Here is a 57,671-nt window from a genome sequence, read left to right as displayed (position 1 = left end):
GGCTTCACCTTATTCAAGGTAACACCCAACTCGCGGGCCAGTTTGCGCACGGCGGGGCCGGCGTAAACCTGGGCTGCTGCGGTGAGGTCGCGCTCCAGCTGATAGTCTTTCTGCGGCACTGCCGGGGGCTCAACAGACGCAGATGCCTGCTGTGGCGCGCTCTCGGCAGGCGCTGTCGCTGCAGGGGCTGCAGCTGTAGCCGCAGGCTCGGCGGCGCCTGCAGCAACTACTTTCAATACGCCCAGGGTGTCACCCGTGGAAACCTTATCGCCTTCTTTTACCGCGATAGAAACTACGGTACCGGCGCTGGGGGAGGGCACATCCATAGAGGCTTTATCGCCTTCCACCACAATCAGGGAGTCCCCCTCTTCAACCGCATCACCGGGCTGCACACTGATCTCGATCACATCAACCGCATCAGCGCCACCCAGATCCGGGATCTGGATCGTTTCTTCTTTCGGCTCGCCGCTCGGCGTCGCCACAGGGGCTTCAGCCACAGGCTCTGCAACGGGTGCAGCTTCTTGCTTGGCGGGGGCCGCAGCGGGCTCCTCTGCCGGCGCTTCCGCCACATCGGTTTCGATTTCCCCAATCACGTCGCCTTCAGAGACCTTATCGCCCTCTTTCACGCTGATGCTGAGGATTTTGCCAGCCACTGGGGCTGGCACATCCATGGAGGCTTTATCGCCCTCCACCACAATCAGTGAATCCTCTTGCGCGACGGTATCGCCGACAGCAACAGAAATTTCAATCACATCCACCTGATCGGCACCACCGAGATCAGGCACTTTAATGACTTGTTTTGCCATAGGAGTTCTGCCTTCTCTTAGCTGATGCGTGGATTAACTTTTTCGGCGTCGATATTGAGCTTCACGATTGCTTCCGCAACCTCTTTCGCATCAATAACGCCCTGCTTGGCCAAGCCGTTCAGTGCGGCGATCACCACGTAGTTGCGATCCACTTCGAAGAAGCGACGCAGCTGCTCGCGGCTGTCACTGCGGCCGAATCCATCGGTACCCAGGGTGGTCAGTTCACCGTCGATAAATTCGCGCAGTGGCTCCACATAGGAACGGATGTAGTCGGTGGAGGCGATAACTGGGGAGGTATTGCCTTCGAACTGCTCAGTGATCCAGGCTTTGCGCGGCTCGGCTTCCGGGTGCAGCATATTCCAGCGCGCCACATCCTGGCCTTCACGGGCCGATTCCACAGCGGAGGTGAGGCTCCAGACATCGGAGGTCACACCGAACTGGTCGGCGAGGATATCCGCCGCTGCCAGTACTTCGCGCAAAATAGTACCGCCACCAATCAGCTGTACATGTTTCTTCGCCGCTTTGCCCTTGGCGCCTTTCTTGACGTTGGACTGCAGCTTGTAGATACCGCGAATAATGCCCTCTTCCACGCCCTGAGGCATTTCCGGCTGCAGGTAGTTTTCGTTCTCGATAGTGATGTAGTAGAAGAGGTTCTTCTGCTCTTCGTACATCTCTTTCAAGCCGCGCTGCATAACTACAGCCAGCTCATAACCGTAAGCCGGATCGTAGCTGCGGCAGTTGGGGATAGTGGAGGACAGTACGTGGCTGTGGCCATCCTGGTGCTGCAGACCCTCACCGTTCAAGGTGGTACGGCCAGCAGTGGCACCGATCAGGAAGCCGCGCGCCTGCATATCGCCAGCGGCCCAGGCCAGGTCGCCGATACGCTGGAAGCCGAACATGGAGTAGTAGATATAGAAAGGCACCATCGGCACGCCGTGGTTGCTGTAGGCAGTAGCCAACGCCATCCAGGTGGACATGGCACCGGCTTCGTTGATGCCCTCTTCCAGCACCTGGCCTTTCTTATCTTCCTTGTAATACATGATCTGGCCGTGATCCACCGGGGTGTAGCGCTGCCCCTGGGAGGAATAGATACCCAGCTGGCGGAACAGGCCTTCCATACCAAAGGTACGGGCTTCATCGGGAACGATCGGCGCAATGTTCTTGCCGATATTCTTGTCTTTTACCAAGGCTGCGATAGCGCGGACAAATGCCATGGTGGTGGAGATTTCGCGCTCACCGGAGCCTTTGGTCAGTGCGCTGAAGGCATCGAGACCGGGAACTTCCAGTTTCGGGCACTCAACCGGGCGACGGGGAACCGGACCGCCCAGGGCCTTGCGGCGCTCCGCCATATATTTCATTTCCGGGCTGTCCGGAGATGGGCGGTAGTAAGGGACCTCTTCCAGCTCTTTATCGGTGAGCGGAATGGCAAAGCGATCGCGGAAACGCTTGAGGGAATCCAGATCCAGCTTCTTCACAGAGTGGGTATCCATCGCCGCTTCACCGGCGGAGCCCAAGCCGTAACCTTTAACGGTCTGGGCCAGGATCACGGTGGGCTGGCCTTTGTGGGCCATCGCCGACGCGTAAGCTGCGTAGACTTTATAGGGGTCGTGGCCGCCGCGATTGAGCTTCATAATCTCATCGTCGGACATATCCTTAACCAGCTCCAGCAGCTCCGGGTATTTGCCGAAGAAGTGCTCGCGGGTATAAGCGCCGCCGTTGGCCTTGAAGTTCTGCATCTCGCCATCGACCACTTCGTCCATGACTTTCTGCAACAGGCCTTTGTCATCTTTCTCCAGCAGCGGATCCCATAGGCGACCCCAGAGTACTTTGACAACATTCCAACCGGCACCGCGGAATACGCCTTCCAGCTCCTGCACGATCTTGCCGTTGCCGCGTACCGGGCCGTCCAGGCGCTGCAGGTTACAGTTAACCACGAACACCAGGTTTTCCAATTGCTCGCGGCCGGCCAGGGAAATTGCGCCCAGGGTTTCCGGCTCGTCACACTCACCGTCACCAAGGAAAGCCCACACTTTGCGATCGCCGCGCGGGGACAGGCCGCGGGCAGACAGGTAGCGCATAATGTGCGCCTGGTAAATCGCCTGGATCGGCCCCAATCCCATGGAAACTGTGGGGAACTGCCAATACTCCGGCATCAGCCAGGGGTGCGGGTAAGAGGACAGGCCATTGCCGTTCACTTCACGGCGGAAGTTGTCCAGCTGCTCTTCATCAAAACGCCCTTCCAGGTAGGAGCGAGCATAAATACCCGGTGCGCTGTGGCCCTGGAAGAAAATCAGGTCGCCGCGCTCTTCACCTTCATTGCCACGGAAGAAGTAGTTAAAGCCCACATCGTAGAGTGTGGCCGCAGAGGAGAAACTGGAGATATGGCCACCGAGGCCATCGTCATTCTGGTTGGCACGTACCACCATCGCCAGGGCATTCCAGCGAATCAGGGAGCGAATGCGGCGCTCCATAAATAAGTCGCCAGGCATACGCTTTTCCGCATTGGGCGGAATGGAGTTGCGATAGGGAGTGGTGATTGCCGCAGGCAATTGTACGCCTACATCGGTAGCGCGGTCAGACAGCTGCTTCAGGAGGAAGGCTGCGCGTTCTTTGCCGCTATAGCGGATAACCGCTTGCAGCGCGTCCAGCCACTCCTGCGTTTCGAGGTTATCGGTATCTTCGTGCATCAAGTGCTCCTCGGCGAATTAGGCGACGTCGAGTCGGTCTATTTCTCAAAAATCGGTACGCGGGCAAACTACAGCGCGAGCAAAAAAAAGCTTCCTTTTTTTCTTGGTTCCGCCAATTCACCAACTTTGTTGGCGTAAATGCAAAGTTTGTGAATCTTTACTCGAATATGACGGTGAGGAAAGCGGCGCAATTGATTGCCGCAAGTGCCTAGTTTGACTGTGATTATTTGTTCCGGGGCCCGCGCAGACTGGCGGACAAAACCCCATCCCCGGTTGTTAGCGGAGGGAATTGTAGTATTACTACAAAAAATTTTCCAGATAGGACGGTTAGTAACAAATAAAACAAAAGAGCAAAACAATTATTTGCCGTTTAGCCGTTTCGCCGGAACATTTAGTGGAATTTTTGAGAAAATGAACTACAAAATCGAGTCTCAAACAAAGACATCAGTCACAGCTGAACCAGCTCCCCACCGGGTTGATATTCAGCGTAGACCAAGTAACGCAGCGGGCCACCAGCCGCCAGGGCATTAAAGGGGTAACAAGTCACCAGCAATAAACCCCGCTCGGCAAAGATCGGCAAACGCTCTCTCTCACTGTCCACAATTCGCATTTCCGCAACCCGATAAGTATGCCAGCGTCCGCGTTTATCCTGCAGGTAAATGGAGGTACCCCGCCTGACACGCTCTAATCCCGCAAAGTGAGTATCCCGGTGTGCGGCAATAACCGTGGTGCGAGACTCGCCGGGATTGCCGGACCCAGCTAAGAGACCAGGACCGAAAGCCAACGCCTGGCCACTACCGCCGCTGAGGACAATTAATGGCGACTGCCCTTCCAACTTTAACTTGGCCACAGGCCAGGTGTCCGCCCAGGGCCAGGGCTTTTGCAGAGCCCCGCCCTGTAGCTGTTCTTCCCAAGCACTATTAATCAACACTTGGGCCAATTCTGCCTTGGCCAGAAGCCAGCTGGCTGAACCCAACTGCCACAACCCCGTTCCCAAGCAAAGCATAAAGAGCAGTGAGCGAGCCACGCTTACACACCTCCCCGTTGCAGAGGAATAGCGCCGCTGGGTTGACGGGGGTCTGGTAAAACCCTGCGCAGGAAGGAGCGCAGGGCTCGGGTCAAGTTGCTGCGCAAGGCCCGACCGCGTTGGAAGATCGCCGCAAACATCAACAATACCGCCGCTGCCAATAACTGCCCGTAGAGACCTGTAGCAGTTTGCGGATAGGCCTGGCGCTGTAGCACTTGCCCTTTAGCCACCATATTGGTGACCGAGCTGCGAGATAACTTCTCTTCAGCGCTGCGCACAACTTCCTCTTCGACTGCAACAAAACTGGTATAGGGGCTGGCAAGTTGATGCCTCAGGGCAATCTGCAAAATCTGTTCGCGCAAAGCCAGCCCCGCATCCGACTGCTCTCCTGACTGAAGCTGCCGGTCCCGCAGAGAATCTATCTTGCTGCGCGCCCAGACACTGCCGATGCCTGAAGTATCGCTACCACTCTCTACTTTCAGAGCGAGTTTGCGCACAAACTGTTTACCTGCCATTCGGCCCCGCAGCTGGATATCTCCCTGCAAGAGATCACCCTGCACCTTGGCCACCAACTGCATAGGCTCACCGTTATAGAGATCCGGGATACGCTTGGGGTAGGCATCCGCGACGACTCCCTGGGGCCAACTGAGTTGCAGGTCTGTAGCCATAGGGTTTTCCAACTTGGCGAACAGAGCCTGCATACGCTCACGAACTTCGGAAATATCACCGATGGTGACGAAAGTACCGCGCCCAAACTGAGCAGCTTTGCGCATAAAGTGGCTATTGGGAGCCGAACCAATACCCACTGTAAACAGCCGGGCGTTATGCAAGGACTGGCTAATTAACTCGAACAGGGCCCGCTCATTGCCCACCGCACCATCTGTAATAAATACGACTTGCTGAACGGTACTGGTGTCGTCCTGCATTTGCTGACCGAATGCCATTCGCAAGGCCGGCGCCATTTCTGTACCCCCCTCCGCATTCAGGTTTTCGATTTCCTGACGCGCACGGCGGATATTCTCCGCGCTCGCCGCTATCGGGCGCGGGAAAAATGCGCGGGTTGTACTGTTAAATTCAATAACGTTAAAGCGATCATTGCTGTGCAGGCGAGACAGTGCCAGGGTAAGGCTCTCCTTCGCCTGGCGAATAGAATTGCCAGACATGGAGCCGGAAGTATCGATCACATAAATCACTTCCCTCGGTAAACGCTGCGCAGAGGTACCGTCGCTGGGTGGCAGCAGCATGACCTGCAGATAAGCACCAGCCTGCTCTTCTACCCCCTCTTGCGCTGTGATTTTCTCGCTAAACAATGCCGCCCGCGGCATAGCAGAAGCGCGCGGCTGCCAATTCAATAAGAAATCCCGATCCATTGCAGCTGTTTCATCGCGCAACTGAATCCGATAGCGACCGTCACCTCGGTTATCAATATCAATCTGGTGATAGGGGCTATCGATTTTTGCTAGCGGCAGTCCGCCATGCAGATCCACCTCGATAGAAATATTATGACTACCCAGTGCCTCTAGCTCCTGCGCTGGCTGCATAAACGGAGTTATCGACGCAGCATCCGGCACTTGATTAGTGGGCAGTGCCCAGCCACTACTCTCTGCCACCAACTCCTGTTCATCGCCGTTCAACGCCTGGGAGGGTATTGGCTTGCCAGGGATATAGCGCGGGGTCAATGTGGTGGGCATGCGCAGTGAAAAAACGCCGCTGTCATAATTAACCGGCTGCAAGTAGCGGATATTAATTTGTACCATCTCATCGGGGGCAATATTGGCCACTTTATTGGTAAACAGGTTCGGGCGCTGCTGCTCGAGAAGAGCTGCACGCTTACCCGCCGCACGAGCAGCCTTATAAATCCTGGAGGCCTCTTTCCGCTCACGCACCTTGCCAACAATACGGCGTTCACCCACCTGAATTTCAAGCCCCACCACCGCAGCTTGCTCAGGCAGTGGTAATGCATAAACTGCTTCCTGCCAGCCGTCGGTGGTATTCTTGAATTGCTGCTGAAGCTCGACTTCCGCTACCAGACCCCGCACGGAAATACTGACCTGACTTTTCAGGTGCACCGCTGGAATATACTTTCCGGACTCATTGCCAGTAAAAAGTAAGTCCCCGCCCTTTACATCGTCCAGAGTAACTACCTCGGTGAACTCCTGCTGGATCGCATCACTCACAGAGGGAAGCTCCTGGGCATTGACCTCTGCCCCGATTGCCGCAATGACTACCGCCAATACCACCACAATAAATAACAGCCAGCGCCCAGCACCACCGGTCCTCTGGCGGCGACGATAGTATTCCTCTGTCGGCAACATCAGATCGTCTTTATGGAACCGCTGCCCAAATAACATCACCCTGTTCACTCACTTACCTCCACTTTTAAATTGGATGTTGAAGTCATTAAACAAGGAGGAGCTGGCGAAAGAAGGTAGGGAATCGGGCGGGAAATGGGAGGAATTATGGCGAAATATGGCGAGGGGCCTTAATACACCTATCGCCTTAATTTAACAGAACCGGGGAAAGGAAGAATACACTGTATTCGTCAGCAAGTTAGACGTGGATACCAATTATCGGGCTACCGGCACCTATCACAGCACACCTTGGGCTCAGTACATTTTTTCTCTGCCCAATAGGAACTTCCTGGCGCAATACCCAAAAGGCGATGCCGTTACGGATCTCACAATAAGACGCTTGGCAGTACCTTCGATCCCCTAATTTATTTTTAGCCTCTTGGAACGCTACCTTCAACGATAGCCTGGTAGCAGACGAGATCTGGTCTACTGGACTGATAAATTAATCGTCCTAGAATCCGCCCGCCACCTCGTTAGTTAGCAAAGGCACTTTCGCTAACTTGGTAACCGTTTAGACCGTTACTTAGGGAGCCTCTGAATAACTCCGTAATGCCTCTGCGGGTCTTGAAGGCTGCAGATGTTAGGCGCAGCTCGCCGTGAATGGCCGTAGCCCTTGGCAAGGGTTGCAACGCAGCAGCTGTGGCCTTCAAGGCCCGCCCTTCGGGGCTTGCAGAGCGATGCACACTCCGCGTTGCGACTTCTTGAAAGGTCTAGACATTCCTGCGAAGCCGCGCCTTGATTGTGAACCGCTCTGCATGCCAGAGATATCATGGAGTTATTCAGAGGCTCCTTAGCTTGCATATCCCTTCACCATTACAGGCCTTTCACACAGACAAACATAGTTAGTTCTAATATCTTTTTATCTAGTTCTTTTAGTTTTTCTGAGAGAGACTTAAACTCTGGATCAGCTTCTTGAATCCCCTTACTCTTCTTTTTTATTTCCTTTATTTCCAATTCAATTTTGAGCAAGAATTGAGATGCGGGCGTCGATGTTTGAGAATGTTTAGGAGAAAAATTCGGACTATCTGCCAACATCTTCTGATAATCTTCAAAATATTCCAACGACTTAGTTAACTGATATGCCTTTTCGCTTAGCGTCTCCATAAGCTTACGCTCTTGTGCTGGTTTACTAGCAGTAATTTCATTCGGAGTTTTGGCCGTGCTTGCCTCTCCCGTCATAGAGGGAGAGCTCTTTGTAAAAGCCTCAGAGGACTCATTCCTTAATTCTGCAAAAGCACTTTCACCATTTTGAGACCGCCCTTCCCTTGGTGCAGTACTTACTATAGTGGGGAGACTGGAGAGACTGGAAGTACGTCTAATATTTAAATTAGGTTCAGGCATTCTATTTATCCTATCTATACCTTAGTGTTTGCATTCAGGAACTATTATATTTATTAATTGAAGACCAAAATACAATTCTCCCGAATGCTATCCGCTTTCAAGCAACCTGTCTTTCAATTTTGACTCTGATTTTTTAGACTTTGGGCAACAATCCAGATAAATAGAAATATTCTCCTACATTCAACTTTAGGAACCTCCAAAAAAATGGTTTCCCAGTGATCTATTCGGTATAGCACAGTTAAGAAATGACTATTTTTTAAAAATCGGATTCCCTACCTATTTATTCCATTTTCACCTCCCTGAAATCTGCATTTTGCAGATTTCAGGGGCACAGGCCTTTCCAAAAACCTTTTTCTGTATTCAACCCTGAAGTGCATCAACCATATTTATTTGGACATCATACAGAACTATAGAGTCGCTAGGTTAATACCCAAATGTTGAGGAATCGCCCTCAGATCACATACTCTCAAAGTATTGTTTTTCAGAATTCACATCACCCCCGAGGGCTATAAATATACGACGTAAGTTTTGCTGCACGGCGGATACATCTTTGGCAAATTGAAGATCAGCATTAGGTCCTCTTACGTCATCACTACCATCTATTTTGTCAATTTCTTCCTTAACCCCATTGTATATGCCACGCCCTTTCTCCATTGCCTCGGCTCGCTCCCCCTCTGACATATGACGCCAGTTCAGAAGTTCTTCACGAAGCCCCATCAATTTTTTATTTAAATCAGATAAGTCAGCTCTCTTCGCCTCTAGATGATCGCTTTTTTCTTCCACTTTATTAGTATTAATTTTATTCTGTTCCAGAGGCTCACTATTTTTTGCCACTTTATTAGCATGAATTTTATTCGGAGTTTTGGCTGCATTTGCCTGTCGCCCCACCAAGGGCAACCTCTTATAAATTGCCTCCTTGACCTTTTTCCTTAAATTTGCAGCAGCACCTCCTCCCTTTTGAGACCGCTCCTCCTTTGGTGCAGTATTTTCTGCTGAGGACAAAGTGGAGACGGTGGCGACGCTGGAGCGATCGGAACAAAACTGAACATTTGAATTAGGGAAAGGCATTCTTTTTATCCTATATACTCTAGTGTTTACATTCAGGGAGCGCTCGATCTATTAATTGAGCGTCCAAGTACGATTTATCCCGGATAATACTCGCTTTTAGCCAACCCAACTTTAGGGGGCGACCCCAGATTTTAGTTTTTGGCCCAAAGGCGCCAATTACCAAAAATAAGTTTACTGACTTGGTGATCGCCTGGGCTGTCACTTAGGCTGAAGGGGGCAGGGAGACTTTGATCACTTTTGGCCTTCCGTTTGCTTGCTTGGGCTGCGCCTCTAAAATACGATTATTAAAACACAGTAGCCCCACTAATTTTTATAATCAGGTAAAGATCAACCCAAAAACCTATTTATTGCCCAGGGCTTCAAGTAACTCCGCTCTGGGAATACCCGGCATCTCCAGCTTCGCACCTAGGATATTCCCCTCAATCCTTATAGGGATGCTGGGGAAATCCATCAGTATAGGCTCCAGCAGTTCACTGATGCTTAAGTGATTAAACTAAGGGAAGTGCAAAGGAGAAGGAAGTATGACCAGCCGAGCACTCTCTGTGGCCAGTTCTCTCGGCATCCCCTCGACTCTGATGTAACTTCGCCATCTGTAAATCCGGGAAGGCTGCAATTCGAGCTGTTTAACGGTAACGCTTACACCAACCTTGAGCGACAGTACCAGGGCCGCTTTTCTATACTCCCCTGAGTATTGTTTACGAAAGGAACCTCCGAATAAGTTTGCCCCCTAAATGGGGTAGAAAAACAGCCTATCGCAAGACAATTAACGTAACACAAGCCATGCAGCAAGCCAGCTTTGCAGAGGCCGAATACCGGAACAAACGCTGCAAAACTCGCAAAGAAAAGCTCCTTGAGCAGATGGATTTATTGATTCCCTGGGGGGGCTTGAAGACAACATTGACCCCTTCTTTACAAAGCCAGGAAAGATCGCCGCCCTTACCCGTTAAGGGTCATGGTGCCTATTCACTGCATGCAACTCCTTTATAACCTCAGCGACCCGGCTATGGAGGATACTCTCTATGAGATTGAAGCCATGCGCTGCTTTGCGGGCCTGACACTCACGAAGCCCATTCCAGATAAAACCATTATTCTTAAGTTTCACCGCCTACTTGAAGCACACCTACTGGGTCGCCAGATCTTTAAAGAAATTAACAAACACCGCAAAGGAATGGGCATACTATTGAAAGAAGGCTGTATTGTAGATGCAACAATTATTAGTGCCCCCAAGCCCCAGCAAAATTCAAGAAAATACTCGCGATCCAGAACAGCAACAGAACGAGTCCTCCATGGTAAAGAAAATCGTGAAGGGCTGAAAGAACGAAAGATGGACTGGTATATGGCGATGAAGCAGAGCAAGCTAAAAACCCATCCGGGACAAGGGGCACCTGGCAAGGCGAAGGCACAGATTAGCGCTAAAGTGGAGCATCCCTATCGTTAGATCAAGTGCCAATTTGGCTACAACAAGACTCGATATCATGGGTTATCGAAAAATATGGAACGCCCACACCTGTTGGCAGGCTTTACCAACTTACTGATAGGGACAAGATACTCGGCTGCCTGGGGGCAGTGCGCCTGAAATCCGTGTGCAGCGGACTTCAGGTAGAAAATTAGAGGATCATATTGCCGAAATTGACGTTTTTCCTGAAAAACAGCCCACTTCTTGATCGACTGAGATTTCTCAGGAAAAAAGGCCGGCTTGATCAGAGGTCCCCCGAGTTCGACTTTTTAGCCTCGAGGATTTTCTTAAGCCCATCGATTTTTTTAGCTAGAGTCTCTACCGCCATCTCTGTAAGAAGGTAATATTCCCCATGCTCTTTATACTTATCTTTTAGTTCTTCTAACTTCTTTTGTTGGCCTTCCAGGTTCTCACATACTTCTCGTATATCCGAAGACTCCTTTTTGGCGTCATCTACAGAGTCTAGAAACATACGATTTATTAGCCTGAGGCTACAATCTAAACTGGCGTCTTCATTAGAATCGGAATGATTGCGCTCTAAATTACTTGGTGCTTTTGGAACATCATCTTCCAGGACGCTTTCAAGGGAGGTATTCGAAGAACTGGAACGGTTACGCTCTAAATTGCTTGATACTTTTTGGGGATCACCTGGCTGGGTGTTTTCAAGGTTATCAGCTCTATTCGGAGCTTTATAACATATCCGGGCGGGGTTTAAGCTGCTTCCCATAGAGGCTAGCATATTAGAAACTGCCTTTCGGGCCCGGCCCATTAGATTTGCAAAAGTGCCTGTGGTCACAGTGGGTAAAGCCTGATACTGACCGGCGGCCCGGCGGTTAACTACTGCTGCAGAAGCATTGGGAATTCCCGATCCAGCCATTTTATTTATCCTATCCATACTTTAATATTTACATTCAAAGAGCACTCTATTTATTCATTGAGTGCCCAAATGCGATTCTTCCCGGATACTATTCGCTTTTAACTTACCTGTCTTTTGAACCTGGACCTATTTTTTTAGCTTTTGGGCTTAAAAGCACCAGTTGCCAAGCTGTAGTGGTCAACTACGATCCATCTCAAGTGTAATATCCTGAAGATCAGCTAAAATAAATGAGGGGGCAATAGGTCCAACTGCGTTGCGTTGAACATAATCCTGGAAGGCAGGAGTGAGATATGGGTTTGATGGCTCGCCAAAACTAAAGCCAGCCAAGTTCTTTCTACCCATGCTCACAAAGCTGAATAGCTGCTGTTTGGAAGATACCTTGACTACTGGTGTAGGCGACCCATAAGGGCTAACCGCAGCAATTACGGCTAAGCGGAAGTACCTATAGCGCAACCACTGAAGCAGCAACACAAGTGGAGCGAGAACGCTTCACTAAAAAATGGGATGATACCCTCAGTAGGGTAATAAATTGTCGTTGTTCAGACTTGATCTGACAGTTATCGGTTTTTCAGGAGGTGCTCTGTCAGATCAAGTCTGGACTACTACATCTAACTACCGGCACACACTTTCAGCGCAGCTTGAAATCAAACTATTTTATCTTCTAACCCGGTTTGAACTTCCTGCCGCAATATCTAACAAACCATACCCATACAGATCTTACCAATAAAGTACAAGGGAGGCCCCCTTTCATCAACTCATCTTTTTTACTCTCTGAATGCTATACCGGTTTCCACATTCTTAATCAGCTCTTCTATTTCGTTACGCAGAGTGCCGAAACTACGCTTCGCCTCGTCTAAAGTGCTATATAGTTTATCTAGCATAGGAGAAATATCTTCAAATTTCTCAGGTAGCACAGAAGGAGCCTTTCCATCAGCAAATTTAATTTTTTGAAACTTGCGGTCGTGAGTACCCAATCGTCCTTCATATTTCTCCAGACATTTCAACCCATGGGTTAATACCATTCTTTTATATTCAAGATTCTCATAGATTTCATCCAAGGAATCTTCCCCGATTTCTTTTGAGGAACCTTCCCTCTGTTTCAGTTGGGATATTAGTTCATCATACGACCGCTGGCATTCCAGCTTTTTATCAATAGACTCTATAGCACCATTAATATCTTTTTCCAAATTTGGTAGCACTATTTTTTTTATGCCGTACAGAGTACCTCCGTCAAGAATTCCCAATTCTTGTGGTTTGGGGGGAGGAGCGGGGGGAGCAACCTTAGATTCATAAATGCCTTCCGCCTCTACCTGATAGCCGGTGAAATCAACCTTAAATATGCTTGCAAGACATTGCTTATCATCCATCGAACTTCGAGCCTCTCCACCCAGCTTGCCTTGCTCTTCAGTGAATGAAATACTCTCTAATTTATACGGAGCTTTAGAATCTATTTGGGCGGATTTTGGCCTGCTCCCCGCAGGGCCCTGTAGATTAAAAAATGCCCTCTTGGCGTTACCGATTAACTTTGCAAAAGCCCCCCGCTGAGGCAAAACTCGCCCCTCGCCGGGCTGCGGGATAGAACCCTTTGCCTTGGAAGCCACTGAAATACTGGATGATTCCGGTCCAGGCATTTATTTATCCTATCTCTACCTTACGCTCTATTTGACTTGCACACCCAGACAGCAATCTGTTTATTAATTGGGTATCCAGGCACCATTCCTTCCGAATGTTATCCGATTTAAGTTTGCCGATCTTTAAAATTTGACCACAATTCTTTATTTTTTGGTTTTAAAGGTACGTTTTTTAGCGGCTTATTAACACGGCTTAACTCCGCATCCCAGGGGGTAGCCACTCATTAGTGCCTACTTGGGGGAGGCGCCAGCTCTGCCTGCCCCCTTACCCGTTGCGCTTATTACCCGAAACCAAGGCTTATTAAGCAATTCACTCTGATAATTAATTGATGAAGGTGATCTATCTAGCTGCCCAGAATACCTCAAAAAGAATAGTCGACACCTATCCTGCACTGGATAGGTGAAAATAAATCAATTTAAATTCAATTGTGACGTATGTCTCACAGACTGCCAACAATCGGCAAGGCAGGGCGGTTATGCAGAATTATTTTCCCCCTCCGGAGTTAACTCCTTCAACGCTTTAAAATCAATATTGATCCCAACACCGCTCAATTCCTCAAGAGTAAAACGTTGCTCAAGCTTAAGCCAAGCTGGAATAACCCTATCAAGAATTGCTTTCAGATTTCCATTTTCTCTTTTCATATTGCCTTCTATATTTTTAATATTGTCTTCTAAATTTTTAATATTCCTCCGAATTTGTACGCTTTTTTCGAAACCCTCTGCAAGGTGCACTGTTCTTGTTTTCTCAAGAGCTTTATTTAACTCAGCTAGCTTCTTCTTGGAATTGTTCAACTTAACATCGCACTTGCACATAAATTCATCCAACGCCTTTATGGTTGCCCGATCTTCCTTCAACGCCTGAGCTATCCGCTCAAGCTCCCTTCCTTTACTTTCTTTATTTTTATCAATCTTTGTTAACTTTTCACCAGCACTTACTTTATTAGGAAGGGGAGTAGGGGCTTTGACTACAGGCCTTAATGCACACCTAGTTTCTTTCAGTGTTGCAGAAAACGATTTTATTGAATTTCTATCACCTTTTGACGAGAGGGCTGCTCCGCTCCGATCAATAGATTTATTGCCGATTTTTTTGATACACACTTTTTTTACCTACGTTTCACAGAGCGCCCCAACAAATCCAGAAGTAAACTTTGATACCTTGAGACACTTTTTATGATTAATTTTTACCTATGGAGCCCCTGAATAACTCCGTGATACCCTGCAAGCCCCGAAGGGCAGGCTTTGAAGGCCCGTAGAGGCATTGCGGAGTTATTCAAAGGCTCCCGATAAAGCAGAATTTATAAAAACTAATAAACAGTCATGTGCTTTATAGTCTAGTCATAGACTCCATAACTTCCTGGAGGCCACCCGTCATCTCGCTAGTTACTAAAGGCACTTTTGCTAATTGGCTAGTCGTTTATGGCTATAATTTAGACTGAAGAATGAAAGATGGACTACATCCCCTCCGTCAATATAAACTCATCATTACCTAAGTCGGATAATTCCATAGTGTAATTATTAGTAGCTTCAGTTAAATTACTCTGTAGCTCTAACATCTGACGCTTAATCTCTTTATCTTCTATTTTCTGTGCTATATACGTCTCTCCTGCTTCTTTTAAGCGCCCATGAAACCCTTCCAGCCCACGAAGAATCTGCTTTATTAGTGCCTGCTTAATACTCGGGGTTAACTCCCCTTTTAACCAGCATTCACTTTCTTTTAAAAACGCGTCAAGATCATCCCCTATTGTTTTTACTTCCTCCTCCATAAACTTTTCATTTATGGCAAGGGAGTCTCCCGAAGAACTGAAACGATTGCGCACTAATCCATCACCATCAAAGCTCGACATAAAATCCTGTTGAGCAATATTAAACTGTGCGAAGCTCAGCTTTTCTTTTATGAATTGGTTTTGCGTCTTTTTTTCAGATAAAACCTCTGCATTAGATTGACTTTTTACGAGTCTGCCTGGCTGGGTGTTTTCGCTCTTACCAGTATTGTAATGCATCCGGGCGGGGTTTAACCTTTTCCCTGTAGATGCTAGCATACTAAAAAATGTCTTTCGGGCCCGTCTCATTAAATTTGCAACAGTGCCGGTAGCCGAGTTGGGTAAAGCCTGGTGCTGCCCAGCTGTCCGATGGTTAATCGCTGCTGTGGAAGCACTGGAAATTCCTGGCACAGGCATTTTATGTATCCTATCTATACTTTAATGTTTACATTTGGGAAATGCTCTATATTTTAATGGAGCTCCCAAACACAATTCCTCCCGCATACTATTTGCTTTTAATCTATCTGTCTTTTGAATCTGGACCTAGTTTTTTAGTTTTTGAGCTTAAAAGCACCTCTGTTAGTTGCTTTTTTATCATTCAAATCCGTAGCTTTGGGCGATTCGCCGGGCAAATAGAAATATTCTTCAGGCTGCCAGTTTTGATCTTCAACCTGCTTTTTTGGGCTGCACCTTTAAAATACAATAATAAAAACCGGCACTTTGGCCGGTTTTTTATTCTCAGGTACCAATTAAGGAATCTATGAACAACAGGATATAATCCTGGCGCAGCACATCAAGCAGTTTTACGTTGGGGAGACGCCTGCCTGCCCCCTTACCCGTTGCGCCTATTGCCCGAAATCAAGTAGGCAACCAGGGGGGGGTGTTTTTCTCTCCCCGGCCTGCCTCTTCAACCTTTAGCTCTGGCAGTAGTTCGGTGGAGGTCCCGGGCCGATTGACTGTTTTAGCTGCATCCCCAAGCTTAAAAGCCTTTACCCGGCTCGCGGAAATCTGCTAGCGGATCCACGTTTAGCCAGTTAATCCAATTATCATTCTCTATATTCGATACTAGTTTTTCGAATGAGTGTTTTTGCCCATTGACTTGCCCCTCTACCTGGGTGTCTCCCGTACCTGCATTAACCTTTACTGTAGAAGCTCGTGTGGATTCCGAGGCCACGAAACGTCCTTCTCGTAAATTACTATCATCAGGGGATAATTGCTTCTGCAATCTATCTATGGTCTTTACTGACTGATCACGATTAAGGATTTCATCTTTGCTCTCCCGATCATCTCTTTCCAGGAGCCTATTCTCATCTATTAACACGACTTTTCCCGTAAGTAATGATGAGCTCTCTTTGGTGTTATCAATATTATTCGGAGCTCTATAGCATATCTGGGCGGGGTTTAATTTGCGCCCCACTGAGGATAGCAGATTAAAAAATGCCCTCCTGGCGCTACCGATTAAGTTTGCAACAGTGCTCCCCCGCTGAGGTAAAACTCGTCCCTCGCGGGGCTGTTGGACAGAGTTTCGTACTGTGGAAACCGTTAAACTTTTAGATATTTCTGGTCCAGCCATTTGTTTATCCTATTTCTACCTTGCGCTCTATTTAGCCTGTCAACCCAGAGAACAATCTATTTATTAATTGGATACCCAGGCACCATTCCTTCCGGATACTATTCGCTTTTAGCCTGCCGGTCTTTAAAATTTGACCCCGATTCTTTATTTTTTGGTCTTAAAGGTGCCTTTTTAGCGGGTTATTAACGCAACTTAACCCTGTATCCCAGGGGGCGGCGCCAGCTCTGCCTGCCCCCTTACCCGCGTTGCGCTTATTACCCGCAACCAAGCCCCAGTTGTTGGTGCATTTACTTCCAAATTTACAGAGAAACACTAAAAGCCCGTACGGGCTTTTTTCAATAGGTAGCTAAGGGCCTTTTTCTCTCCCCGACCTGCCTTTTCAGCCTCTAGCGCTGGCAGTAGTTCGGTGGAGGTCCCAGGCCAATTGACTGTTTTAGCTGCATCCCCAAGCTTATAAGCCTTCTAGCCAGGGAAGCGGTTTGGGGCAGGGGAAATACCGGCATTAGGAGCTATGCTTTTTTACCTTACGAGTCGGAATCATTTAACGGCTTTTTCTTGATCCCTTGCTAGCCTGCCAGTCCTATGATCAGGACTCTACCATATTCTGCCGCTTCTTCTTATGATCAGACGACTCTAAGACCTTCTGCACCTCCTGGTGCAGCTTGTTCTCATCCTTATTCGAAAATATGTCCTTCATCTTATTCTCTATGCCCTTCTTGTTTAGTATTTTGGGCGGGACTTCGGGGGGGCGTACCTCAGGTTCACGTTCGACTTGCCGCTCTACCTGGGTGTCTCCCGTATCTGCACTAACCTCTGCTACAAGAACCTTTAAATCGGGGTCCGCGATCCGAAAATTCCTGGCACTAGCGGACTCAGGATCCGGCTTTTGCAATATGTCAGCAGAAAATTTGGCTGCTCCCCCAACCGATTCTTCCTCATAGTTTTGAAAAAATTTGTTACACTCTTCTAAATCCTCCTTAGCAATTTTTAGAAGATCTTCAATTCTCCAATTCTGGAATTTTGGCCCCAAATATTTTTTATCTCTGGTTTGCAAAAAAATTTCTAACCTTTCTATATATTCTCTCACTTCCCCCGGGGTTCTCAAGCTTTTCTGCAAGTTCTGACTACCTCTTTCCAGGAGCCCATTCTCATCTATTAACACGACTTTTCCCATAAGTAATGATGAGCTCTCTTTGGTGTTATCAATATTATTCGGAGCTCTATAGCATATCTGGGCGGGGTTTAATTTTTGCCCCACTGAGGATAGCAGATTAAAAAATGCCCTCCTGGCGCTACCGATTAAGTTTGCAGCAGCCCCCCCCCGCTGAGGCAAAACTTGCCCCTCGCGGGGCTGTTGGATGGAAATTCTTTCGGTGGAAGCCCTCGAAATCCTAGCTAATTCGGGTCCAGCCATTTATTTATCCTATTTCTACCTTACGTTCTATTTAGCCTGTCAATCCAGAGAGCAATCTATTTATTAATTGGATACCCAGGCACCATTCCTTCCGGATACTATTCGCTTTTAGCCTGCCGGTCTTTAAAATTTGACCCCGATTCTTTATTTTTTAGTCTCAAAGAGCCTCTGAATAACTCCGTAATGCCTCTGCGGGTCTTGAAGGCTGCAGATGTTAGGCGCATCGCCGCGAATGGCCCTAGTCCTTTGCAAGAGCTGCAACGCTGCAGATGCGGCCTTCAAGGCCCGCCCTTCGGGACTTGCAGAGCGATTCACACTCCGCGTTGCGACTTCTTGAAAGGTCTAGACATTCCTGCGAAGCCGCGCCTTGATTGTGAACCGCTCTGCATGCCAGAGATATCACGGAGTTATTCAGAGGCTCCTTAAAGGTACGTTTTTAGCGGCTTATTAACACAACTTAACCCTGTATCCCAGCGGATAGCCACTCATCAGTGTCCTGCGCGGGGGCGGCGCCAGCTCTGCCTGCCCCCTTACCCGTTGCGCCTATTACCCGCAACCAAGTAGGCAACTAGGGAGTGTTTTTCTCTCCCCGAGCTGTCTTTTCAACCTTTAGCGCTGGTGCTAGTTTCTCACCTTCCTCAGGACGCTCAACATACGAGTCTTGACGGTCTTCAGGGGAGATCTGCGAAGTACCTCCCGCCTCCCGTGTGCGTTTGTCTTCCGTTGATGCAGGTTGTTCTTGTGCCTGGTGATTTCTCTTGCGACGAGGTAGGGGCAGGGGGGGCGGAGTGCGCTGGGGCTGCAGGGGGGATACTAGAGGCCAAAGCTTGGGGGGGAGCTTAGAGGACTCAGCATCAAAGAATTCGAAACACTCAGTTTTTGCTTCAGAAAGTTCCATCGCACGTAAAGCCCTATCGAAGCTACCCATAGTATTTATACGCTTAAGAGGAGGCGGTGCATTAAACACCTTAGGGGCGATTTTATGAAGCAGGTTTTCTCGCTTTATTTTCAGCTTTTTATATTTTTCATTTTCCTCTTTATATATCGCCTTTAGATCATCATACTCCTTAATACTACCAACCGGCCCTTTTATCGCACCTGAAATGATCTTCAGATCCTGAGTACGCTCCGCTAGTTTTTTGTCTATAGCCTTTAACCTTTTCACTAGTCTCTCGACGTTGGAAGGCTCTACTTCTACTTTAGAATCTTCCATCGCATCAGGAACCTGATCGAAGCTATCTCGACACTTATGATGTTCTTTATTAGGATCATCATATATCGGTTTATAGTTTTCCACGAAATCAGCATGCGACAATTCTACCTGTTTAGGAGGGGGCAGTGCTTTAAACTGCTGAATATAGATTTCCTTAAGCTCGTCTTCTTCCTTTTTCAGCTTGTTATAATTTTCTTCACCTTCTTTATATTCAAGCTTTAATCTATTGCACTCCTCAGAAGTCTTATCCGGCTGTTTTTTTATATCTTCTGAAATTAACCTTAGCTCCTTAGAGCACTCAGCAACCTCTTTTCCTTTAGCCTCGAACTCCTCCTTTGCTTTTTGTACGTCACCTAGCAAATTGTCGTTAATTTCATCAAGTCTGTTTGGAGCTTTATAACATATCCGGGCGGGGTTTAACTTGCTCCCCATGGATACCTGTATATTGGAAAATGCCTTTCGGGCCTGGCCCATTAATTTTGCCGCGGCACCTGCGGCCGACTTGACTAAGGCTCGATTCTGTGTAGCATCGGCGGGGTTAACCGCCAATTTAGATGTTTTGCTAATTACTGTTCCGGTCATTTATATACCCTACTTGCAATCTATAAGTTGTTTTTAATACCTACATCCGTGAGGCGCTCTATTTATTGATTAGGCACCAAGATACTATTGGCTTTAAGCTAGCCTGCCTTTTAAAATTGACCCAGGATTTTTAATTTTCAACCTTAAAAGCGCCTTTGTTAATTATTTTTTAAGACCCCTAAACTTCGTATCATAGAGGGACGGCAAACCGGAGAAAAACACAACTTATAGAAGCGCCCTTGAAATTGTCAATTTTGGCTTCCAGTTGGCCAGCTCGCATATCAAATAGATTGCTGTTATAGAAAACCCTTAAAACCTTGACCTAGAATATATTGCACAAAGTACAAACATCTATTTTTATTGGTTTTTTATGCCTACACTTAGGGAGCCTCAAGCTTAAAGGGTGGATTCCCTATTAATATATCCCTGATACTCTCTCCAGGATCGGAAACATTTTCGTTCCACGATTTTAGTCGCATCAGGGGCTAATTTAACCTCAACTCTCTTTAAGGTCCGTTCACCCGGGAGGGGCATTTCTTCTTCGCGCAAGAAGTTAAGCTGTAAGCCATCGGGCAAATTACGCGCTAGACGCTCCCACCCCTCGGTAAGAAAATCTCTTGACTGGTATAATTTCTCTAATTTATTTTTAGCCTTTTGATACGCTTCAAATAATTTAGCAGGCTCGCCAGAACCATCGTGAAGTCTGGTGATATCCAGCTCGTTTATAATCTCTTCTTGCTTCTCTATGTTTTTATCTAGGGTTTCTATATCTTTCGTTATTTTTGTTACATTGATTAACATGGCGTCTTCAATTTAGCAAATTTATTTGGACTTTTATAACTTACCCAGGCGGAAATTCCCCCCATGGATGCCAGTGTATAAAAAATAGATTTTTTGGGCCTGGCTCATTAATTTTCAGCAGTACTTACCGCCGAATAGGATAACTCTCGATACTGACCGGATTGCAGAGGGAGTTAACTGCAATCACAGTATTTTTAAAGATTACTGATCCGGCCATTTCCTATTCCAGTCAAGCTCTAGAAACTGTATTCGAAACCTGCATTTAGGAAACGCTCCTTTTAGTTGACACCTAAATACAATTTCAACTAAATAGTATTCAATTCTAGCCATCCCGTCTTATATATTTCGACCCGTTTTTTTAGATTATGGGCTTTTTAGAAAACTCGCCCTTAACACTGCACTATATTGCGGACAACTCAAAATGACTGTTGTTACTCGAAAATTAGCCGCCTGTACGCAATTATCTCTATTTTTACTCCCTCAAAGCCGCACCTAGCAGCTTTAAGGCTCTCCGCCTCTAAGTTGGTAGATAATTACATCCCATTAATAAACTGATCAGTACTGAAAATAAGAATATTTTCTCTAAATATCAAGAGCTCCCTTCATAGTCAAAAATTTTCTATATATAAGAATGGGCATCCTACTTTCGCGCTAACGCTATAGTTTTCTATCTACCAATTTAGCAACCGGCACTGACACCCATTTCTGTGGACTCCAGCTGGGTGGCATGCCCCTAAGAGGGCGTCGCCTGGGCATTGGCCTTTGGCCCGATTGCCGCAATGACTACCGCCAGTGCTACCACAACCAGTAACAACCAGCGCCCAGCGCCACCGGTCTTCTGACGGCAATAGTATTTCTTTCGGCAACAGCAGATCGTCTTTATGCAACCGCTGCCCGAATAACATCACCCTATTCACTGACTTCCCTCCACTTTTAAATTGGATATTGAAGTCATTAAACAGAGGGAAGCAGGCGATAGGAAAGTGGAATTGTAGCAGCCATAAAAAAACCGGCACTCACGCCGGTTTTTACTAACCTTCAGAATAACACCCAAGCCCAACCTTCTCATAGAAGCTTGCTTAGGGAGCCTGTTGCTTTAAGTAATGTGTATAAAATTGCTACGATCTTAAATGGATTCTACGAACGGATATGTTCTCGCAGTTCAAAATTTCCATATTTGCTTTGGGTGTAAAGAGTAACCGGGAGCACGGCTGTATCCAGCACGACAGAGAACATTGAGTCAACTACAGTACAAGCCAAAATGATGTTACCAAAGTTCTTGGGTTTGGAGTTCATTTTACATACATTGTAAGCCACGCCACTATATACGCGGGGCATGCTATTACAATAAGAGCCTTCCCTTGTTAAAGCACTACCCACCGCATAGTTGTCGCGGCCAACAGTTTTGACTGTACCGCAGCCGATCATCGTCAAAGCTAGGGCAATTACGATAATTTTTTTCATTTTAACTCCTTTTATCTTTATTTGATTTAGCCTAATTCAAGTAGCGAGCTTAGATTCAAACCATAGGAAAAGTTCACTTTAGGCTACCCCAGCTGAGAGTTTAATTTTGGTATCTGAGCACAATTTCTTGCCTGTTATATTCAGGGACTGAAAAAAGTAATCATCAGGCAAAGAAATTTGCAAGCGCAGATTGTTGCACTCAGGCCCAGATCAATCGACCAAGCCATAATCCTTACGCAACACTTCAAGCAATTCCGCTTTTGGATTATCAGATATCTCAAGTTTCGTACCAATAATCTTCTCAGCAATACCAATATAAGTATTAGAGAGATCTATCAGCATAGATTCTGGCAGTTCGTTATCACGAGCCAAAGCCGAGCGCTCATCCATGCGATCTTTGTTCAACAGGATATCTGCATCGGGGAAGTAGTTGAGCAGGGCCTGGCGGAAACCCTCTTTGGATTTCTCCACAACCTTACCTGCGCGATACTGTTCGCCGTCCCAGATACGGGAGGAGTCCGGGGTGCCCACCTCATCCATATAAATCAGTTTTTCTTCACCATTGGCAGAGGTGACGTAGCCAAATTCAAACTTGGTATCGACAAAGACCTGGTCGAGCTTTTCCAGCTCTGCGGAAATCAAATCGAAACCTTCTTTTAGTAACTTCTCGTACAGATCGATATCGCCTGCATTGCGGAAGCCGAAGGCTTCGAAATTGTCTTCAATATTCTTGCGGGTGACATTAACGTCATCTGCTTCCGGCACGCCGGGGATACCCTTGAGAATGCCTTTACTGGAGGGAGTAATGAGCAATTTAGGCAGCTTCTGATCCTTCTGCAAGCCATCAGAAATCTCGATACCACAGAACTCCCGCTCACCCTTCTCATAGGAGCGCCACATGGAGCCGGTGATGTACTGACGAGCGATCGCCTCGATCATAACCGGGCGCGCCTTCTGTACGATCCACACCAGCGGATGCGGGATATCCAGAATGTGGCTATCGGCGAGGCCCTGCTCTTTAAACAGCTTGAACCAGTGGTTGGAAATAGCATTTAGTGCTGCGCCCTTGCCAGGTACGCCGCGCATACCACCTTCGCCAGTCCAGATACAGTCGAACGCGGAGATACGGTCGGAGATCACCATTACCGCAAGCGGAGTGTCAGGAGAAACCGGGTAGCCCTTCTCCTCAATCAGGCGGCGGCTGTCTTCTTCGCTCAGCCAGTATACGGAACGGACCTTGCCACTGTGGATAGGCTTGTCGGTGCGGATCGGCAGGTCATTATTGACCGCTAGAACTTTGTCAGCCAGGCTCATGGGCTCTCACCTATTTGAAGGGACCAAATAAAAGAAAGCGCGGCATTCTAGCAAATACCGCAACCTACAGACAAAGAAAGATATCGGGCAATTACTCCGAGCTTCGCCGGGCCTCCCATTCCACCTGGTGCTCATGGGTGGGCCAGGCACTCATAATGGCCTTGAGCAAGGTCGCCAGGGGAATTGCAAAGAAGACGCCCCAGAAGCCCCAGATGCCGCCAAAGAACAGCACCGCGAGGATAATAGCAACCGGGTGCAGGTTAACAGCCTCGGAGAACAGCAGTGGTACCAGTACGTTGCCATCGAGCAGTTGGATAATGCCGTAAGTCATCATCAGGTAGAGAAACTCATTACTCCACCCCCACTGGAAAAGCCCAATAGCCGCAACGGGGATAGTGACAACCGCTGCACCGATATAAGGAATCAACACACTGAAACCCACGGCGACTGCCAGTAACAGGGCGTAGTTCACCCCCAGTAGCAGAAAGGCGGCATAACTGACAGCAGCCACAATGCCAATTTCTATTACCTTACCGCGCACATAATTGGCCACCTGATCATTCATTTCATGCCAAATCTGGTGGAGCATGGGCCGCTCTTTGGGCAGGAAAGAGGTGCACCAGCGGATCAGCTGTTCCGCATCCTTAAGGAAGAAGAATACCAGGATCGGCACCACTACAACGTAAATCAGCAACCCGGCAAAAATGGGTAGGTTGGTAAGGGAGAAGGCCAACAGTGTCTGCCCCAGGCCGCCCAGCTCGCTGCCGAGGGTATTGAAGATTTCATCGATCTGCCCGGCTGAAATTAAACGCGGGTAGCGCTCAGGAAGTAACAATAAAAGCTCCTGCCCGCGCTGCACCATATTGGGCAATTCTGCCCCAAGCCGCACCAACTGACGCCAGATAATAGGTAGCACCACAAATAACAGGGCCACAATAGTACCCACCAACACCAAGCAGGACAGGGTAACCGCCAGCCAGTGTGGCACACGCCAGGACTTCAGCTTTTGCACCATTCCCTGCATCAGGAAGGCGATCACCAGCGCGGTGAATACCGGGGCCAGCACAGCGCCCAGAGTCGCCAGAACTACCAGGGCCAGGGTCAATATTAAAACCAGAAGCACCACTTCTTCCTGACTGAAGTAGCGGTTCACCCAGCCTTTTACAATCGATAACATAGACTCTCGGGATTTATCTTTATTCATTTGCCAGCGTACAGCCAATATTGAAAGGTATTATTACGTCGCTCAGCGCGGAGCAGGGGCCGGCCACTTAAAGATGCAAAACTGTGGAAGTCTCGCCAGGACCCTTCATCAGAGGCCAGCACACAAAGCAGCGTTCCCTCTGGGTATTCCCGCAATGCCCGGCGCATGGCCAGTAACGGTTGTGGGCAGGGCAGATTTCTTGCATCCACAATAGTGGCCGCGTCCCAGTTCGGTGTCTGGGTATCGGGCTGATTGGTAGAAGAAGTTACTGACATTGCCTTTTTAGTCACAAACCAGAATTGCCGGGGATTATAGCGCGAACCAGACGCCATAACCCGCGCAGGCTTTACGCTTTTTAACTTTCCGCCTGGCGCAAGTGTGAACCTTTTATGGTCCACTAAGTCCAATCCTCGACAGTCCAACGGGGTAGCGTATAGAGTTGGACTATAGATCCTTCATGGACAGACCGAGCAGTAATCAAGATGACTGATTCCAAAAACAGCCTGCTTCACCGAACGCGCCCCTCAGCTATCCTCCATCGACTTCGCGCAGGACTGCGAAGCCTGGGTATGGGGTTGTTACTCGGCGCAGTCCCGTTTGCTGCCATCGCGGACAGCGATGAAATCCGCCTCCCCGAACTGGGCGATAGGACCAGCGGGGTCGTCTCCCACACCCAGGAAAAAGAACTGGGGCAGATGTGGCTGCGTATTTTTCGCAGTCAGGTTCGCACTTCCAGCGACGCCCTGATCCAGCAATTTGTCGAAGGCATGGTCAAGGAGTTGGCCGAATACAGCCCGCTGGAAGACAAAGAAATTGATGTTGTCGTAGTAAACAACAAAACCATGAACGCCTTTGCGGTCCCCGGTGGAGTCATGGGGGTCCATACTGGCCTATTTCTATTTGCCGAACGTGAAGACCAGTTTGCATCGGTAGTTGCCCACGAATTGGGCCACCTCAGCCAGCGGCACTATGCCCGCTCTCTGGAAGCACAGCGCAACAGCAGAATTCCCACCTTAGCCGGTATGCTCGGTGCCCTGGTTCTGGCGGCTACCGCCGGTGGTGAAGCGGGAATAGCAGCTATGAGCGCGACCCAGGCTGCAGCCCTGGATAACCAGCTGCGATTTAGCCGCAAGAATGAGCAAGAAGCGGACAGAGTCGGGATTGATACCCTGGCCAAATCCGGGCGTGATCCAGAAGCCGCCGGTGAAATGTTCGAGCAAATGCTCAAGGCCACACGCTACTACCAGCGCCCGCCGGAATTTCTCCTTACCCACCCCGTTACAGAAAAGCGTATTGCCGATGCCAAGTTGCGCGCTCAGCGTATGGATAAAGTGGCTCCCAGCGAGGACCTGGATTATCACCTGATGCGCGCCCGGGTACGGCTCGCCACAGAACCAACGCCGCAGCAAGCAGTAAAACGCTTTAGCGCGGAGCTGAATGGTATCAATGATAATGAAGATGCTGCCCGTTACGGCCTCGCCCTGGCCCAAGTATCCGCAGGCAAGCCCGATTCAGCGCTGGACACCTTGCAGCCCCTGTTAGACAAAACTCCCTCAAAAGCGGCCTATGTGCTGGCCCGAGCGGATATCGATCTGTTGCGAGAAGACTACAGCAGTGCCACCAAGCGCCTGCAGTGGGCCCTCGATCGCAATCCGGGAGACCACGCCTTAATCATGGGCCTCGCCAATGCCCACTTTAAAGCCGGCAACTACCTGGCTGCAGAGCGCCTGCTGGCGAAATATAGCCGTACGCGGAAGAAAGACCCGGCAGTTTGGTACCTATTGGCGGAGACCCACGGATTGGCCGGAGATATTGTTGGCGTGCACGAAGCCCGAGCCGAGTATTACATTCTCAACGGCATATTCGACAAGGCTATTCAGCACCTGCGCCATGGAATTCGCATGTCAAAAGACGATTACCAGGTCAACGCCATCCTGGAACAGCGCCTCAAAGATGTGCTGAAAATGCAGGAAAGAATCGAGGAGCTGTAACTCCCCCAACGAAAAAGAGCGGCCACTGGCCGCTCTTTTTGTTTACTCACCGCTACTTCCTCGAGAGCTAACCTTTGCGGAAATCCAACATCCGCTGCAGCGGAATCATCGCCTTGCGTCCCAGTTCCGGGTCCACAAAGATCTCATTATCCCCGCGCTCCAGTACACCGCAGAGGTTCTCCAGAGAGTTCATCGCCATCCAGGGGCAATTAGCACAGCTGCGGCAAGTAGCTCCAGCGCCGGCGGTAGGCGCTACCATTAGCTCTTTGTCTGGGCACTCCTGCTGCATCTTGTAAAAAATGCCCTGGTCGGTAGCCACAATAAAGCGCTTCTCTGGGCGGGTCTTGGCAGCATTAATAATCTGCGAGGTAGAACCCACCACATCGGCCAGGGCTACCACAGAGGCGGGAGATTCAGGATGCACTAGAACCACAGCATCCGGATAGAGGGCCTTTAAGTCCTCAACCCCCTTGGCCTTAAACTCTTCATGCACAATACAGGAACCATCCCATAACAGTACGTCTGCGCCGGTTTCCCGCTGGACATAGCCGCCCAGGTGCTTGTCAGGTGCCCAAAGGATTTTTTCGCCATTGGCATCCAGGTGATCCACTACATCCAGCGCAATACTCGAGGTCACCACCCAGTCCGCCCTGGCTTTTACCGCAGCAGAAGTATTGGCGTAAACCACCACGGTGCGGTCCGGGTGCTGATCGCAAAAGTCAGAGAATTCTTGCGGGGGGCAGCCGAGATCCAGGGAGCAGGTTGCCTCAAGGGTCGGCATCAGTACTTTCTTGTTCGGGGTAAGGATCTTAGCGGTCTCACCCATAAACTTTACTCCGGCCACTACCAGAGTATCGGCCGAGTGCTGAGCGCCAAAACGGGCCATTTCCAATGAGTCAGAAACGCAGCCGCCGGTTTCCTCCGCGAGGGCCTGAATCAAAGGATCGGTATAGTAGTGTGCGACTAATACTGCATTCTGTTCTTTCAGCAAGCGCTTGATGCGCTCGCGCCATTCTTGCAGCTCTTCTTCGCTATATTGAGACATTACCGGCTCCGCCAGGTGCGCTTGCACCAAAGAGCGAGAATCTACCTTGTCTGCGGCAATGGACTTATGAGTCATGACTAACTTCCAGTCGCGGAAAAGCGCGCATTATAGCGCAATGAAACGACACCACCACGCACCCTTTCGACAGCAATTTTAGCTTGGCGTTACAGGCAAAATATGCCGAGGGAATTCAGCCTGTTCGCTCTAGAAGATGCGCATTTCAACAATAGGACCTCTATGGAGATATTGGATACAGTGATAGTCGGGGCAGGCATATTGGGGCTTGCCTGCGCCTACCAGATGAGCCGGGCTGGCCACAAAGTGATTGTGCTAGAACAACACAATGCCATTGGAACCGAAACCAGCGCTCGCAGTAGTGAGGTCATTCACGCAGGCCTCTACTATCCAACGGACAGCTTGAAAGCCCGCGCCTGTGTAAACGGTAAATCCATACTGTATCAATTCTGCCAAGAATACGCGGTGCCCCATAAGCAGCTCGGCAAACTGGTAGTCGCCACCGATAAAGCACAGCTTGCGCAATTGAGAGATCTCAAAAATCAGGGGGATACTAATAACGCTGGCGGACTTCGATTACTAAGCGCCTCTGAAGCCCGATCTATGGAGCCGGAATTACAATGTGCCGGTGCCATTTACTCTCCGACAACCGGCATTATCGATAGCCACAGCCTGATGCTAGCCCTTGAGGGTGCCATGGAAGCCAGGGGAGGAGAAATTATACTTGCGAGCAAAGTTGCGCGAATTGAAATATCCAGCGGAACTTGCCAACTCGTGATGGAGGATGGCTACAAACTGAAAACCTGCAATCTAATTGTGGCCGCAGGCCTCCACACAAGCTCGCTAGTGGGGACGATAAATAGCGAAGTTATAAAACGAGAAATTCCCACCACGTATTTTGCTAAGGGCAGTTACTTTACCCAGTCAAGTAAGGTGCCTTTTTCACACTTAATTTACCCTCTACCTGAAAGTGCCGGTCTGGGTATTCACCTCACTCTGGATTTGGCCGGAGGAGCGCGCTTCGGTCCAGATGTGGAATGGGTCGAGTCCATTAACTACCAAGTGGATCCGAGTAAACTAAATACATTTTATGACAACATCCGTCGCTACTGGCCTGGAATATCAAAGAATACTTTACGGCCTGGCTATGCGGGCATTCGCTCCAAAATTGTACGCAGGGGCCACCCCGCTGGTGATTTCCAGATTTATCACAAAAGCCTATCGGATAAATCTCAGTTAGTGGCATTTTTTGGAATTGAATCCCCCGGACTGACCTCTTCACTATACCTCGGAGAAGTAATCGTAAAAATGATTTTCTAATTATTTACCCACTGGAAGATAAATTCTGTTTAACTCAAACAATCACAACGAAAGCAGAAAGAATACGCTATTGAAGTGATAAAGTAGAAATAGTATTTATCTACCAATCACCTACATCAGGTTCAATATAAACCCCAGGGTAATCTTTCCCCTTAGCTTTTACGGTCCGAATTACTGAATAATTATACCCATATTCCCCGTACCCAGCTGTGTTGCCAGTGCGGTTTGGAAATCATTCACTTGAGTGGTGGTATGAGTATTTAAAGTACCTGTTTGAGAGGTGGTACTGGCGCTACTGAAAACCCCAGCTTGGCTGACATCAACCGTATTCATATTTCCATCTTGGGTAATGGTGATATTGGATGATGTGACATCCGTTTGTAATACCATCAGAAAATTTGATGTACCAGTTTGCAAAGTAGTCACACTACTCAGGTCAACCAATGTATCTTGCTCAACATCAGCGGTATTATCCGTTCCCGATTGGGTGATATCAATCACACTATTACTAATAAGGCCGTCTTGTTCCGCAGTCACCATATTAGTGGAACCACCTTGATCCACCGCTATCGTACTCAATGAAATAGGTCCATCTATTTGCATCAACTGGGCGTTATTATTGTCTCCGATTTGAGTCACTGTTGCTGTTGTAAAGTCTAAAAAATTACTCTGATTAATATCTACTTCATTCATATTTCCGCTTTGTATAACAGTCGCAACTGTTGAGGAAATATCCCCCTCTTGATCCACACCGATGGAGTTATTATCTCCAGATTGACTTACAGTGATAAAACTCAGGGAAACCTGATCTTCTTGATCTACAAACAATCCATTGTCAGTACCATCTTGGGTGACACTAGCAGAACTACCTGTAACCCCATTTTCCTGATCTACATCCGCCTGATTGCTTATACCTGATTGAACTATGCTTGCAGTAGTCGAATTAACAGCCGAAACTTGGATTATATCGCCATCATTTGAGGATCCCAGCTGTGTAATAGTCGCAGTGGATGAAGTGATATTGCTAAACTGATCGACATCCAAAACATTATCATCGCCAACTTGATTGACAATAATGGTACTGCCCGAAATCACTGTCGACTGTTGTGCATCTGCATCGTTCATATCTCCATTTTGACTACCACTAATAGAACTGTTATCAACGATATCTTCCTGCTCCAATTCGGTTACATTTGAGGAGCCTATCTGGATTGATGTTACAATACTCAAGCTAATCTGGTTATCCTGCCTGGACTCAAATTCATTATCAGTTCCCGACTGGGTCGCAACCACAGAGCTATTATCCACGATATCTCCTTGTGGAACTTCCGCATCATTCATATCTCCCATCTGATTAATTAGTACCAAGCTCTGGGTAACTCCCTGCTCCTGACTGAGATCTGTACTGTTAGAATTACCAAATTGGTTGGTCGTTAAACTTGAAGATTCAACCGTATTTTCCTGTGTGGACTCAGCCTGATTCAGATCTCCCTGCTGATTAATCGTATTATTAGCAGCATTAATATTCATCTCCTGCGTCGATGTCGCTTCATTGTTATCACCAACTTGTATATGGGCAATCAAACTATTGATCGTATTGTCCAGTTGCATCGCGTTCGAAATATTTCCCGCCCCCTCCTGGATAACCACAATCTGGTTATCCATAACAGTAGGATCTACCTGGCTTGAGGCAGCCATATTGAGGGAGCCTTGTTGGGCGACCTCTGTGACATTATTGTCAGCAGCTGCTCCACAGTGAGCTACTGCCAACACCGCAGCAGCCAATAGCTTCATAAATCTCATCGAAAGTCCCTTTCAAAGACAAACTGAATCCAAGAACTTGAGCCATAGCCAATATTCTTGGAAAATAAATACTTCTACCTGAAACCCACCACAGCTACTGAATAATATTTCCCTGGTTACCGGTTCCGACCTGAGAAGCCATAGCCACCTGCCCATCATTTGTTTGTGTCGTGACATGAATATTGGAAGAACCTATCTGGGAGACAGTGGCCAATCCAGTACTTAGTCCCAACTGAGAGACTTCTACATAATTCATATCACCACTCTGGAAGGTGGTAATAGAGGAGAAAAGAGCAAAGCCCTGCCCTACCAATGCCTCGTTGAGAGTTCCATCTTGCTCAACACTAATAAAGCTTGATTCAGTTAAGTCTCCCTGAAATAACTCGGCACTATTTTCACTCCCAAGTTGATTAATTAGCCCAGTGCTATTAAGCGCAAAATCCTCATGGATTGCTTGTGCAAAGTTCATTGTCCCAGTCTGAGTAACAGCAACAGTTCCCTGTATCCCCCCAACATCCACCTGGGCAGCAATACCCTCATTATTTGAACCGGACTGGATAACAGAGGCACTACCTGCAACAACAAAGTCATCCTGAACCACCCAACCGAAGTTGCCATCGCCAGATTGACTAATTAGAGCTGTACTTTCTGAGACTTCTGCAATTTGCTCCAGAATCGCCTCATTCATCAAACCCGATTGCTCCACCGTGCCCATATTCAAATCTGTAAGTGCCCCCTGTAAAACAGACACTTGATGTGAGTCTCCGGTTTGGGTTATTGAAACGGTATTATTGGTGCTGGTAGGATTAGACTGATCTACTGTTGCCAGATGTCCGTCGCCATCCTGGTCAATATCAGTCGTATTATTACCGCCCATAGAGTGACCACTAAAAGTGAGCGCAGCTATTGCAGTAACTGAAGTCCAAACTTTCATTTAACTAATTCCTTATCCATAGATTTCACCTCTTGCGTTAAGCAAATGCACAGCACAACGCCCCCAAATCAAAACCTGAACTCTCTTTGGAAAGTAGAGTTAAAGGCCTATATCAGATAGACGAAAATCAATAGGAGGAAACAATTTTACCTCCTTGAAAATAATTATCTGATCCTAAAATACAAAATTGAAAAATACATGGAGCTCCGCAGTCGCATTGCAGCGATCCGTATTCACACTAATACCGCGAAGCCCCTATCCAATTTACTGAAAAATAAATCCAATATTTGAAATACCATTTTGCGTCGCAATAGCAGTTTGCGAATCGGACAATTGCTCGGTTGTATGTTGATTTAACTCACCTATTTGGGTGGTTGTAGCAACACTGAGCATATTTCCCTGCTGGAGCACACCTGCAATATTGCTAATGCCATCTTGAAGTATGGTTCCTGTAACCGAGCTTGCAGTAACTTGTCCAAGCATCGCCTCATTCGAAGTCCCCGATTGAGAAATCGATGCTAATGCTGCTGATGTTCCACCTGCCTGCTGGGTAACTCCCATGTTCATCGAGCCCAATTGACTGACATTTCCAACACTTGTATCAACTATTGCTTGCTGAACTCCGCCACCAAAGTTTCCATCTCCAACCTGATTTACGTTTACAGAACTGTTCTCGACAGTATCTTGCTGCAATGAACCAGCAAAGTTTCCATTACCTACCTGAGTAATAGAGACAAAGCTGGTAGTGATTCCATTTTCTTGATCAGAGTCGACCTCATTCATATCCCCAGATTGCAGAACACTTATAGTGGAGGAGAACACCCCCATTATTTGTTCACTGACAAAGAGATTTTGATTGCCAATTTGATCGACAGAAATAGTGCTAAACTCCACAACGCTTTGCTGACCGATCTGGGCCATATTGTCATCGCCAATTTGATTTAGGATGACATCACTTCCCAGTATATCGAAGACCTGCCCCATTATGATCGCATCATTCATATCGCCAGTTTGAGTCACCGCGACACTAGATGCTTCGGTATCAGTCTGGGTGATGGTCATAAAGTTCATTTCCCCAGCTTGATTTAGTTCCTGGGTAGAACCAAGTGATTCAAGTTGCTCCGCTGTCGTATCGTTATTATTCCCAATCTGGTTAATTTCTAGCGAACTTGTCTCAGTCATAAACTGCTGGAAAGACTCGGCCATATTGCCATCACCCTCTTGGTAGTGGGTCATGGTATTACTTACGGCATCGCTCGCCTGGGTCGATGACGAAGAGTTCGCATCGCCAATTTGGGTGACATCTATCAGGTTCCCTATAGCCGTAGGGTCAACCTGATTGGCATTCGCTGTATTACCCACTCCCTGCTGATCTATTAACGTCGTATTATTACTGGCCATCGCACTTCCACTCACTGCGACCAATATAACTAGAGCTACAGGCTTCAATTTCCTCATAATTCAATCCTTCATTAACTATTCAAGCTTTTCTTGGGACTCAACTTAGAGGGCCTCATCAACAACATCGATACCAATAGGCATGCCGGCGTAAGGAGTGCGCAGAATCCAATTTAGCGCCATCCCTACTCCAAACAACAGCATCCACCAAAGAAGTGTTAAAGCTCGCCAAACTTGAGCGCTGAGGCAATAAAATTGACACAGGCAATTATGCGAACAACAAATCCCAAGAGGAATTGACATGCACTGGCACAAGGTCACTTGCGACAATGAACGACTGAATACTTAGAAACTATTCTCAAATCGCTGATCATGGGCCGACCAACTACTGGGTAAGAGTTAACGATAAACGGCAATACAGCTATAAGAAGGAAGTGGGGAAAAACTAGGAAAAAAGTTTGGAGTTAGATATCTACGCCACTAGGAATCCGGTGCATAAACTCACTTTCAGTTAATTTTTAATTAAAAACAAAACTTACATCTGCCAGCTGACTGTCGTTGTTCACCACCTACTGTAATAGAATACCTAAGGCAGGGGAAAGTTTACAGCAGTACAAAGTTAGGTAATCTATTTCACCAAAATAAAAACCAAGAATATCAAGCTTCAGGGAAGCAATAAAGAAATTATAGTCTTTGCTGGATTCGAATTATTGATCAGTTGGTTTGAAACCATGCCAGCGATTGCAGCTTGCTTATTTCACCAATCTGGCCGGGAGACACGCTACCAAATCGACTGGACAATGTAACACAAAATTATATTACTGCCCGAAAGATTTGGGTTATGCAGGCTGCACTATAATAGATCAATATCCCACCAAAAATAATAGCTTTTACAGAATGCATCCACTTAGGTCAAACCTCTGACAAAATCAAACAATTTACTCTGCTTATTAAATTTGCTCTCCTCTTCAATTTTTTTTACGAGTGCACTTCCCACAACAACAGCATCAGCATATTTTTTCACCATACGAACATCTTCACTACTTTTAACCCCAAAACCAACTGCAATCGGCAGATCTGTTCTCTTGCGAATAAAGTTAACACGATCTTCGATTTTTTTTTCGTTAATCACATGCATGCCCGTTACACCATTAATAGACACACAATATAAAAACCCAGTTGCCCCGTTGAGAATGGTATTTAATCTATTCTCATCAGTAGTTGGTGCAACCATTCTAATTATGTGTAAATTGTTTTTATTAGCGAGTGTACGTAATTTAGTATCTTGCTCTGGCGGCAAATCAACAACAATCAAACCATCCACACCTGCACCCATGGCTTCATCACAAAATGATTTTAACCCATAATGAAATATCGGATTATAGTATCCCATAAGAATAACAGGCGTATGCTTGTTGTTCACCCTAAATCTAGTAACGAGCAAAAATATTGTTTTTAACGTAACACCATTATCTAGCGCACGCTGACTTGCTCTTTGAATCGTTTCACCATCTGCAATTGGATCAGAAAAGGGGACTCCTAGCTCAATAATATCAACACCAGAATCAACTAATAAATTCATTATTTCATATGTATTTTCCACACTAGGATCACCAGCTGTCGTAAAGGCAATTAAAGCTTTTTGTTTTTTTTCTTTTAGCGATGAGAAAGTTATATCAATTCGATTGTTCATAATTTTTTTCGCTTATACCTCAAAGCCTAAATGTCTTGCCACATTAAATATATCTTTATCCCCTCTACCACACATATTCATAACAATGATGTCATCTTTATTCATATTTTGGGCTAGATGGCTGACATAGGCCAACGCGTGAGAAGGCTCTAACGCTGGAATAATTCCTTCTAAACGGCAACATAGCTGAAACGCACTCAACGCTTCCTCATCAGATATAGCAACATAATTAACTCGACCTATTGACTGCAAATAAGCATGCTCAGGACCAACACCAGGATAATCTAAACCAGCCGAAATTGAATGAGCATCTGCTATTTGTCCATTATCGTCCTGAAGTAAATAGCTATGACTGCCATGCAGTACTCCTGGCTCGCCTCTCGAAAGGGACGCTGCATGCCTGTTAGTATTGATACCTTTTCCACCCGCTTCAACCCCGTACAACTTAACAGAAGTATCATTCAAGAAGTCATAAAATAAGCCAATTGCATTAGAACCGCCACCAATCGCAGCAACCATAGCATCCGGCAATTTATTTTCAGCTGCTAATATTTGCTCCCTAGTTTCAATACCAATAATTTTTTGAAAATCTCTTACCATTTCAGGAAAAGGATGCGGACCTGCAACCGTGCCAATTACATAATAGGTATTTTCAACATTAATAACCCAATCTTTCATAGCTTCATTCATTGCATCTTTAAGCGTTCTGCTACCATAAGATACCGGGATAACCTCAGCCCCCAAAAGCCTCATCCTAAAAACATTGGGTGATTGACGTTCTATATCAGACTCGCCCATATAGATAAAACAAGGCAAATCCAATAATGCGCAAATTGTTGCTGTTGCAACACCATGTTGCCCTGCACCAGTCTCAGCAATGACTCTAGTCTTACCCATACTTTTAGCGAGCAGTACCTGCCCTAGAGCATTATTAATCTTGTGAGCTCCAGTATGGTTTAGCTCATCACGCTTAAAATAGATTTTAGCACCACCAAAGTAATTGGTAAGGCGTTCGGCAAAGTATAACGGGCTAGGTCGACCAATATAATGTTTACTGTAGTAGCTAATTAAGTGGTTAAACTCTTTATCATCTTTCAGCTTTCTGTAGTTTCTATTTAAATCGAGCACTAAGGGCATCAGTGCTTCGGGGATATAGCGGCCACCAAACTCGCCGAAGTGACCGCTTTCGTTAGGGTAATCATAGTATATATTAGGCGTTGTCATCTATTCTTCACTCTTATTTAGGAAAATTAAGCAAAAATAAATTTCAAGGCCAATGTCACCAACATGGTATTAACCGTCAAAATAAGTACCGACTTAACAACCTTCTCCCCTTTTGAAATAGTTAACTTGCTGCCTATATAATTCCCAGCCAAACTACCCATAACCATAGGAATACCAAGCTTAAAGAGCATCTTACCTGCCAGTGAAAATGCAACGAAAGCACCTATATTTGAAGCAAAGTTAAATATTTTTGAGGTGGCCGATGCTTTGACCAAATCAATTTTCACAAATAAATACAATGCAATTATGAATAAACTACCTGTTCCTGGCCCAAAGAAACCATCATAAAAACCAACAAAAAAGCTTACCAATGCAATAGCTATCACATAGCGTCCACTCTCACCACCTTCAGATACTTTCCCAGCCTTCTTAGCAGTGAATTTTCCTTTGAACAGAGTAAACAATAAGCCTACCGGCAGCATAAAAACGATAATCTGTGCAACCAATTTTTCATCGATAATCAATATTGCCCTGGCACCAACGTAAGCGCCTAGCAGTCCGAGTACAACTCCAACAGGTACTAGCCGCCATATAACCTTCTTATCTTTTACAAAGTTACGAATAGCACTGATGGTACCAATAGTGCTTACCAGTTTTTCCTGCCCCAAAGCGAGTTGAGGTGGCATACCAGCAATCATAAAGGACGGGACCAAGACAAGCCCCGCACCACCCGCAACAGCATCAATAAAACCGGCAATAAATGAAGCAACAGTTAAAAAAACAATGGCAGTAACTAAACTATCTGCCAATAAAGAGCCCTCAACAAACATAATCAGTTCCTAAGAAGATGACGACTAATTTTTATAGTGGTTTATTAGACATGATGTATCATGAGTGTTATGTCCATTTTCTGACAGAGATTTATACCATCTCAAAATCTGTTGCGACACTTCAGGTTGCCATTGTTGCTGATCAGCCAGCTGTAGAGCATATTTTAGATCTTTGATCATATGATCGGTTGCGAAACCAAAATCAAATTTACCTTGTGTCATGGTTCCGAACCGATTATCCATTTGCCAAGATTGGGCTGCGCCGCCTTTAATTGCCTGAAAGGCTTGCTCTGTGCTGACATTACTTTTCTTTAACAAAGTGATAGCCTCAGATAAACCGGCCAATGTACCCGCAATGCAAAACTGATTGGCCATTTTCGCAATTTGGCCAGAACCTGAATCACCGATATAGGTCACGGTTTTACAGTAACTATCCAGTATCGATGCGACATTATTTAAATGCTGGTTATCACCACCTATCATACAACTCAGCTGGCCGTTTACTGCTCCAGCTTCTCCACCAGAAACCGGCGCATCTAAGTACCCTACATTACACTCTTTTGCCGCAGCATACATTTCTTGCGCTAAGGTTGCTGAAGTCGTGGTGTGATCAACAATGGTCCCCCCCGACTTCACTCGACTGAGTAAATTTAATGAGCCTGTTAATGATGAGCGTACATCTTCATCATTACCTATACATAGAATAATGACGTCAAAAACATCACTATGCAAAAAAGGCGCACCTTTATACTGATCAAACCATTTATCAATTTTAGACTTACTTCTATTATATACACTCACAGAATATAACTTTGTTTTAGCAATATGGCCTACCATTGGGAAACCCATTCTCCCCAAACCAACAAATAATATTTTTTTCATAAACTTATATTTCTAACTTTTCACGAAAACTATATACCCGATAAAAGTACATAAACCTGTACTTAAATGAATGGCATTATCGTTATAACATAGAAAATTTATTAGCCGTATGCTAATTGCTCAGTGAAAGCGCTTAAATCTGTATTCAAGTGGGCAGTATCATTATTACAAAGTAAAACACTCTCATCCGGCTGTTTATATAAACCAAAAACTCTTATAAGCCACCTATCCTTCCCATCGAATCGAGGGGTAAACCCTTTGCGAGAATGCAATACTCGTTTGTTTTTGAATAGCAATAATTCTCCAGGCTTCATATAGAAATTATTGATGACATCATCGCACAATGACGCCCTTGTAAAGGCTTCAATAGCGCTATTGCCAACATCATAATCACTAAAAACTCTATGGGCATCGAAACGTGAAACGTAGTTTCCATAGTTATCTTTCTCCAGAATAGGCTTCTGTTCTATAACATTATTTTTATTACCTGTTGTAAAAGAGTCTGGTCGTTTAATTTTAAATATGGGCATCATCAATACTTCAACTGTATGATTATCAAGCAGAGACAATACATCATCCAGAAGAACAAGGTCTGTAGAAACGCTAGGATCCTGCCTTACACAATATAATGACAATGTATCCGGACTAATTACACTAGGCCGAACATAATTATTGAATAACGGCAAATCAGGATTATCAACGTGAGGACCAAATGTCTTTTTTGATCCATGTGAGCTCACATCATCTGTCGCACCTCTATGGGGAACAACATTCCTTACCAGCTGACCATCATTTTCTCCATAATAAACAACAGGATGAAGCCCAATAAAATCATGCAATCCAATAGAGTTACCTACACATTGAGCAATTTTACTCAGATCTGCTTTTCCATCATAGGGAGTGTTAGGGATATGTTCGTCTATAGATAACCCTGACACATGTAAAGCAACCGTATCTGGGCGCCAAAACCCTAAAATTTGAGACGTTGTCTGAGAGGAGAATATATCTCTAAACGCTTTTGATACAGAACTACCAATTTCCCTTAAACCATTATTGTCGGTCTTAATAAGTTCCGGATATTCACGACAGATCCTTGCGATATCATCCGGATGTATTGAAACCTCTTCAATCATAAATCACCAAATTCTAGAAAAACAACTACACACTTAGTTACGAACTAAGCGAAATATAAATTATCTATCAAACTGGCAATTAAAACTTATGCTTACTTTTCCTTCCCGACTCACCTACGCCTTATCAAAAAGCGTTTCATGTGTAACAAAATATTCGAAATTTGACACAAAAAATGAGGGGCTGAAAAATAATGTATGCGTCCTTCATACCAAATTGAAATCCTTTTCAAACTCTGGCGCACAGAACAATTTACGCCACAAGTTCGGCACACTATATCACTTAATTTTACGCCATTGTGAAGAAATTCGTGCCAACCAATAAATTATTTTATTTTTTGAAAAAAACGGGAGAACTAAAAACTTTTATTTTCAGCCACAGCAAATACGACACCCAAAAAATCACACATATTGACGCCGTCAATATGTGTACTAACGTCCTTAAATTCATTAGGAATAACAGAAACCAAAGATTAAAGAGCAAACCATTTTAAACGGCATACACAAAAGTACTAGATACACGACCACTCTTTTAAAAAATCAAATTATTCAAATAATATTTAGATTTCATCGACTGAACAAGAAATCCGTCTAGAGCGCACCAAAACAGAGCCTCAAAATTAGCAATAGTTCTTTATGGTGCAGAAGCAACCTAAAATTATTTAGCTTACTCACGATTAATTATTTTAGAAACCATTCTTAATGGCAATGTTTGTACTAATTATAGACTTCCATTCGCATGAAACTTAACAGCCTCACGCTTCAACCTATAGCAATACAAATGTTTAACGACACAACGTTAATTTCCATAGCCATTAGATAGCTCCCGGCGCATAATAATTAGTCGGTTACGCTATTGCGCTTAACAAATATACCTTTCCGTCTTAAAGATTCTGGAAAATATTTCAACCAGACTATTTGCGACAAAACCATTTTGTCTTTGCATCGCATATTTTGCGGGAGTCTTTTTGATCGCTTCTCGTTGCTCGCACCCCAACTAGACTGTCTAACTGTAAAAGCTGGGATCTCACAACCGACCAAAAAAATATAGGAGCTGAATTCTTCTAAATTACTGTGATTGTTTTAAGAATTTCTTTTGCTGTCATTTTTCACAGCAATAACATCCTCTCAGGCATCCCTTGCTCCACACCAGCCTCACTTCCGCCCCCCCCTAGTAATAAACACCACCCCGGCTAGAGATATAACTTCCTTCTGATCTACTTAAAAGTATCAGCCATTTTATTTTTGCTAAAGCTTATATCGCTGAATATAAAGTTTCTATTTTTTAATACTGAACTTAATATTAGTACAAGCCAGGAAGAAACATCCAAAAATTTAGCTGTAGAAAGGGGCCCCGATGATACATTCGATTACTGAAAAATTCGAAGGTTGCTCCACTGCAAATACAACTCTTATATCACCACCTTGCATCACACAGATACTCGATGCCTCCATATTGATTTGGTTGATTGACATAAATTTAACTTCCCCTGATTGCTTCAACTTTTGAATGGGACCAAGTAATTTAAATAGCTCCGTTATTATTTCACTGTTATTACCAACGTACTTAAGCTCTACAAAACTGAACGATAATAAACTGTTAGAGAGACTCAGCCATATTACCATAATCTACCAGGCAACAGATCATGATCCCACTTACCGTATTGCTCGTAACAATCGATGAGGAAGCGTTATCTACACCAGTCAGGGCAAGGCCTATAATGCTCACTAATCACCAAATAAAAGGGGAACTTACTGCGCTATCATATCAAGCCCCCCTATAGATCCAGTGGTATTGTGGCACGTACTTTTATTTACTGCAGCCAATCTGATATAGCCAGAACAACATGCCTATAATTCAATCCCAAATTAACTCTCCAAGCGTATCCCTTGGTTCGGTTTATAGGGCGTCATAAACAGTATCGGCGCCAGGACTATACGAAACCTTATTCAGCACCTTCCCCACTCTGCAAAACAAAACAGATATAGCTATTTATACCAACTATTGACTTATAAGAAATTCACATGTAGCTGTACAAAATCACTTGTAATACTGAACGACTGATTACCTGGAAACTATTCTCAAATCGTTGATCATGCGCCAACCAATTGCTGGGGAGGCATTAACGATTATTGGCAATACAACTATAAGATGGAAGCGGGAGAAAACCAGGAATAAAGTTTATGGTTAAATTTCTGTGCACCAAGATAAGATCTTAGCTGCAGGCCGGCTGGTACCGAAAAATCGCGCCGGTATCCCCACCCAAGCCTATGTCGCAATTGCCCACTCAACGGTACCAGCTTCAGAAATAACATTTACATTCTATGAACCCGTTTAGTATGTTGAGACCTCTCTCTTGGTGATATTTGCCTGATTGATATTTTCATCATTGGAGTCGCCGGTCTGCAAAACTATAGTACTGGACAAAAGGCATTTCCGTGATCCAGCGTAGTCATATTCATATCACCAAACCGGTCGACAATCATAGTTGAACTCTCAAGCGTAAACTCCTACTCCAGGATTGCCATATTGTCATTACCCATTTGCAATAGCTCCATCAGAAAAAAACTTACTGAACCTATCTGATCCAAGCTTGCAATATTGCCAACGCCATCTTGGATACCAGTCATTGTACTATCGCTAATCACAAAGTTTAGATTGACGTCCATTTGGTTCATCTGCCCTATTTGAGTGGCAACCAAAGTAGAGTTCAGTGCCTACTGCTGCAACGCAAAACTGGGCCTAACCGTATTCATATCTCCTTGTTGATTTATCGTCATCGTACTTGCAGTAGTACCCCAAGACCCTGAAAACTATTATCAACCAGATTCATATTCCCAACTTATTGCACAGTCATATTGCTGTCCGCCACACTGCCCCCTTGACGAGTCATTGCCGCATTAGCATTACTTGACTGGAGCAGTTCAAGCTGGGCAGTAGTAATATTGTTGAACTGCTCCGACGTAGCAATATTCCCATCCCCTATCTGGGTTTGAGTTATCGTCGCTCCCGTTGCATCCGTGTATTGGTCAGCGACGGCCTGGTTACCATCACCAGTCTGGGACTGTATCACCTGGCTAAAATTAACCGTGCTATCGGATTGATCAGACATAGCACTATTTCCAATTCCATTTTGTTCAGCATTGGTGGAATTATTATTCGCAAAAGAAGAGTGACTAACTGCCGGCAAACAGATGGCGGCAGTTATGGGGGTTACGGTTTTCATTTCGGCAATCCTTACCTGGTAGAAATATCTCGCGTTAAACCAGCTCCTTTACCTACACAGATCGAACCGCACTTCTCAGAAATCAAACCGTAACATCGAGGCAAGCACCATTCACCTTAATTAACAAATAGGTAAACCACCGCCTCAGGCGGTGAGACTAGACAAGGCACTGCCGTTCCGGCGTGCAGAGTAAAAATGTGGCCTCCATGAACCGGCAAGTTCTTTAAGGAGGCCATATGTGAGATTGGCAGTGCCAAGCTCACGTGAAACATTATTGCAGGTACCATGTGGTATTTGTGCCCAAGTATAGAGAGAAAGCGTTATTTGGATCATTGAGACGTGAGATTGGAGCAATAATCCGAGACCTATATCGTCAAAAAGGCATTGAGTTGGTCGAGGGGTACGCAATGAGGGATCACATTCATATGTTGTTAATGATTCCTCCAAGGTTAAGTGTTTCCAATACGGTTGGGTTTCTGAAAAGGAAATCTGCGATCCAGATATTTCAGAAGTACAGGCATGTGCAGAGAAATTTCACAGGAAGACACTTTTGGGGCTCGGAGCTACTGCGTGAGTACAGTAGGTCTTGATCAGCAGGTGATTCGAGAGTACATCAAGAATCAAGAGGTTGAAGAACGCCGGCAAGAGCAGATGCAACTGGCGGGGTTGTAATAAATAGCCCCCCTGAGGGCTTTCACCATATCACCTGCTATGCGGGTGGTTGCTGATTGTTAGTAGCAAACGCAAAGGCATCTATAGGAAGAAAGTGCCCAAGAACTGGGAAAAAGGTTTGTAGAAAAACAGAAACACAAGGTCTTTGCATTTGAGCAAAATTTACAAAAATAAACATTGGGAAAAAAAGAGAGATGGTGGGTCGTGCTGGATTCGAACCAGCGACCAATTGGTTAAAAGCCAACTGCTCTACCAACTGAGCTAACGACCCCCAGGATGGTTGGACTAATTTGGTAATGGTCCAACTCGGGTTGTTTTTACCTTCGCGCAGAAGTGTAAAAACTGGGTGGGTTGCCTTGGGCATCCCTGTCGAAAATGGTGGGTCGTGCTGGATTCGAACCAGCGACCAATTGGTTAAAAGCCAACTGCTCTACCGACTGAGCTAACGACCCTTTTCGATGCCTCGTTGTGAGGAGCTGCGTATCTTACGGATCTATTTCGAAAAGACAATACCTAACTCGAAAAAAAATCTAACAAATTTAAGGAGTTAGGTATTTGTTCAAAAAATTGGCGCCAACGGCCAATTAAGGTGCGTAGACCGTGGGGTCCTCCAGGCCGGCCTCTGTGAAACCGGCAGCCCTCAGGCGGCAACTGTCGCAGCGACGGCAGGCAGCGCCATCTGGCAAGGCTTGGTAGCAGGACACAGTTAAACTGTAGTCCACCCCTAAGCGGGTTCCTTCGGTAACAATATCCGCCTTGCTCATGTCCATCAGCGGCGCACGTATAGACAGCTTATTGCCCTCGACACCGGCCCTGGTAGCCAGGTTGGCCATCTTCTCGTAGGCCTCAATATATTCTGGGCGGCAATCCGGATAGCCGGAGTAGTCCACGGCGTTCACACCCACGAAAATATCCTGGGCACCCAGCACCTCAGCCCAACCCAGGGCAATAGACAGGAATACCGTGTTTCGCGCCGGCACATAGGTCACCGGAATACCGGAGGTTTCCTCTTCGGGTACTTCAATAGAGTCATCGGTCAACGCCGATCCGCCGATTGAGCGCAGGTCGAGCTTAACCACCTTGTGCTCAACGGCCCCCAAGTCCTTCGCCACCTTTTGCGCAGCCAATAGTTCTGCCTCGTGACGCTGACCATAATCGAAGCCCAGGGCGTAGCACTCGTAGCCCTCAGCGCGAGCCATGGCCAGTACGGTGGCTGAGTCCAGGCCACCGGATAGCAAGATTACTGCTTTCTTTGCTGTCATTTTTTCCTCTTTTCTTGATGTGGCGCAGCGGCGCTTTATACGCCGGGGATGTCACCCCACAACAGCTTGTGCATTTGCATCTGCATACGCACCGGTAACCCATCCTCCAGTATCCATTCAGCTAGCAGGCGCGGCTGCAGCTGCTCGTAGCTGGGGGAGAAAAGCACCTCTCCAACCCGCTCAGGTATGCGGTACTGATCCAGGGTGAATCGGGCCCAGTCGTAATCCCCGCGATCACAGATCACAAACTTGATCTGGTCCTGGCGAGTGAGCACTTGCATATTCTCCATTCGGTTGCGGTGCTGCTCCCCGGAGGCCGGCGTTTTCAGGTCGACCACTCTCGATACCCGCTCATCCACTTTATCCACAGGCATAGCGCCACTGGTCTCGAGGGACACCGCATAGCCCGCATCGCAAAGCGCCTTCATCAAGGGGAAACAATTGGGCTGGGCCAGGGGCTCACCACCGGTAACACACACATGGCGAGCGGGATGGCTTTGCACCTGCTGCAAAATCTGCTCCAGCGTCATGCGTTCGCCGCCATAAAAGGCGTACTCAGAGTCGCAATAGGTACAGCGTAACGGGCAGCCCGTCAGCCGCACAAACACCGTAGGAAGGCCACTTTCTCGCGCCTCTCCTTGGAGGGAGTAGAAAATTTCACTGATTCTGAGTGATTCTTTGGAAAGATCGGTCATACACACCCAACACAAAAACGCCCGAGTGGCACATGCCACCCGGGCGCGGGATCATAGGCTTTTTCTGCTCAAAAAACCAGCGATGGCAGTCAGTAGCGGCTGAAGGCTACTGGAAGTTCTCCTGCAGATACTTCTTCGCCAGGTTCGACGCTCTGGCGTCACTGGCTGCCACCTGCTCCAGCAGGTTGCGGGCTTTTTGTTGGTCGCCCAGCTGGTGATAAACAGTACCCAGCTTGTAGCGGCCATCCCAGACTTTACTGGAATTCGGGTAACCGTCAAGGAGGGCTACGAACCACTCCCGAGCCTCTTCCAGGTTGCCTTGAACCAGTGCAATCTCACCCAGCCAGTAATTCGCATTCGGGGCGTACTGACCATTGGGGAAGTCCTGCAACAGGCTTTTGAACTCTTCACTGGCGCCACCGTAATCGCCATTGCGGGCCAAGCCAAAGCTGGCCTGGTAGCGGTCGCGCTCGCTCTTGCCGTCTTTCGGGCCCAGGGGTTTAGGCGGCATTGCTGAGCCCCCCTGCCCTTGCATGGACGAAGCACCGCCTTCAGCGGTAGACGGCGGCTGAGCCGCTGGCTCTGTACCACTCAGGCGCGCAATACGCCGGTCCAGATCCATATAATCTTCAGTGCGCTGCTGCTTGAGACGCTTGATCTCATGGCGCAACTCTTCAACTGTGCCACGCAACTCCCGCACTTCCTGCTGCAAAACCTGCATCTGATAGTAGGCTTCGGCCTTGGGGTTGCCCTGGGCTCGGGGTGGTGACATACCGGCGCGGGCGAGCTGTGTCGGAGCACTGCTTTCCACTTCATCGGTATAAGTAATGGTCGACTGGTCCTGGCTTTTAGAAGACAGGTCTACAATCGGGGCCTGGGAAAATACTGGCGATGCCGCAGTCATTACTGCTGCGGCGATCGCTAGTTTTCTAATCGTTAAAGCCATTGGCATCCATTTTTACGATTAGTTAATAACAACGCGACGGTTCATCGCACGGGCAGATTCGTTAGAACCCATTTGAGCCGGACGCTCTTCACCGTAGCTGATTACTTCCAGGTTAGCTGCGTCTACGCCTTGCAGTACCAAAAAGTCGCGAACGGCATTGGCACGACGCTCACCCAGAGCCAGGTTGTATTCGCGAGTACCCAGTTCGTCAGCGTGGCCTTCCAGGCGAACAGAACCGGTGGCAGCGCGCATACGGTCAGCGTGACGGATCAGCAGCTCACGAGTTTCGGGCTTCAGCAGGGACTGGTCGAAATCGAAGTAAACTACGTTTTCCAGAGGTGCTACAGGCTCTTTCGGGGTATCAAATTCGGTGGTTTCAACCGCTGTATTATTTGCGGTTTCATCAACAATGGTTTCCCCGCCAGTCTTGGTGTCATTGCTACTACAACCAGCCATTACTGCCAATACACAGGCTAACCCGAGGCCTGTTTTTACTGATTTCAACATAAGCTACTCCGCTTTATATATAGTGTTATCGAAAATCCTGAAAGATTTCTAATTGCTCTAATTCACACCCTTCGCTTAAGCGCGTCGGGCATCCCCGCCTTATTCAAAGTACGGCGACCAGGCCGGTTCACGGACATCACCCCTCTGAGAGGGCAGGTTGTACTTCACCCCAGCATCCAGCGACACCGCTGCCAGAATACCTTTATCCCCACGTTTGGTAGCGTACATCAACATGGCCCCATTCGGCGCGATACTAGGGGATTCGTCCAGCGTAGTCTCCGTAAGGACACGCACTCTGCCCGAGTTGATATCCATCGTAGCGATGGTAAATACGCCCCTATTACGATGCACCATCACCAGTGTCTTTCCATCGGGAGAAACACGGGGCCGCGCATTGTAATCGCCATCGAAGGTTAAGCGGTCGACTTGACCAGTGGCAAGAGTCAATTGGTAAATTTGTGGCTTCCCTCCCCTATCGGAGGTGAAAACCAGTGATTTACCATCTGGCATCCAGTTCGGCTCGGTATCAATGGAGAAGTGCCTTGTCATTCTTGTCAGTTTATTACTGACCAGATCCAGCACGTAGATCTCCGGGTTGCCGTCCTTGGAGAGCACCATCGCCAGTTTGGTTCCATCCGGGGACCAGGTCGGCGAACTGTTGATGCCCTTGAAGTTAGTTAATTGCTTGCGCGCACCCGTGCGCAGGTTCTCGCGGAAAATTGCCGGGCGCCCGGTTTCAAAGGAGACGTAGGCGAGCTCCTGGCCATTGGGGGACCACATGGGAGACATCACCGGCGCGCTGAAACGACGGATCTGCTTGGCGCGAGCACCATCGATATCCGCACGCATCAGCAGATAGCTGGGCTTGCCGCCACGGGTCTCTTCCTGCACGTACACCATTTCGGTGGAGAAGGCACCGCGAATACCGGTGATAGCTTCAAAGATCTCATCGGCGGCGCGGTGGGCGATATCCCGCAGCTGGGTCTGGCCGCCGCGCACTTGCTTGGTGAACATCTTGTGCTGGCCGAAAACATTGACCAGATCAAAAGTGAGCAGGTAACCGGTGGCCTGCGGCTCAATGCGGCCGGTCACTATGTACTCGGTGCCGAGGATACGCCAGTCGCGGAATACCACGTCTTCCGGGGCCTTGGGGAAAGACAGCATGTCCTCCTTGGGCACCGGGGAGAAAAGGCCACTGCGGCGAAGGTCTGAGGAAATAATCCCGGAAACATCTTCCGCCAGTACCCCGCCACCAGACCAGCTGAATGGGGACACAGCGATCGGTGTGGGGTCATCGATACCACTGGTGATATCCACCACCAGCTGGGCACGGACACCCAGGCTCACCGAGGCGATTGCAATAATGACGACTGTCTTGAGCAAACTCTTGATCATTGGCGCAGATCTTCGACTTTAAAGTTCAAAATGGTTGTGCGGACTTCCCGCTCGAATATCACCGGTTCCTTTTGGGCCAGCTCGGCCACTTCGGGAAATACCTCCACCTTTTTAATGGCGGTCAGTACGGAGCGATCGAGGGCAGCGTTGCCACTGCCCTCGACGATATTAGTTGCCACCACCCGGCCAGTGGGGACAAAGTTTATTTTTACCTTGGTAAGCATACCGTTTCGGGCACTGGGTGGGCGACTCCATACCGCCTCAATTTGCTGCTGAATTGCCTGCCCCACTGACATTACTGCCACCTCGGTCTCATTCGCATCCAGTAGCTCCTCTTCATCCTGAAGAGCTTCATCAAAGGAACTCTGGCGCTCTTGTGCCAACTTCTCCTTTAACTCTTTTTCTTTGCGCGCCTTTTCTTGCTGCTCTTTCTCGCGACGGGCTTTCTCTGCCTGTGCCTTGCGATCAGCTTCGAGTTTCGCTTTGCGTTTCTTTTCCGCCTCGAGCTTTTTCTTATGCTCCAGGGCTGCGCGGCGCTTACGTTCGACCTCAGCCTTCCGTTTTTGCTCCGCAGCGCGATCGGCACGCTGTTTTATTTTATCGACCTTTTTCGGCAGTTTCTTCTTCGGTGTTGCCGCTTCAATTGTCACCAGCTTAGCCTGCACAAACTTTGGCATCGGTTTGCGCTCAGGCATACTGCTGGCTTCCCAGCCGTAGGTCATGGCAGCTATCAACGCCCCGTGTAACACGAGGCTGATAATGATCGCCAATGCATAAAAGCCTTTATTCACCGGCACCCTACCCCTGAGGTGGCTCTGTCACCAGGCCGACGCTGGGCGCTCCCGCCTGCTGCAGTTCGGTCATGGCATTGACGATCAGGCCGTAGCGGGCCTCGGTGTCACCCCACACCAAAACCGGGGTTCCCGGCTTTTGGCGCAATACCTTAGCGACCGTTTGTTTAATCTCTGCGAGCGGCTTGGCGCTCTTCTCGTCAGTCCCCAGATTTAGGTAATAGGTGCCATCGGAGCGCACAGAAATAATCAGCGGCTCCTCATCGGTTTCCTCCATCGGCGCCGAGGGCGCGTTTGGAAGGTCGACTTTGACCCCCTGCATCAACAATGGTGCCGTGACCATAAAGACAATTAGCAGCACCAGCATTACGTCAATGTAGGGCACCACATTGATCTCGGAGACCAGCTTCTTTTTGGTTCCCTTGCGAAACACACTCATAGGGTTCGCCTATTCACTACTCAGCCGGAATGCACTTTGCGGTGCAGGATAGAGGAAAACTCCTCGGCGAAAGTTTCGTAGCTGGACAACAGCGACTCCGCTTTGGCGGAATAACGGTTAAAAGCCATCACCGCAGGAATTGCTGCAAACAGGCCCATAGCCGTAGCCACCAACGCTTCACTGATACCAGGTGCGACCGTAGCAATAGTGGCCTGGTGCATAGTGGCGAGACCACGGAAGGAATTCATAATCCCCCACACGGTGCCAAACAGACCGATATAGGGACTGACAGAGCCTACGGTTGCCAGGAACGGTAGGTTCATTTCCACCTTTTCCTGCTCCCGGGACATAGCCACACGCATGGCCCGCTCAGTGCCTTCCATCACCGCTTCAGGGCCGCTGCTGCCCTGTTGGCGCAGACGGGTAAACTCGGTAAAACCGGCGCGGAAAAGGGACTCAACACCATCCGTCTTGCCTTTTTCCGCTCGTTCGTTACCTTCGCGGAAGAGTTTGTTCAGGTCGGCACCGGACCAAAAGCGGCGTTCGAAATTGTTCAGGGAGCGCTTGGCCTGGGACAGGTAAAGCCCGCGCTGGATAATCATCACCCAGGACACCACAGAGGCCAGTAACAGCAGCAGCATTACTAACTGTACCAACAGGCTGGCGTTCTGGATTAGCCCCCAAAGAGAAAGTTGTTCACCGGCGTTCATCTTCTTAAATAACTGCCTTTAATGCTGAATAAATAGGTTCCGGCAGGGCACAGGGCCTGCGGCTGTCGTCAGCGACACAAGCAACTTTGACCACACCTTCGCAAATTAGCTCATCGCCGCGCCAGATTTTTTGCTCAAAAGTCACTGCGGCCCGCCCCAGTTTGCCAATCGAGGCCGTAGCGCGCAATGCATCATCAAGAAGTGCGGACTTTCGATACTGGATCTCGGCGGAGTGCACCACCAGTAACAGACCCTGTTCTGGCATCGCCGGCTTATCATACCCGAGGGAGCGCAGCAGTTCTGTGCGCGCGCGCTCCATATACTTCAAATAATTGACGTAATAAACGATACCACCTGCGTCGGTATCCTCGATATAAACCCGCAGCGGAATACTGAAAACTTCCTTCACCCCATCCTCTCTCTACTTATTATCGGGCTTCGGCAGGCCGAAGTGCTCGTAGGCCAGGCCGGTCGCCACTCGCCCTCGCGGTGTACGGGCGATATAACCCTGCTGAATCAAGTAGGGCTCTAACACATCTTCCAGGGTATCCCGCTCTTCACTGACTGCTGCAGCGAGACTGTCCACCCCCACCGGTCCACCATCGAACTTCTCGATCATGGCCAATAGCATACGGCGATCCAGCTGGTCGAAACCACGGGAATCCACATTGAGCATATTAAGAGCGGCATCGGCAATGCCGGAATCCACGGCACCATCACCTTTAACTTCGGCGTAATCACGCACGCGGCGCAGCAGGCGGTTGGCTATTCGGGGGGTACCCCGAGCGCGACGAGCAACTTCGAGAGCACCACCTTCATCCATCTCCACTCCCATCAGGCCAGCGGAGCGACGGACAATACTGGTGAGATCCTCAACGTTATAGAACTCAAGCCGCTGGACGATGCCGAAGCGATCCCGCAGTGGCGAGGTAAGCAGGCCTGCCCTTGTGGTGGCGCCCACCAATGTGAAGGGTGGCAGGTCGAGCTTAATCGAACGCGCCGCAGGTCCTTCGCCGATCATAATATCCAGCTGGTAATCTTCCATCGCCGGATACAGTACCTCTTCTACATGGGGGCTGAGGCGGTGAATCTCATCGATAAAAAGCACATCCCCCGGCTCCAGGTTAGTCATCAACGCAGCCAGATCGCCAGCCTTCTCCAGTACCGGGCCCGAGGTGGTCTTAATGGCCACTCCCATTTCGGCGGCGATGATATTTGCCAGGGTGGTTTTACCCAGCCCCGGCGGGCCGAATACCAGGGTGTGATCCAGGGCCTCTTTGCGCAGCTTGGCAGCCTGAATAAAGATCTCCATTTGCTCCCGCACCACTGGCTGACCCACATAATCATCCAGGGTTTTGGGGCGCACGGCGCGGTCGTACTGCTCTTCCTGGCCCGAGGGGCCCACGGGCTCCGGTGCCACCAAACGGTCGGCTTCGATCATTGCAACAACTCCAGGGCCTCAGATTAAGCGGGGGCCATTCCCTTAAGGGCCAGGCGAATCAAAGTCGCACTATCGGCATCCGGCTGCTCCTTGCTGGCGCGGGCCACCATTTTACTGGCTTCAGTGGGCTTGTAACCCAGAGCCGCCAGGGCGCTCTCCGCTTCACCGGTGTGATCCACCTTGGGCTCGGCAGCAGCGGCCATCAGGGGGATATCGTTGGCGTCGCCAAAATCCGGGGTCAATTTATCCCGCAGCTCCACGATCAGGCGCTCAGCAGTCTTTTTACCGACGCCGGGGACTTTGACCAGCGCCGCTACATTATCCTCCGACACACAGCGGGCCAGGGCAGCGCCGTCCAGCCCGGATAAAATAGCCAGGGCCATCTTGGGACCCACTCCACTCACCTTGATCAGGGTGCGAAACAATTTGCGGTCCCCATCGCGAATAAAGCCATACAACTGCTGGGCCGTTTCGGACACTGCCAAATGGGTGTGCAACTGTACCGGCTGCCCCAATGCGGGCAGCTCAAAAATCGTGGTCATGGGTGCGAGCACTTCATAGCCCACCCCTTGTACATCCACCAACAACAGGGGCGGCTGCACTGCGGCCAGGGTACCGCTCAATCTTCCAATCATGTGTTATTCCAGGTTTATATTGTCTGCGCCCTTTATGGGGCCAATTCTACCAGCCGATCACACGCTCAGGCGGCCGCGACGAAAACGACTGCGCGCACCGCCAGCGGTAAATACCAGGGTTTGTTCGGTATGCATATGACACAGAGCTACGGCAAGTGCATCGGCGGCATCCTCCTGCGGTGATGCAGGTAGGGACAGCAGGGTTTTCACCATATGCTGGACCTGCAATTTATCCGCTCCACCGTTACCGACCACTGCCTGCTTCACTTTGCGAGCTTCATATTCGGCTACTGCCAGACCGCTATTTGTCCCTGCCACAATAGCTGCCCCCCGGGCCTGCCCCAATTTCAGGGCGGAGCCGGCGCTCTTGGACATAAAAACATTTTCAATTGCCATCTGAGCAGGCTGGTATTGCTGCGCGATCTGGCTCACTGCATCAAATATCAGTTTGAGGCGCTCAGGCAGGGGACCTTCGGGAATACGAATCACCCCGCTGGCCACATAGCGAGCCTTGCCCCGCTCCACATCGATAATTCCATAGCCCGTTTTTCGCGAGCCGGGGTCAATACCCAGGATTCGGGTCAAAAGGCAGCTCCCCAAATATCTGTATGTTTATATAGTGGTGGGAGTGTCCCAAGGTGAACAGGAAGCGTCAAGGGAGGGGGAGTAAGAAGGGCTTGAAAAGATAAAAAACCAGAGGCGGGACAGTAGCCGCCTCCAGTTACGGAACCGGCTTTAGCCCAGCTCCTCCATCACCTCTGCCGGAATATCCGCATTGGTGTAAACGTTTTGCACATCATCCAAGTCTTCCAGCATCTCGATCAGAGCGAGTACTTTTTCAGCACCGTCTTTATCCAGCGGAATCGTGGTGGACGGAATCATGGCAATTTCGGCACTGTCCGGGGTAAAACCGGCTGCAACCAGGGCGTCCTTAACCGTCAGGTAGTCCTGGAATTCAGTGGTAACTTCAACACTGCCGTCATCGTTGGATTCGATATCCTCAGCCCCGGCTTCGAGAGCTGCGTCCATCAACGCATCTTCATCCACTCCGGTCTCATAGAACATCTGACCTTTGCGGGTAAACAGGTAGCTTACGGAGCCGTCGGTGCCCAGGTTGCCACCGCGCTTGGTGAAGGCGTGACGCACTTCAGCCACGGTGCGGTTGCGGTTGTCAGTCAGGCACTCCACCAAGACCGCTACACCACCAACGCCGTAGCCCTCGTAAACTACGGCTTCGTAGTTTTCACCATCCGCATTGCCAGCACCACGGGCGATAGCTTTGTCGATGGTATCGCGCTTCATATTGGCGCCCAAAGCCTTATCGATAGTGGCGCGCAGCGCCGGGTTATCGTCCGGGTTTGGACCCGATTTGGCGGCTACCGTCAACTCGCGAATGATCTTGGTAAAGACCTTGCCCCGCTTGGCATCCTGAGCTGCTTTGCGGTGCTTAATATTGGCCCATTTACTATGTCCGGCCATTTTCCGTCTCTCTTCAGTCAGTGCGTAGGATGAGCCAAAGAGCGAAGCGAATCGCCCATCACTACGATTGGATGGGCCCGCTTCGCTCGGCCCATCGGGGAAAAATCAGCTGATTTTTTCTTCTTTTTGTCGCAGGCGAATACTCAGCTCACGCAGTTGTTTCGCATCTACAGCACCCGGGGCATCTGTCATCACACAGGCGGCGCTCTGGGTTTTCGGGAAAGCGATAACATCGCGAATAGAGTCACTGCCGGTCATCAACATCACTAAGCGATCCAGGCCAAAGGCCAGGCCACCGTGGGGCGGCGCACCGTATTTAAGGGCATCCAGCAGGAAGCCGAACTTCTCGCGCTGCTCTTCAGCATCGATACCCAGGATGCGGAATACCGCTTCCTGCATCAACTGGTCGTGGATACGAACAGAACCACCACCCAGCTCGGTGCCGTTAAGTACCATATCGTAAGCGCGGGAAAGTGCTTCGAGCGGATTCTTTTCCAACTCTTCCGGGGTACAGGAAGGCGCAGTGAAGGGGTGGTGCAACGCAGTCAGGCTGCCGTCGTCATTTTCTTCAAACATCGGGAAGGCGACAACCCACAAAGGCGCCCACTCGCTGGTGTACAGATCCAGGTCTTCACCCAGCTTGCAGCGCAATGCACCCAGAGCTTCGGAGACAATCTTGGCCTTGTCCGAACCGAAGAAAAGAACGTCACCGTCTTCCGCTTGCAGGCGATCGAGAATAGCTGCACGGGTTTCAAGCGGCAGGAATTTAACGATTGGCGACTGCAGACCATTTTCCAGGTCAGAGCGATCGTTAACCTTGATGTACGCCAGGCCCTTGGCGCCATAAATACCGACAAATTTGCCGTAATCGTCCAGCTGCTTGCGGGTCAGTTTCTTACAACCGCCAGGTACTTTAATCGCAGCAACACGTCCCTTCGGATCATTGGCCGGCCCAGAGAACACCTTGAAGTCCACCTCGGTCATCAGGTCCTTGATCTCCACCATCTCCAGCGGAATACGCAGGTCCGGCTTGTCGGAACCGTAGCGCAGCATCGCCTGGTAGTGGGTCATGCGCGGGAATTCACCCAGATCAACACCCTTAAGCTCTTTAAACAGCTTGCGAACCATATTCTCGGTGATCGACATGATTTCCTCTTCGTCGAGGAAGGAGGTCTCAATATCAATCTGGGTAAATTCAGGCTGGCGATCAGCGCGCAAATCCTCATCGCGGAAACACTTGGCGATTTGGTAGTAGCGATCGAAACCAGAAACCATCAGCAACTGCTTAAACAGCTGTGGTGACTGTGGCAGGGCGAAGAACTTGCCCTCGTGGGTGCGGCTCGGCACCAGGTAATCCCGGGCACCTTCTGGGGTGGCGCGGGTCAGGATTGGGGTCTCGATATCGAGGAAGCCGTGCTCATCCAGGTAATTGCGGATTGCGGTAGTCAGCTTGGAACGGAAATACAGGTTGTTCTGCATTTCGTTGCGGCGCAGATCCAGATAGCGGTATTTCAAGCGGATATCTTCACCCACCTCGGTGTGCTCATCCAGCTGGAAAGGCACTGTCTCAGCGGTATTGAGGATCTCCAGCTCTGTGCCGTAAACCTCAACTTCACCGGTCACCATATTGGGATTCACGGCCTCTGGGGCACGGGCGCGGACACGACCTGTCACTTTAAGCACATATTCGCTGCGCACGCGATCGGCCATCTCGAAGTGTTCGGCCGCATCGGGGTCGAACACCACCTGTACAATTCCCTCGCGGTCGCGCAGGTCGATAAAAATCACTCCGCCGTGATCGCGGCGGCGGTCGACCCAGCCACAGAGGGTTACTACGCGGTCAATGTCCGCAGAACGAAGGACGCCACAGTAATCGCTGCGCATGGATGAAAATTCCCGTTATCGATAGGTGAAAAGATTAGTTAGAGGGTACACCGCACGGACAGCCCCGCACAGCTCGCCTAGGCCGTCTTTGCCGCCGCTGTGCCAGACATGTCGCTTTTGGCCTTACCACTGTTGGCAGAGTCACCGCCAGCGAGGTTTTTCTTGCTACCAGTTTTAAAATCAGTCTCATACCAACCGGCGCCCTTCAGGCGAAATCCAGCCGCTGAGATTTTCTTGCGCAGCTCGGCCTTCTCGCAAGCTGGGCAGTCTTTGAGCGGGTCATCGCTCATCCGCTGCAAAGCTTCCATTTCATGGCCGCAGGCATTGCACTGGTATTCATATATCGGCATTACACAGTACCTGGTGCTTAAAAAAAGGGGGAGAGAGTATACATGAGGCCTACAGAGGTAAGAAGCTGCATGGGTCTTTTCCCTGGGTAAAGCGTCCCATAAAGGCGACGTGAGGCTAAAAAATGTAAAAAAAGCACTATTTTTCTAGTATTTCTTCGTGCGGCCGAACAAAAACTATATATACTTCCCCCATCACCCGCTGAGACACCCGTAACGGATGCAGCGCAGCGGGAGAAAAAACACACTTTTACCGGATATATACCGAACAACAAAGAAGGAAGTAAGCCATGGCTGTCTCCAAGAAAGCTGCTACTAAAAAGGCCCCGGCAAAGAAAGCTGCGGCCAAAGCTGCACCGGCCAAGAAAGTAAAAGCAATCAAGGAAAAGTACACTAAAACCCAGGTACTTAATCAGATTGCAGAAAGCACTGAGCTGTCCCGCAAGCAGGTTCAATCTGTTCTGGACGAGCTGAACGATATCATCGAAGGCCACATCAAGAAGCGCGCAGTTGGCGAATTCACCCTGCCGGGCCTGATGAAAATCACCACCGTGAAAAAGCCGGCTAAGAAAGCTCGCAAGGGTATCAACCCGTTCACCGGTGAAGAGACTACTTTCAAGGCGAAACCTGCCAGCATCCAGGTTAAAGTTCGCCCACTGAAGAAGCTGAAGGAAATGGCAGAGAACTAATACACTCTGTAAAGCCTCAGCTTAAAAACCCCGCTTATGCGGGGTTTTTTATTCACTCCCACTCCAAGCCAGTGCCCAGGCACCTGCTAAATAGATACCCCGGTATAGCAAAAGGCAATCCGCATTGAGGCAATACTGCCCCCAGGCAATATTTATTGCCCAGCGAATAGCGTAAAATAGCCAGCTTACCCGTAATAGAATCCATATAATTCCTATGCGCGCATCTCGTTATCTCATCGCAACCCAAAAAGAAACTCCCAACGACGCAGTGGTGATCAGCCATCAGCTGATGCTGCGTGCCGGCATGATCCGCCGTCTGTCTTCAGGTCTCTACACCTGGCTGCCCACCGGGTTGCGAGTGTTGCGCAAAGTCGAGCGCATTGTTCGCGAAGAGATGGACCGCGCTGGCTCCCTGGAAGTACTGATGCCGGTCGTGCAGCCGGCAGAGCTTTGGGAAGAATCCGGCCGCTGGCAGCAGTACGGCCCCGAACTCCTGCGTATCAAGGATCGCCACAACAATGACTTCTGCCTGGGCCCGACCCACGAGGAAGTCATCACCGACCTGATCCGCGGCGAAATCAATAGCTATAAGCAGTTGCCCGCCAACTTCTACCAGGTGCAGACTAAATTCCGCGATGAAATCCGTCCGCGCTTTGGCGTAATGCGCGCGCGCGAATTCACCATGAAGGATGCTTACTCCTTCCACGTGAACGAGGGTTCCCTGCAGGAAACCTACGATATTATGCACGGCGCCTACTGCCAGATTTTTGAGCGCATTGGCCTGGACTACCGTCCGGTACTGGCAGACACCGGTTCAATCGGTGGCTCCAGCTCTCACGAATTCCACGTGCTGGCGCAGAGCGGCGAAGACGATATCGCCTTCTCCACAGAATCCCGCTACGCCGCCAATGTCGAATTGGCAGAAGCGGTTGCCCCAGCTGGCGAGCGCCCTGCCCCATCCCAGGAAATGCTGGAAGTCCATACGCCGAACCAAAAAACCATCGCCGATGTCAGCGAGTTTTTGAAAAGTGATCCCGCTCACTCAGTAAAAACCCTGATTGTTCTGGGCGAGTGTGAAGAGGGTGAAACCGCTCCATTAATTGCCCTGGTACTGCGCGGCGATCACGAGCTGAACGAATTAAAAGCAGAGAAGCTGGCTGGAATCGCCAGCCCTATTCAGTTCGCCTCGGAAGAGCGCATCGCCGAAGAACTCAGTTGCAACATTGGCTCCCTAGGCCCGGTGGGCATAAAGATCGAGACTGTTGTGGATCGCTCTGCAGCGCACCTGGCAGACTTTATCTGCGGCGCCAATCGCGATGACTACCACTTAACCGGTGTGAACTGGGGTCGCGATGTTGAGTTGGGCCGCGTCGAAGACCTGCGCAATGTAGTGGCAGGCGACGCCAGCCCCGATGGCCAGGGCACCCTGGAAATCAAACGGGGGATCGAGGTCGGCCACATTTTCCAGTTAGGCGACAAGTACAGCCGCGCCATGAATGCCACAGTACTGGATGAAAACGGTAAAGAGCAGGTTATGTCCATGGGCTGCTATGGCATCGGCGTTTCCCGAATCGTCGCTGCGGCCATTGAGCAGAACCACGACGACTCAGGGATTATCTGGCCCACTGCGATTGCACCTTTCCAGCTGGCGATTGTGCCAATCAATATGCACAAGAGCGATGTGGTAAGGGAAAAGTGCGAGCACCTGTATGAGTCCC

Annotated in this window: 50 protein-coding genes, 2 tRNA genes and 1 pseudogene (2 of these 53 cut by a window edge); 6 read left to right on the top strand and 47 right to left on the bottom strand. The window is 48.5% G+C overall.

The window, feature by feature from the left end; translation table 11 throughout:
• The 6 genes from aceF to ACJJII_RS10060 all read right to left on the bottom strand — a co-directional run.
• A protein-coding gene (aceF, locus tag ACJJII_RS10085; protein ID WP_444919035.1) for a dihydrolipoyllysine-residue acetyltransferase crosses the window boundary here: on the bottom strand, positions 1-806 show its beginning. The gene continues 838 nt to the left of window position 1, outside the view; 806 of the gene's 1,644 nt are visible here — the first part of the coding sequence; it begins with the start codon at positions 804-806; the stop codon falls past the left edge of the window.
• Between the two features lie 17 nt (positions 807-823).
• Entirely contained in the window at positions 824-3,493 is a 2,670-nt protein-coding gene (gene aceE / locus ACJJII_RS10080; protein WP_282934210.1) for a pyruvate dehydrogenase (acetyl-transferring), homodimeric type, read from the bottom strand.
• A gap of 448 nt (positions 3,494-3,941) precedes the next feature.
• The gene (locus ACJJII_RS10075; protein WP_444919034.1) at positions 3,942-4,520 is read right to left on the bottom strand and encodes a class GN sortase; all 579 of its coding nucleotides are present in this window, start codon (positions 4,518-4,520) and stop codon (positions 3,942-3,944) included.
• Between the two features lie 2 nt (positions 4,521-4,522).
• Positions 4,523-6,883 (bottom strand): marine proteobacterial sortase target protein, encoded by a 2,361-nt coding sequence (locus ACJJII_RS10070; RefSeq protein ID WP_444919033.1) that lies wholly within the window; start codon positions 6,881-6,883, stop codon positions 4,523-4,525.
• An 801-nt stretch (positions 6,884-7,684) separates the two neighbouring features.
• Positions 7,685-8,212 (bottom strand): hypothetical protein, encoded by a 528-nt coding sequence (locus ACJJII_RS10065; RefSeq protein ID WP_444919032.1) that lies wholly within the window; start codon positions 8,210-8,212, stop codon positions 7,685-7,687.
• Positions 8,213-8,668: 456 nt separating this feature from the next.
• Entirely contained in the window at positions 8,669-9,280 is a 612-nt protein-coding gene (locus ACJJII_RS10060) for a hypothetical protein (RefSeq protein ID WP_444919031.1), read from the bottom strand.
• Between the two features lie 952 nt (positions 9,281-10,232).
• On the opposite strand from ACJJII_RS10060, the gene ACJJII_RS10055 reads away from it, so the two are divergent.
• On the top strand, positions 10,233-10,718 hold the full coding sequence (locus ACJJII_RS10055; protein WP_444919030.1) for a transposase: 486 nt from the start codon (positions 10,233-10,235) through the stop codon (positions 10,716-10,718).
• Positions 10,719-10,980: 262 nt separating this feature from the next.
• On the opposite strand, the gene ACJJII_RS10050 is transcribed toward ACJJII_RS10055, so the two are convergent.
• The 12 genes from ACJJII_RS10050 to ACJJII_RS09995 form a co-directional block, all read right to left on the bottom strand.
• Complete coding sequence (locus ACJJII_RS10050) at positions 10,981-11,613, bottom strand: hypothetical protein (protein WP_444919029.1); 633 nt, start codon at positions 11,611-11,613, stop codon at positions 10,981-10,983.
• A gap of 764 nt (positions 11,614-12,377) precedes the next feature.
• Positions 12,378-13,244, bottom strand: a complete 867-nt coding sequence (locus ACJJII_RS10045) for a hypothetical protein (RefSeq protein ID WP_444919028.1) — start codon at positions 13,242-13,244, stop codon at positions 12,378-12,380.
• 474 nt (positions 13,245-13,718) lie between these two features.
• On the bottom strand, positions 13,719-14,342 hold the full coding sequence (locus ACJJII_RS10040; RefSeq protein ID WP_444919027.1) for a hypothetical protein: 624 nt from the start codon (positions 14,340-14,342) through the stop codon (positions 13,719-13,721).
• A gap of 353 nt (positions 14,343-14,695) precedes the next feature.
• A complete protein-coding gene (locus ACJJII_RS10035) occupies positions 14,696-15,421 on the bottom strand; it encodes a hypothetical protein (protein ID WP_444919026.1) in 726 nt (241 codons plus the stop codon).
• Positions 15,422-15,983: 562 nt separating this feature from the next.
• On the bottom strand, positions 15,984-16,325 hold the full coding sequence (locus tag ACJJII_RS10030) for a hypothetical protein (protein ID WP_444919025.1): 342 nt from the start codon (positions 16,323-16,325) through the stop codon (positions 15,984-15,986).
• A gap of 838 nt (positions 16,326-17,163) precedes the next feature.
• A complete protein-coding gene (locus tag ACJJII_RS10025; RefSeq protein ID WP_444919024.1) occupies positions 17,164-17,991 on the bottom strand; it encodes a hypothetical protein in 828 nt (275 codons plus the stop codon).
• Between the two features lie 568 nt (positions 17,992-18,559).
• Complete coding sequence (locus tag ACJJII_RS10020; RefSeq protein WP_444919023.1) at positions 18,560-19,786, bottom strand: hypothetical protein; 1,227 nt, start codon at positions 19,784-19,786, stop codon at positions 18,560-18,562.
• Positions 19,787-20,182: 396 nt separating this feature from the next.
• Positions 20,183-20,587 (bottom strand): hypothetical protein, encoded by a 405-nt coding sequence (locus ACJJII_RS10015; protein ID WP_444919022.1) that lies wholly within the window; start codon positions 20,585-20,587, stop codon positions 20,183-20,185.
• 1,137 nt (positions 20,588-21,724) lie between these two features.
• Positions 21,725-22,051: a YceK/YidQ family lipoprotein gene (locus ACJJII_RS10010; protein WP_444919021.1), complete on the bottom strand. Its 327-nt coding sequence runs from the start codon at positions 22,049-22,051 to the stop codon at positions 21,725-21,727.
• 210 nt (positions 22,052-22,261) lie between these two features.
• Positions 22,262-23,365 carry a phosphoribosylaminoimidazolesuccinocarboxamide synthase gene (locus ACJJII_RS10005; RefSeq protein WP_444919020.1) on the bottom strand — a complete coding sequence of 368 codons (1,104 nt, stop codon included), beginning with the start codon at positions 23,363-23,365 and terminating at the stop codon, positions 22,262-22,264.
• A 91-nt stretch (positions 23,366-23,456) separates the two neighbouring features.
• Positions 23,457-24,542 carry an AI-2E family transporter gene (locus ACJJII_RS10000; RefSeq protein WP_282934585.1) on the bottom strand — a complete coding sequence of 362 codons (1,086 nt, stop codon included), beginning with the start codon at positions 24,540-24,542 and terminating at the stop codon, positions 23,457-23,459.
• A gap of 23 nt (positions 24,543-24,565) precedes the next feature.
• Positions 24,566-24,859 (bottom strand): sulfurtransferase TusA family protein, encoded by a 294-nt coding sequence (locus ACJJII_RS09995; protein ID WP_444919019.1) that lies wholly within the window; start codon positions 24,857-24,859, stop codon positions 24,566-24,568.
• Positions 24,860-25,051: 192 nt separating this feature from the next.
• Here ACJJII_RS09995 and ACJJII_RS09990 point away from each other — a divergent pair, with 192 nt between their 5' ends.
• Entirely contained in the window at positions 25,052-26,560 is a 1,509-nt protein-coding gene (locus ACJJII_RS09990; RefSeq protein WP_444919018.1) for a M48 family metalloprotease, read from the top strand.
• 67 nt (positions 26,561-26,627) lie between these two features.
• Here ACJJII_RS09990 and nadA read toward each other — a convergent pair whose 3' ends face one another.
• Positions 26,628-27,680, bottom strand: a complete 1,053-nt coding sequence (gene nadA, locus ACJJII_RS09985) for a quinolinate synthase NadA (RefSeq protein ID WP_444895159.1) — start codon at positions 27,678-27,680, stop codon at positions 26,628-26,630.
• Between the two features lie 102 nt (positions 27,681-27,782).
• Here nadA and ACJJII_RS09980 point away from each other — a divergent pair, with 102 nt between their 5' ends.
• Positions 27,783-28,940 carry an NAD(P)/FAD-dependent oxidoreductase gene (locus tag ACJJII_RS09980; protein ID WP_444914725.1) on the top strand — a complete coding sequence of 386 codons (1,158 nt, stop codon included), beginning with the start codon at positions 27,783-27,785 and terminating at the stop codon, positions 28,938-28,940.
• 171 nt (positions 28,941-29,111) lie between these two features.
• Here ACJJII_RS09980 and ACJJII_RS09975 read toward each other — a convergent pair whose 3' ends face one another.
• The 11 genes from ACJJII_RS09975 to ACJJII_RS09925 form a co-directional block, all read right to left on the bottom strand.
• Positions 29,112-30,743, bottom strand: coding sequence for a hypothetical protein (locus ACJJII_RS09975; protein ID WP_444919017.1), 1,632 nt, complete (start codon positions 30,741-30,743; stop codon positions 29,112-29,114).
• 94 nt (positions 30,744-30,837) lie between these two features.
• On the bottom strand, positions 30,838-31,677 hold the full coding sequence (locus ACJJII_RS09970) for a hypothetical protein (protein ID WP_444919016.1): 840 nt from the start codon (positions 31,675-31,677) through the stop codon (positions 30,838-30,840).
• 264 nt (positions 31,678-31,941) lie between these two features.
• Positions 31,942-33,135, bottom strand: a complete 1,194-nt coding sequence (locus ACJJII_RS09965; protein WP_444919015.1) for a hypothetical protein — start codon at positions 33,133-33,135, stop codon at positions 31,942-31,944.
• An 847-nt stretch (positions 33,136-33,982) separates the two neighbouring features.
• Positions 33,983-34,768 (bottom strand): tryptophan synthase subunit alpha, encoded by a 786-nt coding sequence (trpA, locus tag ACJJII_RS09960; protein WP_444919014.1) that lies wholly within the window; start codon positions 34,766-34,768, stop codon positions 33,983-33,985.
• Between the two features lie 12 nt (positions 34,769-34,780).
• A complete protein-coding gene (gene trpB, locus ACJJII_RS09955) occupies positions 34,781-35,992 on the bottom strand; it encodes a tryptophan synthase subunit beta (RefSeq protein WP_444919013.1) in 1,212 nt (403 codons plus the stop codon).
• 26 nt (positions 35,993-36,018) lie between these two features.
• A complete protein-coding gene (locus ACJJII_RS09950) occupies positions 36,019-36,822 on the bottom strand; it encodes a sulfite exporter TauE/SafE family protein (protein WP_444919012.1) in 804 nt (267 codons plus the stop codon).
• 24 nt (positions 36,823-36,846) lie between these two features.
• The gene (locus ACJJII_RS09945; RefSeq protein WP_444919011.1) at positions 36,847-37,704 is read right to left on the bottom strand and encodes an NAD(P)-dependent oxidoreductase; all 858 of its coding nucleotides are present in this window, start codon (positions 37,702-37,704) and stop codon (positions 36,847-36,849) included.
• A 101-nt stretch (positions 37,705-37,805) separates the two neighbouring features.
• On the bottom strand, positions 37,806-38,837 hold the full coding sequence (locus ACJJII_RS09940; RefSeq protein WP_444919010.1) for a Fe(II)-2OG oxygenase family protein: 1,032 nt from the start codon (positions 38,835-38,837) through the stop codon (positions 37,806-37,808).
• A gap of 1,332 nt (positions 38,838-40,169) precedes the next feature.
• Positions 40,170-40,310, bottom strand: coding sequence for a hypothetical protein (locus ACJJII_RS09935; RefSeq protein ID WP_444919009.1), 141 nt, complete (start codon positions 40,308-40,310; stop codon positions 40,170-40,172).
• Between the two features lie 1,035 nt (positions 40,311-41,345).
• A complete protein-coding gene (locus tag ACJJII_RS09930) occupies positions 41,346-41,504 on the bottom strand; it encodes a hypothetical protein (protein WP_444919008.1) in 159 nt (52 codons plus the stop codon).
• Between the two features lie 173 nt (positions 41,505-41,677).
• Positions 41,678-42,061 carry a hypothetical protein gene (locus tag ACJJII_RS09925; RefSeq protein ID WP_444919007.1) on the bottom strand — a complete coding sequence of 128 codons (384 nt, stop codon included), beginning with the start codon at positions 42,059-42,061 and terminating at the stop codon, positions 41,678-41,680.
• Positions 42,062-42,324: 263 nt separating this feature from the next.
• On the opposite strand from ACJJII_RS09925, the pseudogene tnpA reads away from it, so the two are divergent.
• A pseudogene (gene tnpA, locus ACJJII_RS09920) lies at positions 42,325-42,733 on the top strand (IS200/IS605 family transposase).
• Positions 42,734-42,928: 195 nt separating this feature from the next.
• Here tnpA and ACJJII_RS09915 read toward each other — a convergent pair.
• The 17 genes from ACJJII_RS09915 to ACJJII_RS09835 all read right to left on the bottom strand — a co-directional run bounded on the left by ACJJII_RS09915 (position 42,929) and on the right by ACJJII_RS09835 (position 55,267).
• Positions 42,929-43,004 (bottom strand) — tRNA-Lys (locus ACJJII_RS09915).
• Between the two features lie 105 nt (positions 43,005-43,109).
• Positions 43,110-43,185, bottom strand: a tRNA-Lys gene (locus tag ACJJII_RS09910).
• 132 nt (positions 43,186-43,317) lie between these two features.
• Entirely contained in the window at positions 43,318-43,995 is a 678-nt protein-coding gene (gene queC, locus ACJJII_RS09905; protein WP_282934224.1) for a 7-cyano-7-deazaguanine synthase QueC, read from the bottom strand.
• Between the two features lie 35 nt (positions 43,996-44,030).
• The gene (queE, locus tag ACJJII_RS09900; protein WP_444919006.1) at positions 44,031-44,690 is read right to left on the bottom strand and encodes a 7-carboxy-7-deazaguanine synthase QueE; all 660 of its coding nucleotides are present in this window, start codon (positions 44,688-44,690) and stop codon (positions 44,031-44,033) included.
• 106 nt (positions 44,691-44,796) lie between these two features.
• Positions 44,797-45,636 (bottom strand): tol-pal system protein YbgF, encoded by an 840-nt coding sequence (gene ybgF / locus ACJJII_RS09895; protein ID WP_444919005.1) that lies wholly within the window; start codon positions 45,634-45,636, stop codon positions 44,797-44,799.
• Between the two features lie 18 nt (positions 45,637-45,654).
• The gene (locus tag ACJJII_RS09890; protein ID WP_444914735.1) at positions 45,655-46,143 is read right to left on the bottom strand and encodes an OmpA family protein; all 489 of its coding nucleotides are present in this window, start codon (positions 46,141-46,143) and stop codon (positions 45,655-45,657) included.
• Between the two features lie 99 nt (positions 46,144-46,242).
• Positions 46,243-47,538 carry a Tol-Pal system beta propeller repeat protein TolB gene (tolB, locus tag ACJJII_RS09885; RefSeq protein ID WP_444906392.1) on the bottom strand — a complete coding sequence of 432 codons (1,296 nt, stop codon included), beginning with the start codon at positions 47,536-47,538 and terminating at the stop codon, positions 46,243-46,245.
• Positions 47,535-48,329 carry a cell envelope integrity protein TolA gene (tolA, locus tag ACJJII_RS09880; RefSeq protein ID WP_444919004.1) on the bottom strand — a complete coding sequence of 265 codons (795 nt, stop codon included), beginning with the start codon at positions 48,327-48,329 and terminating at the stop codon, positions 47,535-47,537. Before tolA ends, tolB begins: the two co-directional genes overlap by 4 nt.
• A gap of 7 nt (positions 48,330-48,336) precedes the next feature.
• On the bottom strand, positions 48,337-48,768 hold the full coding sequence (gene tolR / locus ACJJII_RS09875; RefSeq protein WP_282934232.1) for a protein TolR: 432 nt from the start codon (positions 48,766-48,768) through the stop codon (positions 48,337-48,339).
• A gap of 20 nt (positions 48,769-48,788) precedes the next feature.
• Positions 48,789-49,478, bottom strand: coding sequence for a protein TolQ (gene tolQ, locus ACJJII_RS09870; protein ID WP_413664412.1), 690 nt, complete (start codon positions 49,476-49,478; stop codon positions 48,789-48,791).
• A gap of 4 nt (positions 49,479-49,482) precedes the next feature.
• Positions 49,483-49,887 carry a tol-pal system-associated acyl-CoA thioesterase gene (ybgC, locus tag ACJJII_RS09865; RefSeq protein WP_282934233.1) on the bottom strand — a complete coding sequence of 135 codons (405 nt, stop codon included), beginning with the start codon at positions 49,885-49,887 and terminating at the stop codon, positions 49,483-49,485.
• 12 nt (positions 49,888-49,899) lie between these two features.
• Entirely contained in the window at positions 49,900-50,919 is a 1,020-nt protein-coding gene (gene ruvB / locus ACJJII_RS09860; RefSeq protein ID WP_413664411.1) for a Holliday junction branch migration DNA helicase RuvB, read from the bottom strand.
• A gap of 23 nt (positions 50,920-50,942) precedes the next feature.
• Positions 50,943-51,554, bottom strand: coding sequence for a Holliday junction branch migration protein RuvA (gene ruvA, locus ACJJII_RS09855; RefSeq protein WP_282934234.1), 612 nt, complete (start codon positions 51,552-51,554; stop codon positions 50,943-50,945).
• A gap of 57 nt (positions 51,555-51,611) precedes the next feature.
• Positions 51,612-52,139 carry a crossover junction endodeoxyribonuclease RuvC gene (ruvC, locus tag ACJJII_RS09850; protein WP_444914738.1) on the bottom strand — a complete coding sequence of 176 codons (528 nt, stop codon included), beginning with the start codon at positions 52,137-52,139 and terminating at the stop codon, positions 51,612-51,614.
• Between the two features lie 150 nt (positions 52,140-52,289).
• On the bottom strand, positions 52,290-53,033 hold the full coding sequence (locus ACJJII_RS09845; RefSeq protein WP_282934236.1) for a YebC/PmpR family DNA-binding transcriptional regulator: 744 nt from the start codon (positions 53,031-53,033) through the stop codon (positions 52,290-52,292).
• 105 nt (positions 53,034-53,138) lie between these two features.
• Positions 53,139-54,917 (bottom strand): aspartate--tRNA ligase, encoded by a 1,779-nt coding sequence (aspS, locus tag ACJJII_RS09840; RefSeq protein WP_282934237.1) that lies wholly within the window; start codon positions 54,915-54,917, stop codon positions 53,139-53,141.
• Positions 54,918-54,994: 77 nt separating this feature from the next.
• Entirely contained in the window at positions 54,995-55,267 is a 273-nt protein-coding gene (locus ACJJII_RS09835; protein ID WP_444919003.1) for an FmdB family zinc ribbon protein, read from the bottom strand.
• 287 nt (positions 55,268-55,554) lie between these two features.
• Between ACJJII_RS09835 and ACJJII_RS09830 the strand changes: the two genes are divergently transcribed.
• Both ACJJII_RS09830 and ACJJII_RS09825 read left to right on the top strand, forming a co-directional pair.
• Positions 55,555-55,953: an HU family DNA-binding protein gene (locus ACJJII_RS09830; RefSeq protein WP_282934239.1), complete on the top strand. Its 399-nt coding sequence runs from the start codon at positions 55,555-55,557 to the stop codon at positions 55,951-55,953.
• A 214-nt stretch (positions 55,954-56,167) separates the two neighbouring features.
• On the top strand, positions 56,168-57,671 hold the 5' portion of the coding sequence (locus ACJJII_RS09825) for a proline--tRNA ligase (protein WP_444919002.1). The gene runs 224 nt beyond the window's last position; the window shows 1,504 of its 1,728 coding nt (coding positions 1-1,504); its start codon is at positions 56,168-56,170; its stop codon lies off the right edge, out of view.

Source organism: Microbulbifer maximicatervae (SeqCode) (assembly GCF_052467825.1).
This window is presented reverse-complemented; position numbering and strand designations above follow the sequence as displayed.

Bases quoted from the DNA above. Each gene is read 5' to 3' on its own strand.
- aceE (WP_282934210.1), bottom strand. From the start codon at position 3,493: ATGCACGAAGATACCGATAACCTCGAAACGCAGGAGTGGCTGGACGCG.
- ACJJII_RS10065 (WP_444919032.1), bottom strand. From the start codon at position 8,212: ATGCCTGAACCTAATTTAAATATTAGACGTACTTCCAGTCTCTCCAGT.
- ACJJII_RS10060 (WP_444919031.1), bottom strand. From the start codon at position 9,280: ATGCCTTTCCCTAATTCAAATGTTCAGTTTTGTTCCGATCGCTCCAGC.
- ACJJII_RS10055 (WP_444919030.1), top strand. From the start codon at position 10,233: ATGGTGCCTATTCACTGCATGCAACTCCTTTATAACCTCAGCGACCCG.
- ACJJII_RS10050 (WP_444919029.1), bottom strand. From the start codon at position 11,613: ATGGCTGGATCGGGAATTCCCAATGCTTCTGCAGCAGTAGTTAACCGC.
- ACJJII_RS10045 (WP_444919028.1), bottom strand. From the start codon at position 13,244: ATGCCTGGACCGGAATCATCCAGTATTTCAGTGGCTTCCAAGGCAAAG.
- ACJJII_RS10035 (WP_444919026.1), bottom strand. From the start codon at position 15,421: ATGCCTGTGCCAGGAATTTCCAGTGCTTCCACAGCAGCGATTAACCAT.
- ACJJII_RS10025 (WP_444919024.1), bottom strand. From the start codon at position 17,991: ATGGCTGGACCCGAATTAGCTAGGATTTCGAGGGCTTCCACCGAAAGA.
- ACJJII_RS10020 (WP_444919023.1), bottom strand. From the start codon at position 19,786: ATGACCGGAACAGTAATTAGCAAAACATCTAAATTGGCGGTTAACCCC.
- ACJJII_RS10015 (WP_444919022.1), bottom strand. From the start codon at position 20,587: ATGTTAATCAATGTAACAAAAATAACGAAAGATATAGAAACCCTAGAT.
- ACJJII_RS10010 (WP_444919021.1), bottom strand. From the start codon at position 22,051: ATGAAAAAAATTATCGTAATTGCCCTAGCTTTGACGATGATCGGCTGC.
- ACJJII_RS10005 (WP_444919020.1), bottom strand. From the start codon at position 23,365: ATGAGCCTGGCTGACAAAGTTCTAGCGGTCAATAATGACCTGCCGATC.
- ACJJII_RS10000 (WP_282934585.1), bottom strand. From the start codon at position 24,542: ATGTTATCGATTGTAAAAGGCTGGGTGAACCGCTACTTCAGTCAGGAA.
- ACJJII_RS09990 (WP_444919018.1), top strand. From the start codon at position 25,052: ATGACTGATTCCAAAAACAGCCTGCTTCACCGAACGCGCCCCTCAGCT.
- nadA (WP_444895159.1), bottom strand. From the start codon at position 27,680: ATGACTCATAAGTCCATTGCCGCAGACAAGGTAGATTCTCGCTCTTTG.
- ACJJII_RS09980 (WP_444914725.1), top strand. From the start codon at position 27,783: ATGCCGAGGGAATTCAGCCTGTTCGCTCTAGAAGATGCGCATTTCAAC.
- ACJJII_RS09975 (WP_444919017.1), bottom strand. From the start codon at position 30,743: ATGAGATTTATGAAGCTATTGGCTGCTGCGGTGTTGGCAGTAGCTCAC.
- ACJJII_RS09970 (WP_444919016.1), bottom strand. From the start codon at position 31,677: ATGAAAGTTTGGACTTCAGTTACTGCAATAGCTGCGCTCACTTTTAGT.
- ACJJII_RS09965 (WP_444919015.1), bottom strand. From the start codon at position 33,135: ATGAGGAAATTGAAGCCTGTAGCTCTAGTTATATTGGTCGCAGTGAGT.
- trpA (WP_444919014.1), bottom strand. From the start codon at position 34,768: ATGAACAATCGAATTGATATAACTTTCTCATCGCTAAAAGAAAAAAAA.
- trpB (WP_444919013.1), bottom strand. From the start codon at position 35,992: ATGACAACGCCTAATATATACTATGATTACCCTAACGAAAGCGGTCAC.
- ACJJII_RS09950 (WP_444919012.1), bottom strand. From the start codon at position 36,822: ATGTTTGTTGAGGGCTCTTTATTGGCAGATAGTTTAGTTACTGCCATT.
- ACJJII_RS09945 (WP_444919011.1), bottom strand. From the start codon at position 37,704: ATGAAAAAAATATTATTTGTTGGTTTGGGGAGAATGGGTTTCCCAATG.
- ACJJII_RS09940 (WP_444919010.1), bottom strand. From the start codon at position 38,837: ATGATTGAAGAGGTTTCAATACATCCGGATGATATCGCAAGGATCTGT.
- ACJJII_RS09935 (WP_444919009.1), bottom strand. From the start codon at position 40,310: ATGTCAATCAACCAAATCAATATGGAGGCATCGAGTATCTGTGTGATG.
- ACJJII_RS09930 (WP_444919008.1), bottom strand. From the start codon at position 41,504: ATGGACGTCAATCTAAACTTTGTGATTAGCGATAGTACAATGACTGGT.
- ACJJII_RS09925 (WP_444919007.1), bottom strand. From the start codon at position 42,061: ATGAAAACCGTAACCCCCATAACTGCCGCCATCTGTTTGCCGGCAGTT.
- queC (WP_282934224.1), bottom strand. From the start codon at position 43,995: ATGACAGCAAAGAAAGCAGTAATCTTGCTATCCGGTGGCCTGGACTCA.
- queE (WP_444919006.1), bottom strand. From the start codon at position 44,690: ATGACCGATCTTTCCAAAGAATCACTCAGAATCAGTGAAATTTTCTAC.
- ybgF (WP_444919005.1), bottom strand. From the start codon at position 45,636: ATGGCTTTAACGATTAGAAAACTAGCGATCGCCGCAGCAGTAATGACT.
- ACJJII_RS09890 (WP_444914735.1), bottom strand. From the start codon at position 46,143: ATGTTGAAATCAGTAAAAACAGGCCTCGGGTTAGCCTGTGTATTGGCA.
- tolB (WP_444906392.1), bottom strand. From the start codon at position 47,538: ATGATCAAGAGTTTGCTCAAGACAGTCGTCATTATTGCAATCGCCTCG.
- tolR (WP_282934232.1), bottom strand. From the start codon at position 48,768: ATGAGTGTGTTTCGCAAGGGAACCAAAAAGAAGCTGGTCTCCGAGATC.
- tolQ (WP_413664412.1), bottom strand. From the start codon at position 49,478: ATGAACGCCGGTGAACAACTTTCTCTTTGGGGGCTAATCCAGAACGCC.
- ruvB (WP_413664411.1), bottom strand. From the start codon at position 50,919: ATGATCGAAGCCGACCGTTTGGTGGCACCGGAGCCCGTGGGCCCCTCG.
- ruvA (WP_282934234.1), bottom strand. From the start codon at position 51,554: ATGATTGGAAGATTGAGCGGTACCCTGGCCGCAGTGCAGCCGCCCCTG.
- ACJJII_RS09845 (WP_282934236.1), bottom strand. From the start codon at position 53,033: ATGGCCGGACATAGTAAATGGGCCAATATTAAGCACCGCAAAGCAGCT.
- aspS (WP_282934237.1), bottom strand. From the start codon at position 54,917: ATGCGCAGCGATTACTGTGGCGTCCTTCGTTCTGCGGACATTGACCGC.
- ACJJII_RS09835 (WP_444919003.1), bottom strand. From the start codon at position 55,267: ATGCCGATATATGAATACCAGTGCAATGCCTGCGGCCATGAAATGGAA.
- ACJJII_RS09830 (WP_282934239.1), top strand. From the start codon at position 55,555: ATGGCTGTCTCCAAGAAAGCTGCTACTAAAAAGGCCCCGGCAAAGAAA.